The sequence below is a fragment of the Streptomyces sp. NPDC059785 genome (genome assembly GCF_042732375.1).
GTDB lineage: Bacteria > Actinomycetota > Actinomycetes > Streptomycetales > Streptomycetaceae > Streptomyces.
Genome location: NZ_JBHWHV010000006.1, coordinates 168758 through 223657 on the forward strand (window position 1 = coordinate 168758; position 54900 = coordinate 223657).

At 73.4% G+C, this 54900-nt stretch carries 52 protein-coding genes (2 of these 52 only partly in view); 26 read left to right on the forward strand and 26 right to left on the reverse strand.

The genetic code is table 11. From position 1 onward, the window contains the following. A protein-coding gene (locus tag ACFV6E_RS06825) for an FAD-binding dehydrogenase (protein WP_385165939.1) crosses the window boundary here: on the reverse strand, positions 1–1280 show its 5' portion. 376 nt of this gene lie to the left of the window's left edge; only the first 1280 of its 1656 coding nucleotides appear in the window; its start codon is at positions 1278–1280; the stop codon falls past the left edge of the window. A 210-nt stretch (positions 1281–1490) separates the two neighbouring features. On the opposite strand from ACFV6E_RS06825, the gene ACFV6E_RS06830 reads away from it, so the two are divergent. Next, positions 1491–2384 carry a DMT family transporter gene (locus ACFV6E_RS06830; RefSeq protein WP_385459715.1) on the forward strand — a complete coding sequence of 298 codons (894 nt, stop codon included), beginning with the start codon at positions 1491–1493 and terminating at the stop codon, positions 2382–2384. Positions 2385–2447: 63 nt separating this feature from the next. Beyond that, complete coding sequence (locus ACFV6E_RS06835; RefSeq protein WP_385166002.1) at positions 2448–2963, forward strand: NUDIX hydrolase; 516 nt, start codon at positions 2448–2450, stop codon at positions 2961–2963. Between the two features lie 21 nt (positions 2964–2984). On the opposite strand, the gene ACFV6E_RS06840 is transcribed toward ACFV6E_RS06835, so the two are convergent. Beyond that, positions 2985–3755, reverse strand: coding sequence for a hypothetical protein (locus ACFV6E_RS06840; protein ID WP_385459717.1), 771 nt, complete (start codon positions 3753–3755; stop codon positions 2985–2987). Between the two features lie 50 nt (positions 3756–3805). On the opposite strand from ACFV6E_RS06840, the gene ACFV6E_RS06845 reads away from it, so the two are divergent. Together ACFV6E_RS06845 and ACFV6E_RS06850 are read left to right on the forward strand one after the other, a co-directional pair. Next, positions 3806–4198, forward strand: coding sequence for a YidH family protein (locus ACFV6E_RS06845; RefSeq protein WP_385165943.1), 393 nt, complete (start codon positions 3806–3808; stop codon positions 4196–4198). Next, entirely contained in the window at positions 4195–4554 is a 360-nt protein-coding gene (locus ACFV6E_RS06850; RefSeq protein ID WP_385165945.1) for a DUF202 domain-containing protein, read from the forward strand. The genes ACFV6E_RS06845 and ACFV6E_RS06850 overlap by 4 nt, the downstream gene beginning before the upstream one ends. Positions 4555–4579: 25 nt before the next feature. Here the strand turns inward: ACFV6E_RS06850 and ACFV6E_RS06855 are convergent, their stop codons facing one another. Continuing rightward, on the reverse strand, positions 4580–5518 hold the full coding sequence (locus tag ACFV6E_RS06855; protein ID WP_385165947.1) for an NADP-dependent oxidoreductase: 939 nt from the start codon (positions 5516–5518) through the stop codon (positions 4580–4582). Positions 5519–5681: 163 nt separating this feature from the next. Here ACFV6E_RS06855 and ACFV6E_RS06860 point away from each other — a divergent pair, with 163 nt between their 5' ends. Both ACFV6E_RS06860 and ACFV6E_RS06865 read left to right on the forward strand, forming a co-directional pair. Further along, positions 5682–6713 carry a phosphotransferase family protein gene (locus ACFV6E_RS06860; protein WP_385459719.1) on the forward strand — a complete coding sequence of 344 codons (1032 nt, stop codon included), beginning with the start codon at positions 5682–5684 and terminating at the stop codon, positions 6711–6713. A gap of 6 nt (positions 6714–6719) precedes the next feature. Next, positions 6720–7934 carry an acyl-CoA dehydrogenase family protein gene (locus ACFV6E_RS06865; protein WP_385459721.1) on the forward strand — a complete coding sequence of 405 codons (1215 nt, stop codon included), beginning with the start codon at positions 6720–6722 and terminating at the stop codon, positions 7932–7934. A 34-nt stretch (positions 7935–7968) separates the two neighbouring features. Here the strand turns inward: ACFV6E_RS06865 and ACFV6E_RS06870 are convergent, their stop codons facing one another. The 3 genes from ACFV6E_RS06870 to ACFV6E_RS06880 all read right to left on the reverse strand — a co-directional run bounded on the left by ACFV6E_RS06870 (position 7969) and on the right by ACFV6E_RS06880 (position 11068). Beyond that, entirely contained in the window at positions 7969–8562 is a 594-nt protein-coding gene (locus ACFV6E_RS06870; protein WP_385165950.1) for a TetR/AcrR family transcriptional regulator, read from the reverse strand. A gap of 80 nt (positions 8563–8642) precedes the next feature. Beyond that, positions 8643–10307 carry a class I adenylate-forming enzyme family protein gene (locus tag ACFV6E_RS06875; RefSeq protein ID WP_385459723.1) on the reverse strand — a complete coding sequence of 555 codons (1665 nt, stop codon included), beginning with the start codon at positions 10305–10307 and terminating at the stop codon, positions 8643–8645. After that, the gene (locus tag ACFV6E_RS06880; RefSeq protein ID WP_385459725.1) at positions 10304–11068 is read right to left on the reverse strand and encodes an SDR family oxidoreductase; all 765 of its coding nucleotides are present in this window, start codon (positions 11066–11068) and stop codon (positions 10304–10306) included. Before ACFV6E_RS06880 ends, ACFV6E_RS06875 begins: the two co-directional genes overlap by 4 nt. Positions 11069–11187: 119 nt before the next feature. Between ACFV6E_RS06880 and ACFV6E_RS06885 the strand changes: the two genes are divergently transcribed. Next, the gene (locus tag ACFV6E_RS06885; RefSeq protein ID WP_385459727.1) at positions 11188–12459 is read left to right on the forward strand and encodes an exo-beta-N-acetylmuramidase NamZ domain-containing protein; all 1272 of its coding nucleotides are present in this window, start codon (positions 11188–11190) and stop codon (positions 12457–12459) included. 124 nt (positions 12460–12583) lie between these two features. After that, positions 12584–13909, forward strand: coding sequence for a serine-threonine protein kinase (locus ACFV6E_RS06890; RefSeq protein WP_385165954.1), 1326 nt, complete (start codon positions 12584–12586; stop codon positions 13907–13909). 62 nt (positions 13910–13971) lie between these two features. On the opposite strand, the gene ACFV6E_RS06895 is transcribed toward ACFV6E_RS06890, so the two are convergent. Continuing rightward, positions 13972–16767 (reverse strand): penicillin acylase family protein, encoded by a 2796-nt coding sequence (locus ACFV6E_RS06895; protein WP_385165956.1) that lies wholly within the window; start codon positions 16765–16767, stop codon positions 13972–13974. A 321-nt stretch (positions 16768–17088) separates the two neighbouring features. Between ACFV6E_RS06895 and ACFV6E_RS06900 the strand changes: the two genes are divergently transcribed. Further along, positions 17089–17691 (forward strand): hypothetical protein, encoded by a 603-nt coding sequence (locus ACFV6E_RS06900; RefSeq protein ID WP_385165958.1) that lies wholly within the window; start codon positions 17089–17091, stop codon positions 17689–17691. Positions 17692–17740: 49 nt separating this feature from the next. Here ACFV6E_RS06900 and ACFV6E_RS06905 read toward each other — a convergent pair whose 3' ends face one another. Beyond that, positions 17741–18259 carry a hypothetical protein gene (locus ACFV6E_RS06905; RefSeq protein WP_385165959.1) on the reverse strand — a complete coding sequence of 173 codons (519 nt, stop codon included), beginning with the start codon at positions 18257–18259 and terminating at the stop codon, positions 17741–17743. A gap of 83 nt (positions 18260–18342) precedes the next feature. Here ACFV6E_RS06905 and ACFV6E_RS06910 point away from each other — a divergent pair, with 83 nt between their 5' ends. Then, a complete protein-coding gene (locus ACFV6E_RS06910) occupies positions 18343–19155 on the forward strand; it encodes a 3-keto-5-aminohexanoate cleavage protein (RefSeq protein WP_385459729.1) in 813 nt (270 codons plus the stop codon). Positions 19156–19198: 43 nt separating this feature from the next. Next, complete coding sequence (locus ACFV6E_RS06915; RefSeq protein ID WP_385165962.1) at positions 19199–20266, forward strand: RNA ligase (ATP); 1068 nt, start codon at positions 19199–19201, stop codon at positions 20264–20266. Between the two features lie 48 nt (positions 20267–20314). On the opposite strand, the gene soxR is transcribed toward ACFV6E_RS06915, so the two are convergent. Then, positions 20315–20896, reverse strand: coding sequence for a redox-sensitive transcriptional activator SoxR (soxR, locus tag ACFV6E_RS06920; RefSeq protein WP_385165964.1), 582 nt, complete (start codon positions 20894–20896; stop codon positions 20315–20317). Positions 20897–20989: 93 nt separating this feature from the next. Here soxR and ACFV6E_RS06925 point away from each other — a divergent pair, with 93 nt between their 5' ends. Next, entirely contained in the window at positions 20990–21451 is a 462-nt protein-coding gene (locus ACFV6E_RS06925; protein ID WP_385165966.1) for a MaoC family dehydratase, read from the forward strand. Here the strand turns inward: ACFV6E_RS06925 and ACFV6E_RS06930 are convergent. The 3 genes from ACFV6E_RS06930 to ACFV6E_RS06940 form a co-directional block, all read right to left on the reverse strand. Next, positions 21442–22095, reverse strand: a complete 654-nt coding sequence (locus ACFV6E_RS06930; protein WP_385165968.1) for a TetR/AcrR family transcriptional regulator — start codon at positions 22093–22095, stop codon at positions 21442–21444. The two genes, ACFV6E_RS06925 and ACFV6E_RS06930, sit on opposite strands and share 10 nt — an antisense overlap. Before the next feature lie 133 nt (positions 22096–22228). Then, positions 22229–22516 (reverse strand): YiaA/YiaB family inner membrane protein, encoded by a 288-nt coding sequence (locus ACFV6E_RS06935; protein ID WP_385165970.1) that lies wholly within the window; start codon positions 22514–22516, stop codon positions 22229–22231. Between the two features lie 81 nt (positions 22517–22597). Further along, a complete protein-coding gene (locus ACFV6E_RS06940; RefSeq protein WP_385165972.1) occupies positions 22598–23749 on the reverse strand; it encodes an acyl-CoA dehydrogenase family protein in 1152 nt (383 codons plus the stop codon). A 106-nt stretch (positions 23750–23855) separates the two neighbouring features. Between ACFV6E_RS06940 and ACFV6E_RS06945 the strand changes: the two genes are divergently transcribed. The 3 genes from ACFV6E_RS06945 to ACFV6E_RS06955 all read left to right on the forward strand — a co-directional run bounded on the left by ACFV6E_RS06945 (position 23856) and on the right by ACFV6E_RS06955 (position 26545). Continuing rightward, positions 23856–24497 carry a TetR/AcrR family transcriptional regulator gene (locus ACFV6E_RS06945; RefSeq protein ID WP_385165974.1) on the forward strand — a complete coding sequence of 214 codons (642 nt, stop codon included), beginning with the start codon at positions 23856–23858 and terminating at the stop codon, positions 24495–24497. 45 nt (positions 24498–24542) lie between these two features. Then, entirely contained in the window at positions 24543–25277 is a 735-nt protein-coding gene (locus tag ACFV6E_RS06950) for an ArsR/SmtB family transcription factor (RefSeq protein ID WP_385165976.1), read from the forward strand. Between the two features lie 299 nt (positions 25278–25576). Continuing rightward, positions 25577–26545, forward strand: a complete 969-nt coding sequence (locus ACFV6E_RS06955) for a DMT family transporter (protein ID WP_385459731.1) — start codon at positions 25577–25579, stop codon at positions 26543–26545. Here ACFV6E_RS06955 and ACFV6E_RS06960 read toward each other — a convergent pair. The 9 genes from ACFV6E_RS06960 to ACFV6E_RS07000 all read right to left on the reverse strand — a co-directional run bounded on the left by ACFV6E_RS06960 (position 26542) and on the right by ACFV6E_RS07000 (position 36840). Beyond that, on the reverse strand, positions 26542–27624 hold the full coding sequence (locus ACFV6E_RS06960) for a Zn-dependent alcohol dehydrogenase (protein WP_385459733.1): 1083 nt from the start codon (positions 27622–27624) through the stop codon (positions 26542–26544). The genes ACFV6E_RS06955 and ACFV6E_RS06960 overlap by 4 nt on opposite strands. Before the next feature lie 70 nt (positions 27625–27694). Continuing rightward, positions 27695–29083 carry an aldehyde dehydrogenase family protein gene (locus tag ACFV6E_RS06965; protein ID WP_385165982.1) on the reverse strand — a complete coding sequence of 463 codons (1389 nt, stop codon included), beginning with the start codon at positions 29081–29083 and terminating at the stop codon, positions 27695–27697. A gap of 121 nt (positions 29084–29204) precedes the next feature. After that, a complete protein-coding gene (locus tag ACFV6E_RS06970; protein WP_385459735.1) occupies positions 29205–30557 on the reverse strand; it encodes an ABC transporter ATP-binding protein in 1353 nt (450 codons plus the stop codon). A 329-nt stretch (positions 30558–30886) separates the two neighbouring features. After that, on the reverse strand, positions 30887–31798 hold the full coding sequence (locus ACFV6E_RS06975; protein WP_385459737.1) for a class F sortase: 912 nt from the start codon (positions 31796–31798) through the stop codon (positions 30887–30889). Further along, complete coding sequence (locus ACFV6E_RS06980) at positions 31785–32393, reverse strand: hypothetical protein (protein ID WP_385165987.1); 609 nt, start codon at positions 32391–32393, stop codon at positions 31785–31787. Before ACFV6E_RS06980 ends, ACFV6E_RS06975 begins: the two co-directional genes overlap by 14 nt. 59 nt (positions 32394–32452) lie before the next feature. Next, complete coding sequence (locus tag ACFV6E_RS06985; protein ID WP_385459738.1) at positions 32453–33676, reverse strand: MFS transporter; 1224 nt, start codon at positions 33674–33676, stop codon at positions 32453–32455. Positions 33677–33783: 107 nt separating this feature from the next. Next, entirely contained in the window at positions 33784–35283 is a 1500-nt protein-coding gene (locus ACFV6E_RS06990; RefSeq protein WP_385459739.1) for a CitMHS family transporter, read from the reverse strand. Positions 35284–35640: 357 nt separating this feature from the next. Further along, entirely contained in the window at positions 35641–36258 is a 618-nt protein-coding gene (locus tag ACFV6E_RS06995) for a TetR family transcriptional regulator (RefSeq protein WP_385165991.1), read from the reverse strand. A 63-nt stretch (positions 36259–36321) separates the two neighbouring features. Further along, positions 36322–36840: a hypothetical protein gene (locus ACFV6E_RS07000; RefSeq protein WP_385165993.1), complete on the reverse strand. Its 519-nt coding sequence runs from the start codon at positions 36838–36840 to the stop codon at positions 36322–36324. Positions 36841–37102: 262 nt separating this feature from the next. Here ACFV6E_RS07000 and hmgA point away from each other — a divergent pair, with 262 nt between their 5' ends. The 3 genes from hmgA (at position 37103) to ACFV6E_RS07015 (ending at position 40557) form a co-directional block, all read left to right on the forward strand. Then, the gene (gene hmgA / locus ACFV6E_RS07005) at positions 37103–38440 is read left to right on the forward strand and encodes a homogentisate 1,2-dioxygenase (RefSeq protein WP_385165996.1); all 1338 of its coding nucleotides are present in this window, start codon (positions 37103–37105) and stop codon (positions 38438–38440) included. 97 nt (positions 38441–38537) lie between these two features. Then, positions 38538–39287 (forward strand): GntR family transcriptional regulator, encoded by a 750-nt coding sequence (locus ACFV6E_RS07010; RefSeq protein WP_385165998.1) that lies wholly within the window; start codon positions 38538–38540, stop codon positions 39285–39287. Between the two features lie 61 nt (positions 39288–39348). Beyond that, on the forward strand, positions 39349–40557 hold the full coding sequence (locus tag ACFV6E_RS07015; protein WP_385459740.1) for a type ISP restriction/modification enzyme: 1209 nt from the start codon (positions 39349–39351) through the stop codon (positions 40555–40557). A 77-nt stretch (positions 40558–40634) separates the two neighbouring features. Here ACFV6E_RS07015 and ACFV6E_RS07020 read toward each other — a convergent pair whose 3' ends face one another. After that, positions 40635–41348 (reverse strand): TetR/AcrR family transcriptional regulator, encoded by a 714-nt coding sequence (locus ACFV6E_RS07020; RefSeq protein ID WP_385459741.1) that lies wholly within the window; start codon positions 41346–41348, stop codon positions 40635–40637. 63 nt (positions 41349–41411) lie between these two features. On the opposite strand from ACFV6E_RS07020, the gene ACFV6E_RS07025 reads away from it, so the two are divergent. Genes ACFV6E_RS07025 through ACFV6E_RS07035 form a run of 3 tightly spaced genes read left to right on the forward strand, consistent with a single transcriptional unit; the run spans position 41412 to position 44449 of the window. Continuing rightward, positions 41412–42389: an ATP-binding cassette domain-containing protein gene (locus ACFV6E_RS07025; RefSeq protein WP_385177364.1), complete on the forward strand. Its 978-nt coding sequence runs from the start codon at positions 41412–41414 to the stop codon at positions 42387–42389. Continuing rightward, the gene (locus tag ACFV6E_RS07030; protein WP_385177366.1) at positions 42386–43162 is read left to right on the forward strand and encodes an ABC transporter permease; all 777 of its coding nucleotides are present in this window, start codon (positions 42386–42388) and stop codon (positions 43160–43162) included. The genes ACFV6E_RS07025 and ACFV6E_RS07030 overlap by 4 nt, the downstream gene beginning before the upstream one ends. Before the next feature lie 57 nt (positions 43163–43219). After that, positions 43220–44449: a CaiB/BaiF CoA transferase family protein gene (locus ACFV6E_RS07035; protein WP_385459743.1), complete on the forward strand. Its 1230-nt coding sequence runs from the start codon at positions 43220–43222 to the stop codon at positions 44447–44449. A 27-nt stretch (positions 44450–44476) separates the two neighbouring features. Here the strand turns inward: ACFV6E_RS07035 and ACFV6E_RS07040 are convergent, their stop codons facing one another. The 3 genes from ACFV6E_RS07040 to ACFV6E_RS07050 form a co-directional block, all read right to left on the reverse strand. Next, complete coding sequence (locus tag ACFV6E_RS07040; RefSeq protein ID WP_385177370.1) at positions 44477–44746, reverse strand: hypothetical protein; 270 nt, start codon at positions 44744–44746, stop codon at positions 44477–44479. A gap of 115 nt (positions 44747–44861) precedes the next feature. Continuing rightward, entirely contained in the window at positions 44862–45665 is an 804-nt protein-coding gene (locus tag ACFV6E_RS07045) for an anti-sigma factor domain-containing protein (protein ID WP_385177371.1), read from the reverse strand. Continuing rightward, positions 45662–46204, reverse strand: a complete 543-nt coding sequence (locus ACFV6E_RS07050) for a sigma-70 family RNA polymerase sigma factor (RefSeq protein ID WP_385177373.1) — start codon at positions 46202–46204, stop codon at positions 45662–45664. Before ACFV6E_RS07050 ends, ACFV6E_RS07045 begins: the two co-directional genes overlap by 4 nt. A gap of 188 nt (positions 46205–46392) precedes the next feature. Between ACFV6E_RS07050 and ACFV6E_RS07055 the strand changes: the two genes are divergently transcribed. The 4 genes from ACFV6E_RS07055 to ACFV6E_RS07070 all read left to right on the forward strand — a co-directional run bounded on the left by ACFV6E_RS07055 (position 46393) and on the right by ACFV6E_RS07070 (position 52863). Next, positions 46393–47916: a DUF4331 domain-containing protein gene (locus ACFV6E_RS07055; protein WP_385177375.1), complete on the forward strand. Its 1524-nt coding sequence runs from the start codon at positions 46393–46395 to the stop codon at positions 47914–47916. A 109-nt stretch (positions 47917–48025) separates the two neighbouring features. Next, positions 48026–49639 (forward strand): tetratricopeptide repeat protein, encoded by a 1614-nt coding sequence (locus ACFV6E_RS07060; protein ID WP_385459745.1) that lies wholly within the window; start codon positions 48026–48028, stop codon positions 49637–49639. After that, on the forward strand, positions 49636–51180 hold the full coding sequence (locus ACFV6E_RS07065; RefSeq protein WP_385459747.1) for a sulfite exporter TauE/SafE family protein: 1545 nt from the start codon (positions 49636–49638) through the stop codon (positions 51178–51180). The genes ACFV6E_RS07060 and ACFV6E_RS07065 overlap by 4 nt, the downstream gene beginning before the upstream one ends. Before the next feature lie 57 nt (positions 51181–51237). Beyond that, positions 51238–52863 (forward strand): serine/threonine-protein kinase, encoded by a 1626-nt coding sequence (locus tag ACFV6E_RS07070; protein ID WP_385459748.1) that lies wholly within the window; start codon positions 51238–51240, stop codon positions 52861–52863. 32 nt (positions 52864–52895) lie between these two features. Here ACFV6E_RS07070 and ACFV6E_RS07075 read toward each other — a convergent pair whose 3' ends face one another. Beyond that, on the reverse strand, positions 52896–53705 hold the full coding sequence (locus ACFV6E_RS07075) for an SGNH/GDSL hydrolase family protein (protein WP_385165914.1): 810 nt from the start codon (positions 53703–53705) through the stop codon (positions 52896–52898). 313 nt (positions 53706–54018) lie between these two features. Here ACFV6E_RS07075 and ACFV6E_RS07080 point away from each other — a divergent pair, with 313 nt between their 5' ends. Beyond that, on the forward strand, positions 54019–54900 hold the 5' portion of the coding sequence (locus ACFV6E_RS07080) for a S8 family peptidase (protein ID WP_385459750.1). The gene runs 327 nt beyond the window's last position; only the first 882 of its 1209 coding nucleotides appear in the window; its start codon is at positions 54019–54021; the stop codon falls past the right edge of the window.

Genomic DNA, 54900 nt, shown 5'->3' on the forward strand with positions numbered 1-54900 from the left:
CGCGCGACGATCTCGCGGCGCAGCGCGGCCTCCTCGATGAGCGGCTCCTTGGTGAGCGCGTTCATGCCGCGCACCAGCGCGCCCAGGTCCTTCTCCACCACGAAGTCAACGCCGTGGTCCATGAACGCCTTCACCGGTCCCGGTACGTCGGCGCGCCCCCGCTCGATCACGCCCCGGACGGACTTTCCCGTCAGGTCGGGGTTCTGCTCGGAGCCCGAGAGCGCGAACTCCCTGCCGATGATCCGCTGGTCGAGCACGAACCAGGTGTAGTCGTACCCGGTGTGCATGATGTGTTCGAGCGTGCCCAGGGTGTCGAAGCCGGGGAAGAGCGGCACCGGCAGCCGCCTGCCGCGCGCGTCGAGCCACAGCGAGGACGGGCCCGGCAGGATGCGGATGCCGTGGTTCTCCCAGATCGGGTTCCAGTTCTGGAGACCCTCGGTGTAGTGCCACATCCGGTCTCGGTTGATCAGGTGGGCGCCCGCCTCCTCGGCGATGCCGAGCATCCGGCCGTCGACGTGCGCGGGCACCCCGGAGACCATCCGCTCGGGCGGGGTGCCGAGCCGCTCCGGCCAGTTCGCGCGGACCAGGTCGTGGTTGCCGCCGATGCCGCCGGAGGTGACGATGACCGCCTGGGCGCGCAGTTCGAAGGCGCCGGTGACGGTGCGGTTGCTGGCCCGGCCGCGCTCGACGCCGGAGGGCTCCAGGATCTCGCCGGTGACGGTGTCGACGGCGCCCGCGCTGCGGGACAGACCCGTGACGCGGTGCCGGAATTTGAGCTGGACCAGGCCGCGCGCCACCCCGGCGCGCACCCGCCGCTCGAAGGGCGCCACCAGGCCGGGCCCGGTGCCCCAGGTGATGTGGAAGCGCGGTACGGAGTTGCCGTGCCCGGTGGCGTCGTAGCCGCCGCGCTCGGCCCAGCCCACCACCGGGAAGAAGCGGACGCCCTGCCGGTGCAGCCAGGAGCGCTTCTCACCGGCCGCGAAGTCGACGTACGCCTCGGCCCACTGCCGGGGCCAGTGGTCCTCGGGCCGGTCGAAGCCGGCCGTGCCCAGCCAGTCCTGGAGGGCCAGCGCGCGGCTGTCCCTGATCCGCATCCGGCGCTGTTCGGGCGAGTTCACGAAGAACAGGCCGCCGAAGGACCAGTGCGCCTGGCCGCCGAGCGACTGCTCGGGCTCCTGGTCCAGGAGGATGACCCTGCGGCCCGCGTCGACGAGCTCCGCGGTCGCCGCGAGCCCCGCGAGGCCCGCTCCGATCACGATCACGTCCGCGTCGTGGGTCATGGGACCGTCCTCTCGGCGTTCCGGCAGGCCGGCCCGGCGTGCCCGCGGGCCTGGTCTCTCCTCGTTACTGGTGGGTCAGATCCTTGGGCAGATGCGTGACCGAGTCAACTGCCCGGTTCCGGGTACTTGCGAGGGCGGGTTCCGGCCCGGGGCGCTACAGTCGGCGTGATACGCACCCCGTGGCCCGACCGAATCATCGAGGTACGCAGCGTGTCGGTTCTGGTACTGGTTCTCTCCGTGAGCGCGGCCTGCTGTCTCGGTTTCGGCTTCGTGCTCCAGCAGAGGGCTGCCTCCCACGCCCCGCTGAGCGACTTCCTCTCGCCCCGGCTGCTGCTCGACCTCATCCGCGTACCCGTCTGGCTGGGCGGCATCGGGCTGATGGTGGTCGGCATGGTGCTCGGCGCGGTCGCGCTGAGCGGCGGCGAGCTGTCCCTGGTCGAACCGCTGCTCGCGACGAACCTGCTCTTCGCGATGGCGCTCTCGCGCCACCTCAGCAGGCAGTCGCTGGGCCGTCAGGGCTGGGCGGGGCTCGCGCTGCTCGCCGGCGGGGTCACCGCGTTCATCGTGGCCGGTGAGCCGAAGGGCGGCGACGCGGTCACCGACCCGCTGCGGCACTGGCTGATCATCGGGATCATGGTGGGCCTCGCGCTGCTGCTCACCGCCTTCGCCAAACGCTCCCGGCTGAGCGCCGCGCCCGTGCTCCTGGCGCTGGCGGCGGGGCTGCTCTACGGCGTGCAGGACGCGCTGACCCGGGTCAGCGGCCAGCGCTTCTCCGCGGGCGGCTGGTCCGGACTCGTCACCGGCTGGCAGCCGTACGGGGTGCTGCTGCTCGGGGTGACGGGGCTGGTGCTGGTGCAGAGCGCCTTCGAGACCGCCCCGCTGCGGATGTCGCTGCCCGCGCTGACCGCGGCGCAGCCGCTGGCCGGGATCGCCTGCGGGGTGGGGTTCCTCGGGGACCGGCTGCGCACCGACGCGCCCGCGCTCGCCTGGCAGGCCGCGGGGCTCGCGGCGATCGTCGCGGGGATCGTGCTCCTCGGGCTGCACCCGGCGATGCCGCGGGGCTCGGCGGACACGGAACGGACCCGGGACCTCCAGCCGCGCTGAGTACCTGCTGAGCGCCTGTGGCGGAACCCCGGCCCGGCCGGGTGCTTGGATGGGCGCATGAGCATGAGCGCCGCCGACGAGATTCTTGACATCGTGGACGAGCACGACCGGGTCACCGGGCAGTCGCCGCGCGGGGAGGCGTACGCGCGCGGGCTGCGCCACCGCTGTGTGTTCGTCCAGGCCCGGGACGCCCGGGGCCGCGTCTTCGTCCACCGCCGCACCCCCACCAAGCTGGTCTTCCCCTCCCTGTACGACGTGTTCGTCGGCGGGGTCGTCGGCTCGGGCGAGTCCTACGACGACGCCGCCCTGCGGGAGGCCGAGGAGGAACTCGGCGTCAGCGGACTCCCCCGCCCCCGGTTCCTCTTCAAGTTCCTGTACGACGACGGGGCCGGGCAGAGCTGGTGGTCGGCCGTGTACGAGGTGCGCTGCGAGCTGGAGGTCCACCCGCAGGCCGAGGAGGTCGCCTGGCACGACTTCCTGCCGGAGGAGGAGGTGGAGCGCCGGCTGGCCGACTGGACCTTCGTACCGGACGGGCTGGCGGCGTACGAGCGGCTCAAGGAGCACCGGGCCGCCGGGTGATCCCCGGACGGGCGCCGGTCCTCACCGGGGCGGCGCGCCCGTCAGCGCGGCGGCCAGTGCGCGGGCCTGGGCCGCGGTGAGGCCGCCCGGGCCGGAGGGCACCGTCCGCGGGCTGTGGCGGCCGTCGCACACGGCGAGCGGTCCCGGTCTTTCCCGGCCGCCGCTCAGCGGGCTCTCGCCCGGCACCGCCCAGGACGGGCCGTCCCAGAACGGGTGGTCCAGGAGGACCCGCGCGACGGCGGGCGCCCGCTCCGCGTCGGCCCCGACGGCGGTGAGCGCGACGGCGACCCGGGAGACCGCCGCCGCGACCGGCACGTCCGCGTCCCCGAAGGCCGGGAGCAGCAGGAGCAGCCGCCGCGCCGGGTCGCGGACGCCCTCCGCGTCCGCCGGTGTGCCGTCCGCGACGGCGATCAGTTCGGGCCACGACAGGCCGGGACCGCTGAAGTGCCCCTCGATGGAGGCCAGCGGCGCGTCCCGGGTCCAGTCCGGGTGGGTCAGCAGGTAGTCGACGCCGCCGTCCTCGGGGAAGTTGCGCAGGACGATCCACAGCAGGTGCCCGCCCGCCATGGGTATCCGCAGGGCGGGCCATACCTCCGACGTCTCGTACAGCGACTGAGCCGCGGCGTCGACGTCGGCTCCGTCGGCGCCGAAGAGCTGGGGCCGCTCCGCCGGGCCGCCCCAGCACTGCCCGAACCAGGCGGGCCAGAAGCCGGGCAGGCGCAGCAGGTCCTCGGCCGGGGCGATGCCGTGACCGGGCTCCGCGTAGCGGAGCAGTGACGCGGGGACATCCATGCGACGACCGTAGCGATGCCCACTGACAACGCCCCGGTAGGGTCCGTGGCGTGATCGAATTCGTGCGGAACGTCCGGCTGTGGTTCGTGCCCCGGGAGATACGCGAGGAGGGCGGGACGCCCGACTACCGGTTCTCGCTGGCGAACGAGCGGACGTTCCTCGCGTGGCTGCGGACGGCGCTGGCGCTGATCGGCGGCGGGTTCGCGGTGGACCAGTTCCTGCCGGACCTGCGGTGGGCGCTCCGGGTCGGGCTCGCGTTCGCGCTGATCGCCGCCGGGGCGCTGTGCTCGCTGCGGGCGATCAACCACTGGGTGCGCTGCGAGCGGGCGATGCGGCGCGGCGACGACCTGCCGGTCTCACGCTTCCCCGCGCTCCTGGGCATCGCCGTCGCGGTCGTCGCCGTGGCGATGGTCGTCGTCGTGCTGGCGGGCTGGGAAGGGTGAGCGCGGCGGACGGGGGGCCGGACCCCGTACGGGAACCGGGCCCTGCGCGGGACCGCGACCCCGGGCTTCAGCCCGAGCGCACGCGGCTCGCCTGGCGGCGGACGACGCTGTCGGGGTCCGTGGCCGCCGTGCTCGCCGTACGGACCGTGCTGCACGGCGGGGTGCCGGCCGCCGGTGTGCTCGCCGCCGCCCTGTGCTGCGTCGTCTGGCTGGGCTTCCTGGCCGTCGCCCACCTGCGGATCCGCGCCCTCGCGGCGGGCGAGGAGACCACCGGGCCGCTGTCGCCCCGGCTCGCGGCGGCGGCGACCCTGTGCATGCTGGCGCTCGCGGTGTGCGCGGTGTTCCTGATCCTCTGACCCGTAGGAGTCCGTCGGGGCGCGCTCAGTCCGTCCAGTCCACGGTGATCACGATCTTGCCGCGGGTGCGGCCCTCCTGGCTGTGGCGGTGGGCCTCGGCCGCCTGCTCCAGCGGGAACGTCTCGGAGACGTGGACGGAGACCACGCCCTGTTCCGCCAGGTCCGACAGTTGTCGCAGGTCCGCGGCGTCGGGGCGGACGAACCAGTAGCGGCCGCCGTGGCTGACCACGTCCGGGTCGGCGACGGAGGCGAGCCGGCCCTCCGGGGCGAGCAGTTCGGCCGAGGTCCGCAGGGTGTCCCCGCCGATCACGTCGAAGGCCGCGTGGACGCCGTCGGGGGCGAGGGCGCGCACCCGGTCGGCCAGACCGTCCCCGTACGCGACCGGCTCGCCGCCGAGCGAGCGCACGTAATCGTGGTTGCCCTCGCTCGCCGTGCCGATGACGCGGGCGCCCAGATGGCGGGCGGCGATCTGGACGGCGAGCGAGCCGACGCCGCCCGCGGCGGCGTGCACGAGGACGGTCTCGCCCTCCCGCACCTCCAGGACCCTGACCAGGACCTGGTAGGCGGTGAGTCCGGCCAGCGGCAGTCCGGCCGCCTCCTCGTAGGAAAGGTTGCGGGGCTTGCGCGCGAGGGTGCGCACCGGGGCCGCGACGTACTCCGCGAGGGTGCCCCGGGAGAGGAAGTCCTCGCGTACGTAGCCGATGACCTCGTCGCCGACGGCGAACTCGGCGACGGCGGCGCCCGGCTGCACCACCACCCCGGAGACGTCCCAGCCGGGGATCACCGGGAAGACGGTGTCGAGCATGGAGTCGAGGTGCCCCTCGCGGGCCTTCCAGTCCACCGGGTTCACGGACGCCGCGCGGACCTTCACCAGGACCGTGTCGGGCCCCACCTTCGGGTCGCGCGCCTCGCCGTACTCCAGGACCTCGGGTCCGCCGAACCGGCCGTAGCTGATCGCTCTCATGTCCTCGACCCTCCGGGGTAGGCGCGCGGCACGCAAGCCGACGCGGACCGGCCGGGTCCGGCGAGACGCCGATCACGTTCCGCCCGCGCACTGGACGACATACCGACCGGTCGGCATCATGTGTGACGTCCTGATACGGATCACCGAGTGCGTAGGAGCGACCATGAGCGAAGACCACCCGCCAGGTCTCGATCCCGACCGGCTGCGCGGCCTGCTGATGCGCGAGCGGCCCGGACTGGTCTCCGGCCCGCTGACCGGCCGGCTCATCGAGGGCGGACGGTCGAACCTCACCTACGAGGTCACGGACGGGACCGCCCGCTGGGTCGTACGGCGGCCGCCGCTGGGCCATGTGCTGGCCACCGCGCACGACATGAGGCGCGAGCACCGGGTGATCAGCGCGCTGCACGAGACGGCCGTGCCGGTGCCGCGCACGGTGCTGCTCTGCGAGGACGAGGACGTGCTCGGGGCGCCCTTCTACGTCATGGAGTTCGTCGAGGGCACCCCGTACCGCACCGCCGGGCAGCTCGCGCCGCTCGGGCCGGAGCGGACCAGGGGCGCCGTGCTCGGCCTGGTGGACACGCTGGTCGAGCTGCACTCCGTGGACCCCGCCGAGGTGGGCCTCGCGGACTTCGGGCGGCCCGAGGGGTTCCTGGACCGGCAGCTGCGCCGCTGGGGCAAGCAGCTCGACGCCTCCCGGAACCGGGATCTCGCGGGGATCGACGAGCTGCACGCCGCGCTGGGGCGCGCGCTGCCCGTCTCGGGCGCGCCGGCCGTCGTGCACGGCGACTACCGCCTGGACAACGTGCTGATCGGCCCGGACGACCGGATCAACGCCATCCTGGACTGGGAGATGTCCACGCTCGGCGACCCGCTCACCGACCTGGGTCTGCTGGTGATGTACGGCACGCCCCTCGACCTGCCCGGCTCCCCCATCAGCACCACCGCCACGGCTCCCGGGCACCCGGGTGCCGACGAGATCGTCGAGCGGTACGCCGCGCGCTCGGGGCGCGACGTGTCCGCCGTCTCCTGGTACACGGCGTTCGCGTGGTTCAAGCTCGCCGTGATCCTCGAAGGCATCCACTACCGCTACACGCTCGGCCGGACGGTCGGCGCGGGCTTCGACCGCATCGGCGATCTGGTGCCCGTCTTCATCGAGCACGGTCTGACGACCCTCCGGACCCTTCAGGAAGGCTGAACACCCATGGACTTCGCGTTCGACGCGCGCACCGAGGAACTGCGCGGGAAGCTGCTGGCCTTCATGGACGAGTACGTCTATCCGGCGGAGGCGGTCGCCGAGGAGCAGCGCGCGGCGCTCGCCTCCCCGTGGGACACCCCGGCCGTGGTCGGCGAGCTCAAGGCCGAGGCGCGCCGCCAGGGGCTGTGGAACCTGTTCCTGCCGGACGCCGAGTACGGCGCCGGGCTGACCAATCTCCAGTACGCGCCGCTGGCCGAGATCACCGGCCGCAGCCCGCACCTCGCGCCCACCGCGCTGAACTGCGCGGCGCCGGACACCGGCAACATGGAGGTGCTGGCGCAGTTCGGCAACGAGCAGCAGAAGAAGCAGTGGCTGGAACCGCTGCTCGCCGGTGAGATCCGCTCGGCGTTCGCGATGACCGAGCCCGAGGTGGCCTCGTCCGACGCCACGAACATCACCACGCACATCGAGCGCGACGGTGACCAGTACGTCATCACCGGGCGCAAGTGGTACATCTCCGGGGCGATGAACCCGGACTGCAAGATCTTCATCGTGATGGGCAAGACGGACCCGGACGGCTCCGACATCCGCCGCCAGCAGTCCATGGTCCTGGTCCCGCGCGACACCCCGGGCGTCGAGGTCCGCCGCGCCATGCAGGTGTACGGCTACGAGGACCACTCGCACGGCGGCCACGCGGAGGTCGTCTTCGACCACGCGCGCGTGCCGGTGTCGAACCTGGTCGGCGAGGAGGGCGGCGGCTTCGCCATCGCCCAGGCACGGCTCGGCCCCGGCCGGATCCACCACTGCATGCGGCTGATCGGGATGGCCGAGCGGGCGATCCGGCTCATGTGCGAGCGGGCGGTGGCCCGGACGGCCTTCGGCAAGCCGCTGGCCCAGCAGGGCGTGGTGCAGAACTGGATCGCCGACGCGCGCGTGGCCGTCGAGCAGCTCCGCCTGCTGGTGCTGAAGACGGCCTGGATGATGGACACCGTGGGCAACAAGGGCGCCCACACGGAGATCCAGGCCATCAAGATCGCCACTCCGCGCACGGTCGTCGGCATCCTCGACAAGGCGGTGCAGCTGCACGGGGCGGGCGGCGTCAGCCAGGACTTCCCGCTCGCCGAACTGTGGGCGAGCGCCCGGACCCTGAAGCTCGCGGACGGCCCGGACGAGGTCCACCAGCGCTCACTGGCCCGCCGGGAGATCAAGAAGTATCTGTAAGTGCCTCTGGACGGAGCTCCCTGGACGGAGCTTCCTAGGCCCGCAGGGCCCTCAGCAGCAGGTCGGCGAGGTGGTCGGCGACCTGCTGCGGGGTGAGCGGGCCGTCGGGGCGGTACCAGGTCGACAGGTGGTGGACCGAGCCGAAGTGGTAGTCGACCACCAGGTCCGCGGGGGTGGCCTCGGAGAAGACGCCCTCGCGCTGGCCCTCCTCGACCAGCGCGCGGAAGCGTTCGTGGTAGCGCCGGCGCTCGGCGCGTACCTGCTTGTTCTTCTCCGGGCTCAGGTGGTGCATGGAGCGGAAGAAGATCGACGCGTCGTCCAGGTTGTCGATCGTGGTGACGACGACGTCGGCCGCGGCGCGCCGCAGCCGCTCCTCGACGGGCGCGTCGGCGTCCGCGAAGGCGTCCAGGCGCTCCTGCTGGATGCGCAGCACGCGCGCGTAGACCTCGTGCAGGAGGTCGTCCTTGGAGCCGAAGTAGTGGTAGAGGGCGCCCTTGGTGACGCCCGCCGCCTCGACGATCTCCTGCACGGACGTACGGTCGTAGCCCTGCTCCGCGAAGAGCCGGGTGGCGGCGGCCAGCAGCCGCTGCGGGACGGGGGTTCCGTCTCCGTCCGTCGTCCTGGGCACTACCGCCACCTGCCTTCCGCATCGCTTCCGCCGGCGCTGTGCGCCGTTGTACCTGTCGCCGGTCCCGGCCGTACCCGTTGTTACGCGCCGTCCCCACGGGAACGCAACTCGCGCCGGAGGATCTTCCCACTCGCCGTCTTCGGCAGGTCGGCCAGGATCTCCACCTGGCGCGGGTACTTGTAGGCGGCCAGTCTCTCCTTGCAGTACGCGGCCAGTGCGCCGGGGTCCGTCTCGCTGCCGGGACGCAGGCTGATGTACGCCTTGACGGTCTCGCCCCGGTAGCCGTCGGGCACGCCGACGACGGCCGCCTCGCGGACCGCGGGGTGGGTGTAGAGGACGTCCTCCACCTCGCGCGGCCACACCTTGAAGCCGGACGCGTTGATCATGTCCTTCTTGCGGTCGACGACGTAGAGCCAGCCCTTGGCGTCCATGAAGCCGATGTCGCCGGTGCGCAGTTCGCCGCCGGGGAAGGTCTCGGCGGTGGCGTCCGGGCGGCGCCAGTAGCCCGGCACGACCTGCGGACCGCGCACGAGGATCTCGCCCTGTTCCCCGAAGGGCACCTCGCGGCCCTGGTCATCCACGATGCGCACGTACGTGTCGGGCCCCGGCACGCCGACGGCCAGGGTCCCGGAGACCGGGTCGACCGGCGCCTGAAGGTGCGGCGGCACGGAGGCGCAGGGGGCGCTGCACTCGGTCAGCCCGTAGCCGTTGTGGATGTAGGGCCCGAAGCCGGCCCGGAACTTCTCCACCAGGGCGGGCGGCAGCGGGGCGCCGCCCGAGGAGATCATCCGGAACGAGGAGAAGTGGTCCGGGGTGACGCCGGGGTGCGCGGCGAGCGCCATGAAGGCGGTCGAGGGGCCGACGGTGTAGACGGGACGGTGTTCCATGAACGCGTCCAGGACGACGCCCGCCTCGAAGCGGTAGGCGAGGACCAGGGTGCCCGCGCTGTTGAGGCACCCGGCGAGCTGGGCGACCATCCCGGTGATGTGGAACAGCGGCGCCATCGCGAAGTACACCGGTACGCCGGGCAGGTCGAGCCCGGTGCGCTGCCGCTCGGCGTTGTGCATCAGGTTGCCGTGGGTGTTGGTGGCGCCCTTGGGGGTGCCGCTGGTGCCCGAGGTGTAGCTGATCAGCGCGATGTCCGAGGGGCCGGGTCCGGGCCCGTCCGGTGCGCGGTGGCCCGCGCGGGCTACGGCGGTCAGGTCGTCGGTGTCCGCGGCGGGCGGCAGCCGTTCGAAGTCCAGCACGCGCGCGTCGTCGCGGGTCTGGAAGTCCCGCTCGCAGGCGGTCAGCACGATCCGCACCGGCGAGTCGGCGGCCGTGTCCCGCAGGTACGCGGCCCAGGCGCGGTCGGAGCAGACCAGGGCGGTCACCTCGGCGTCGTGCAGGACGTGCGCGACCTCACGGGTCTTGTACATGGGGTTGACCGGGACGACGACCGCGCCGGCTTTCCAGGCGCCGAGCAGGGCGAGCACGAAGTGCGGGGAGTTCTGGAGCAGGATCGCGACCCGGTCGCCGCGCTCCAGCCCCCGGGCGGCGAGGTGTCCGGCGACGGAGTCGCTGAGCCGGTCCAGTTCGCCGTAGTCCAGCCGCCCGTCGAAGTAGGCGAGCGCGGTGCGGCCGGGGGTGTCGGACGCGGCGCGGCGCACGGCGTCGAGGAGCGAGTCCGGCGGGCTGACGGGGGCCCGCTGGGCGTCGCTGAGCAGGGCGAGCCAGGGCTGTGCGGCGTAGTGCGAGGCGGTCACTCGGCGGCCTCCCACTTCCGCTGGATGTGGTTCATGCTGCTCAGCCAGCGGTCGGGGTCGGCGGCCCGCGCCTGGTAGTAACCGGCGACCTCCGGGTGCGGCAGGATCAGGAAGCGGTCCTCGGCCATGCCCGCGAAGAGGGCGTCCGCGACGTCCTCGGGCTCGACGGCGGTCGGCCGCAGCACCAGGTCGCCCGCGCTGCCCGCGGCGGTGAGCATGTCGGTGCGCACGCCCTGCGGACAGATCGCGTGGACCTTGAGCCCGCGGTGGCGGTAGGTGAGCGAGAGCCATTCGGCGAAGGCGTACGCGCCGTGCTTGGTGACGCTGTACGGGGCGGCGCCGACCATGGTGAGCAGTCCGGCGGCGGAGACGGTGGAGACGAAGCGACCGGTGCCGCGCTCCAGCCAGTCCGGGAGCAGCAGGTGCGCCGCGCGGACGTGGGCCATCACGTTGACGTCCCAGGCGGCGGCCCACACCTCCTCGGCGGCGGCCTCGGTGCCGCCGGAGCCGAGCCCGGCGTTGGCGCAGTAGATGTCGACCGTGCCGCCGAGGGCGTCCCTGGCCTCGGCGACGATCGCGGAGGCGTCACCGGGGACGGCCGTCGCGCCGATCTCGTCGGCCACGGCCTTCGCCTTGCCGGCGTCGAGGTCGTTGACCACGACGCGGGCGCCCTCGGCGGCGAAGCGGCGGGCCAGCGCGGCCCCGATGCCGCCTCCCGCTCCGGTGACGACCACTCCCGCATCCTGCACGGCTTCCACCATCGGTCTCCTTCGACGCGACGCGAATCGGCTCTGCTGCCGCGCCAGACTAACCAGTCGGTATGTTGTGACGGAAGGGGTGATGGGACCATAGCGGCCCTGTCACGCACGGAGGTCGCCGCATGAAGCTGTCAGGACCGTCCCGACGCAGCCTGCTCGCCGCGGGGCCGATCACACTCGCCGCCGCCTCGGTGGCCCCCGAGGCGGCGGCCACCGGGGAGGCGGGCGGCTCGCACCCGCGCGGCACCCGGCTGCGCACCGGCTTCGAGCGCCTCGCCGCGGACGGCTACGCGCTGCTCGACGGCCACCGCGTCGGCGTCGTCACCAACCCGACCGGCGTCACCCGGGACGTACGCCACATCGTGGACGTCATGCACGCCGACGACCGGGTGGACCTGGCCGCCGTCTTCGGGCCCGAGCACGGCTTCAGGGGCACCGCGCAGGCGGGCGGCTCCGAGGGCCGCCACGACGACCCGGCGACCGGGCTGCCCGTCTACGACACGTACGGCAAGAGCGGGCAGGCGCTCGCGGACGTCTTCACCGCCTCGGGCGTCGACACGGTCGTCTTCGACATCCAGGACGTGGGCGCCCGCTTCTACACGTACATCTGGACGCTCTACGACTGCATGGCCGCCGCCCGGCCGGCCGGGAAGCGGTTCGTGGTGCTGGACCGGCCGAATCCGGTGACCGGGCGGGCGGCCCTGGGGCCCGTGCTGCACCGGGAGTTCGCGACGTTCGTGGGGCGCGAGCCGGTCGCGCAGGCGCACGGGATGACGGTGGCGGAGCTGGCGCTGCTGTTCAACGAGGAGTTCCTGGCCGAGCCCGTACCGCTGGAGACCGTGCTGATGAGCGGGTGGCGGCGGGCGGACTTCCACGACGCGTCGGGGCTGCCGTGGGTGCCGCCGAGCCCGAACATGCCGACCCCGGACACCGCCCTGGTGTACTCCGGTACGTGCCTGTTCGAGGGGACGAATCTGTCGGAGGGGCGCGGCACGGCCCGGCCGTTCGAACTGCTCGGCGCCGAGGGCGTGGACGGGCGCTGGGCCGAGGCGGCGAACGGGCTCGGCCTGCCCGGGGTGCGCTTCCGGGAGGCGTACTTCGCGCCCACGTTCTCCAAGTTCCAGGGGAAGACGGTCGGCGGGGTGCAGCTCCACGTGCACGACCGGGCCGCCTTCGACCCGGTGCGCACCGGTGTCGCCCTGCTCGTCACCGCCAAGCGGGTCTGGAGCGGCTTCGCCTGGCGCCCCGACCACTGGATCGACAAGCTGACGGGCTCGGCGGCCGTCCGCACGATGATCGACGCCGGGGCGTCGGCGGACGAGGTGGCGGCGGCCTGGCAGGACGACCTGACGGCGTTCCGCCGGGTCCGCCGGAGGTACCTGCGCTACCGGTGAGCGCGACCCCGCGGGCGCGCCGGGCCGCCGACGCCCGTAGCCCCTCTGTAAATGGCCATCTCCCCCCGTACGCAGGACGATTGACGCAGCTCGCACCACCCGCGGGGGCCGAAGGGGGCTCGTCATGGCGGATCCGGGAATGAGCGTGACTCCCTATTGGGAACTGACCTTCGACGCTCAGGGGGACGCGGACGGCCGGGGACTGGACCGGCTGCTCGGGGAGGTGGTGCGGCGCGGTGTCGGCGACCTGGTCGTCTTCGCGCACGGCTGGAACAACGACCGGCCCACCGCCACCCGCCTGTACAGCCGGTTCTTCCGGCCGTTCCCCCAGCTCGCGCCGCACGCCCGGCTCGGCTACGTCGGTGTGGTCTGGCCCGCGATGCGCTTCTCCGACGAGCCGATCCCGGATTTCCCCCCGGCACCGGCCGCGGACGTCCCGGCCGCCGCGCGCCCGGTCCTGGACAAGGGCACCCGGCACGCGCTGCTGGAGGTGTTCCCGGGCCGGGCGACGGTGGTCGAGCAGCTCGCCCGGCTGCTCGACCAGCAGCCGGACGACGGGGGCGCCCTGGAGGAGTTCGGGCGGCTGGTCCGGCTGCTGGTCGAGGTGCGGCCGCAGGGGCCGCAGGCCGCGTTCGCCGCGGACACGCTGGCGGAGGGCGTGCCGGAGAGCGACCCGGACATGCTGTTCGGGACGACGGCGCGGGTGTGCCGGGAGTTCGCCGAGGCCCTGCACGAGCTGTCCGGTGCGCCCGGCGCCGACGGGGCGGAGTTCGCGCCGCGGTTGTGGGACGGGGCGCACGAACTGCTGCGGCAGGCCACGTACTACGCGATGAAGCGGCGGGCCGGCACGGTCGGCGAGCGGGGTCTGGGCCGGGCGGTCGGACAGCTCGCGCACGCGGCGCCGGACGTGCGGGTGCACCTCGTGGGCCACAGCTTCGGCGGGCGGCTGGTCTCCTTCGCGCTGCGCGGACTGCCCAGGGGCGTGCGCACGGTGAAGTCCGTGACGCTGCTCCAGGGGGCGTTCTCGCACTACGCCTTCGCCGCCCGGCTGCCGCACGACAGCCGGGCGAGCGGGGTGCTCGACGGTCAGCAGCACCGCATCGACGGCCCGCTGGTGTGCTGCTACTCCCGTTTCGACGCGGCGCTCGGCACGTTCTACCCGCTGGCCGCGCGGATGGCGGGCGACGCGCGGTCCGCCGCGGACATGGACCTCGGTCGGCTGCTGGGGGTCAAGTGGGGTGCGATGGGGCACGACGGAGTGCAGGCGGTCAAGGACACCCGGGCGCTCGGACTCGCCGACGCGGTACGGGCGAAGCTGCCGGCCACTGGCTGCCTGAACGTCGACGCGGCGGCGGTGGTACGGCGCGGCGGCCCGCCGGCGGGCGCGCACAGCGACATCTGCCACCGGGAGCTGGCGCAACTCGTGGTGGCGGCGGGCCGGCTGCGCTGACCCGCCGCCGGGCGGACGTGACGGCGGCGGTCGGGCCCTCGGCCCGGCCCGCCGCCGTACGGTCACCGGTGCGAGGTGAACTCCACCACCTGCTGGTAGGTCGGCCGGTTCTGCCAGCTGATGGCTCCGTGCTTGATGCCGCCGAGGGTCCGCTGGACGATCGAGTCGGCGCACCACTGGTCGCCCGCCGAGCACTGGTCGTCGCCGGGGTAGACCTGCGCGGCGGTCTTGCCCGCGGCCTCCTTCAGCGTGCTGATCAGGATGTCCCGGCACGCGGTGAGGGTGCCGCCGCCGCAGTACTTGTGCGCCAGCGGGCCCTGCACCTGTTCGCCGAGCACGGCCCTGATGTCCTTGTCGACGTAGCTCCACCAGCCGTACTGGAAGGAGCTGCCGGCGTGGGCGCCGGTCGGGCCGTGTCCGGCGGAGGGTGCCTCGTCGACCGGCAGGTTGGCGGTGAACGCGCTGTACAGGCCGCTGCCGAGGCCCGGCTCGAACTCGGCCTTCACCAGCAGCGGCCACCAGGCGTCGAGGATGCGGATCGCGTCGGCGTTGGCGTAGGTCTTCGAGCCCGCCGAGGTCTCGGTGCGCTTCGCGCCCGCGCTCACCCAGGCGGACAGCTTGTCGACGGCCGCCGCGGCGGCGGTGTCGGTGACGGGCGAGGACTTGACCGCCTTCAGCAGGCCGGGCAGCACGTCCTCGGCCCGCAGGTCGGCGAGCGCGGCGTCGGCCATCGCCTTCACCAGGGCGGACCTGGTGACGCCGCCCGCCGCCACCAGCTTCGCCACCCGGTCGTCCAGGAGGTCGCCGCGGTGCACGGAGCCCTCCCCCCAGGGCGCGGCCGAGTAGTCCTTGGCCTGCTTGTTGTTCCAGGAGACGTAGTAGTCCTGGTCGGTGGAGTTCGGGTGGGCGGAGGCCGGGGTGTAGGCGGCGGTGTTGGTGGCCGGGTCCCAGCTCTTCCACTCGTAGGCGGCCTGCGCGAGCACGGGGAAGTCGGCGTCGACGCCGGTGGCCCGTACCGGGTTGTCGCCGCTGTTGTAGTACGCGGTGTGCGAGGCGTCCGCGTAGAACCAGTTGAAGGTGTAGTTGATGTGCTGCGTCGCGCTCTGGAAGTCGGCGGCGCTCTTGACGTAGTCGGGGTCGTTCAGCATCTGGAAGCCGATGATCGAATCGGCCTCGTGCAGATAGGAGGAGCGCAGGGTGGTGTACGCGACCTTCTTGCCGCCGACCTTCGCGCGGTAGTCCACGGGCCCGTACGCCGTGCGGTAGACCTGCATGCGGTAGGAACCGGCCGGGGTGGAGTCGGCGGTCGTCGGCGTCCAGGAGTTGGTGTGCTCGACCTTCTCCATGGCGGTGCAGGTGCCGTGCAGCAGGTAGTGGTAGTCGTCCTGGCACAGCTCGACGGCGTAGGTGTCGATGATGTCCTGGCCGGAGGTGGTGGCGCTCCAGGCGTAGTCCTGGCCGCGGCCGAGTTCGACGTACATGCTCAGGCCCGCGAAGGAGGCGCCGCGGGCGCTGATGCCGGGGCCCTGGATCTCCTGGAGCAGCAGGAGCTGGGGGGCGAAGTAGCCGGTCTGCGGGCCGAAGACGGCGATCGGGTTGCCGTCGGCGGTGTGCTCGCCGCTGACCACCAGGGCGTTGGACATGCCGCGCCGGGCCGAACTCACGGCCGTCGCGGACGCCGTGGCGGACGTACCGGCCGCCGCGGTGGTGGCGGCGCTGCCGGTGCGGTCGTAGACCAGCGGTTCCTGGGTGACGGAGCCGGCGTCCGGGAGCGCCGTGCCCTGCGGGTTCGCGGGCTTGGTGGCGTACGGGAAGCTCTCGCCGTCGTGGACGGTGAGCACCGCCTCGGGGTCGTTGCGCTGGCGGAAGGACTCCCAGACCGCGGTGCCGTCGGCGACGCCGTACTTGGACTGGGCGGCGAGCAGCGAGAGGGCGTTGCTGACCTCGCCGCCACCGCCGGAGCCGAACAGCGCGCCGATCACGGAGGCGAGCGCGACCAGGTCGGTGAGCTTGAAGTGGTCGATGGTTCCGGCGTTGGTGATGGCGTCCTTGTGGCCGGTCAGGACGTACTCGCCGGGGAAGTAACGGCCGCTGTCGGAGGCGTCGATGTAGGCGTTGATGCCCGCGATGTACGCCTCGGCGTCGGCGCGGGCCTGCTGGCCGCGGGTGCCGTTGCCGGCCGTCGCGCTGTCGATCTGCGCCTGGAGATCGGCCTCGGTGTACGGGGCGCTGCGCCAGAACTGCTGCTCCAGGCCCTGGTTGTCGGCGGCGCCGCCGGCGAACGGGGTGAGCTGTCCGCGGCCGACGTGCCGGAAGAGGTCCATCAGCCACAGCCGGTCCTCGGCGGCGGCGTACCCGGCGCCGAACTCGGTGCCGTAGCGGGTGGTGCCGGTGATGTGCGGCACACCGGTCGCCTTGTCCCGGACGATCGTCACGTCGGTGCGGTTCGCGGGCCGGGTGGTGGAGGCGATCTGGTCGGAGGCGACCCCGAAGGACGCGTCGTTGAAGAAGTTTTTAATCGTGGCGTCGGTCAGGGTCGTGTGGCCGGTGGCCAGGTTCGCGTAGGGCGCGAGCTGATCCTCGGCGTGCGAGGGCTGGGTGCCGAACGCCTGGTTGAGCAGGATCTGCGCGAGTGTGGCGTTGCCGTTCTGGCCGGGCGGAAGAATGTCCGAACAGCGGCCGCCGCAGTAGTCGTTGGCCGCCTTTGCGTTTGCTTCGGTGTCGGCGGCGGTCGCCTGGGTAACCGGGGACAAAAGACCGGCAATGAGGACACATATGGCTGCGCTTTTCAGGAACTCGCGGAAAGCGCGGGGAGTTCTCAGTCTGTCGAGCTTGGTGCGCGAGAAACGTCGTGGCATGGCAGCTCCTCCCGACGGGGGTGGGGCGGACGTTACCGCCGGTTATCCCCGAGTTGGAAGGTGAGCATGCGTCACTTTTCTCGGAATCGCCGGGCGGGGCGGGAGTTTTCACGCCAGGGCACCGGAGCCGCGGCGGCCGTCGACAGGCCGCTGACAGCACCGGGAGGTATGCCGTGAAGGGATCGGTGGGCGAATTGTGGCCGTCATCGGAGATCGGATGGAGCCGAATCGCGTGTCGATACGTCTACTCGGCGACGTCCGTATGACGACGACGCCGAAGTGACCGAAGTACAGGTGCAGGTGTGACGGAGGTGCAGGGCGATGGCCGGTTTCCGGAGTCTGGCGAGACAGGTGCGCGACCCGAGGTGCGATCTGGCACTGCGGCGCTACTCACTGCGCAAGTGCCTTGAGAGGTTCGCCCCCTACGGGCACCGGGCGACCTGGGACCATCTGTGCTCCCGGGCCGGGTTCGGTCCCGAGGACCGCTCCCCGGACCCGGCGCGGCTCGTGGCCGCGCTCGAGGAGCTGGAGGAGGCCCGCAAGGTCTGGCTCGCCTATGAGTTCGCGTTCGCCCAGCGTCGCAAGAAGGAGAAGCACGACGGGCTGCGCAGGCCGGGCACGGTCGACGACTGGCACCGGCTGACCTGGGGCGGTTTCGGCGTCGCCTGGTGCGACGACCCGGGCGTCCACCCCCATGAACCACTGGCCGAAGTACTGCGGCGGCTGATCGCCGCCCTGGAGCGCGAACCGGGCTCCGTCTGCCCGGTGTGCACCGGCGACAGCCTCGTCTGGAAGTACGACCTGGCCCACGAACCGTCTGCGGGCCCGGTCTGCACGGGCTGCGGAATCGTGGTTCCGCGTCCCGTTCTCACGCCCGAGGCGCTGGCGGAGTGCCGGCGCGGACGGCTGCTGGTGTCGGCGTGAGCGGGCGGGGGTGCGCCCCTGCCTGACGGCCGCACCCCCGTGCAGGTGCTCACGGCGTCTCGACGTCCGTGTGGATGGCGAGCTTGAACTCGGCGAGCATGAGCGGCACGGCGACCTTCGTGCCCCCCGGCCCGCGCGCCGAGATCTTCAGGCCGACGGGGGTCCGCGGATGGACGAACATCTGCCAGAGATAGCTGCGGTACTGACCGCCGCGGGTCGGGGCGATGTCGGTGGTCGCGGTCGAGTCGTAGCCCGTCGATCCACCCAGCGGGTCGCGGACGAAGCGCGCCCGGTACTCGAGACCGCGTGAGTCGGCCTCCCAGAAGACCAGCGCGGAGAGCACGCCCCAGCCGTCGTGGCTGGGCCAGATCAGCCCGGACCGGGCGTCGGGGAACGCCGACGCCTTGGTCCCGCCCTTCGCCGGGTCGTGCATCTTCCACGGGTCGTAGGACTCCTCGCTCGCCGTGTACGGGAAGCGGACGAGGTGGTACTCGTCGCTGTCGTACCTGATCTTCTGCGCCCCCGAGTGTGCGGCCTCGTACTTCAGTGAGCAGATGACGACGCTCATCCCCGTGCCTCCTCCCGCGCGGCGGCGGACGGTGCCCGCGTGCCGCTGTTCGACTGTCAGTGGCCTCCCGCACCATGGACCGCATGATGCAGGTCTGTGTGAACGGGACCCGGGGCCCCGGCGACGGCGCGATCGTGCCGATGTCGCCGGGGGCGCTGGCCGACTCCGCGGCGCACGCCGTCGCGGCCGGGGCGTCGGACGTCCACGCGCATCCCAAGTCCCCTTGTGGCAAGGACACATTGTCCGCGAAAGCGGTTGCGGCCACGCTCGAAGCGATACGTTCACAGGTTCGCGTTCCGGTCGGCGTGACCACCGGGGCGTGGGCCGAGCCCGATCCCGCGGCCCGGCCCGCCCGCGTCCGCGCGTGGACGGTGCTGCCCGACCACGCCTCGGTGAACTGGCACGAGCCGGGCGCCGAGGAACTGGCGGCAGCCCTGCTGGAGCGCGGTGTGGGCGTGGAGGCGGGGATCTTCTCCGGCACGGAGGGCGCCGCGCGGTTCGCCGCCTCGCCGCTGGGTCCGCGGGTGCTGCGCGTGCTCGCCGAGGTCACGGACCCGGCGCCGGACACGGCCGGGGAGACGGCCCTCGACCTGCTGGCCCGGCTCGGCACGGCGCACGGCCGCCCCGTGCTGCTGCACGGCGAGGAGGGCGGCGCCTGGCCGGTGCTGCGGCTGGCCGGCCGCCTCGGTCTCGCCACCCGCGTCGGCCTGGAGGACACCCTGTTCCTGCCGGACGGCGCGCGGGCCGCGTCCAACGCGCAGCTGGTGACGGCGGGGCTGGCCGAGTACGCGCGGGAGCGGGAGCGGCGCAGACGTCAGCAGCGGGAAAAGCAGACGTTAGCAGCGGGAAAAGCGGTGGCTCCACCCGTTTCCGGTACGGACAGTCGGGGGCGATGAAGGATCGCCGACCAGCCTCCGACCAGCCGAGGAGAGCCCTGCCATGTCCACGCTGCGCGTCACCGCCGAAGTGCTGACCGTCCACGAGCATCCGAACGCGGACGCGCTCGAACTGGCCCAGGTGGGCCTGTACCGGGCCGTCGTCGCGAAGGGCGCCTACCGCACCGGTGACGTCGCCGTGTACATCCCGGAGCAGTCCGTGCTGCCGGCCGGCCTGGTCGAGGAGCTGGGGCTGACCGGGCGGCTCGCCGGGAGCAGGTCGGACCGGGTGAAGGCGGTCCGGCTGCGCGGTGAGCTGTCGCAGGGGATCGTGTGCCGTCCGCGCGCGCTCGCGGACGTGGACCTGGCGCGGGCCGCCGCGGACGGCACCGACTTCGCGGAGCCGCTCGGCATCGTCAAGTGGGTGCCGCCGATCCCGCCGACGATGAGCGGGGACGTCGAGCCCGCGCCCGGTCTGCTGCCCTGGGTCGACATCGAGAACGTCCAGCGCTACCCGGACGTCTTCGCGCCCGGCGAGCCGGTCGTCCTGACCGAGAAGCTGCACGGCTCGGCCTGCCTGCTGACCTGTCTCGCCGACGAGGGCCGGGTGCAGGTCTCCTCCAAGGGCTTCGGCGCCAAGTCCCTGGCGCTGACGGAGGATCCGCGCAACCTGTACTGGCGCGCGGTGCGCGGCCACGGGGTGGAGCGGGTCGCCGCGCGGCTCGCCGAGCGCCTGGGCGCCCGCCGGATCGGCATCTTCGCGGAGGTGTACGGCGCCGGGGTCCAGGACCTGGGGTACGGCGCGGACGGCCGCCGCGACACCCTCGGCTACGCGGTCTTCGACGTCTCCGCGGAGATCGACGGCCAGATCCGCTGGCTGGACCCGGCCGCCCTGCTCGACGGCGAACTCCCGCTGGTACCCCGGCTGTACGAGGGCCCGTACGACATCGGCCGGGTCCTGGAGCACGCCTCCGGCCCCGAGACCGTCTCCGGCCGCGCCCTGCACCTGCGCGAGGGGGTCGTCATCCGCCCCGCCACCGAACGCTGGAGCCCGGTGACGGGCGGCCGGGCCATCGCGAAGGCGGTCAGCCCGGCGTACCTGACGCGGAAGGGCGGGACGGAGTACGAGTAGGCACCCCGGTTCCCCACCGGTCCACCCATGCGTCCCGGCTGCGGGCGTTCAGCAACAGCCTCCCGGCCGCGACGGCTCCCGGTCCGGGGCCGGGGCCTGCTCTCCAGGGGGCGCCGGCCGGTGGGGCTCCGGTTCGCCCGGCCGGTGGGGCTGTCGGTGCTGCCGGGACCTGGTGGCGCTCTGCACCAGGAGGCGGGAGCCGGAGCGGCTTTCGCCGAAGGCGTCGTCCGGGTTGGACAGGACGCAGGTCTCCAGGGACAGGCAGCCGCAGCCGATGCAGTCGGTCAGGTGGTCGCGGAGCCGGCTCAGCTGTCCGATGCGGTCGTCCAGTTCCGAGCGCCAGGCCCGGGAGAGCCGGGCCCAGTCGTCCCGGGTCGGCGTGCGCTCCTCGGGCAGTTCGGCCAGCGCCTCGCGGATCGTGGCGAGCGGGATGCCGACGCGCTGCGCGGCCCGTACGAAGGCGACGCGGCGCAGCGTGTCACGGTGGTAGCGGCGCTGGTTGCCCGTGGTGCGGCGGCTGCTGATGAGGCCCTTGGACTCGTAGAAGTGCAGGGCGGAGACGGCGGTGCCGCTGCGGGCCGAGAGCTGGCCGACCGTGAGCTCGTGGATCTTCTCGGGAATCTGGGGCACCCCGTGAACCCTACCCACCGCGCCGTTGACAGGAGCCGCGACCCCGACCATGCTAAGCAGTCGCTTAGACATTGCGATGCGAGAGGCCGGGACATGGCAGAGCCGAGGATCTTCACGTCCGCCGACGAGCTGAAGGCGGCCGTCGGCGAGCAGCTTGGGCACAGCGACTGGCTGGAGATCGACCAGAGGCGGATCGACCTCTTCGCGGACGCCACCGGTGACCACCAGTGGATCCACGTGGACCCGGAGAAGGCCGCCGCGGGCCCGTTCGGCGCCACCATCGCGCACGGCTATCTGACGCTGTCACTGCTGCCCGCCCTGGTGCCGCAGGTGATGCGGGTCGAGGGCATCAAGATGGGCGTCAACTACGGCACGAACAAGGTGCGCTTCCCCGCGCCGGTGCCCGTGGGCTCCCGGCTGCGCGCCACCGCCCTCCTCAAGGAGGTCACCGAGGCGGGCGGCGGCGTCCAGGTCACCGCGGCGGTCACCGTCGAGCGCGAGGGCGGCGACAAGCCGGTGTGCGTGGCGGAGTCGGTCTCCCGCTACTACTTCTGACCCTTGCCCGACGCCGGGCCCTGGCCCGCCCCCACCATCCGCAGCACGAGGTCGGCGTAGAGCGCGCCGACCTCGTCCGGTGTGCGCGGGCCCTCGACGTTGAACCAGCGCGCCACGTCGATGCAGAGCGACAGCACGGCGACCGTGGTGCCCGGCACGTCGGGCACGTCGAACTCGCCCGCCGCCACCCCGTCCTGGATGATCTCCCGCACGGCGCCGTCGCTCCGCCGGCGCAGCGCGACGATCTCGGCCCGGGCGTCGGGCCCGAGGGCGTCGAGTTCGTACTGCACGACCCGGGCCGTGGTGTGCTGCGCCGCGTGCCAGCGCACGAAGGAACGCACGGCGCCCGCGAGCCGCTCGGCGGCGGAGCCCTCGGCATCCGCGGCGGTACGCAGGATGGCGAGCGCCTTGTCGTGCCCGATGCGGCTGATCCGGTGGAGCAGCTCTTCCTTGGTCTTGTAGTGGATGTAGAGCGCGGCCGGGCTCATCCCGGCGCGGCCCGCGATGTCCCGGGTGGTCGTCGCGTGGTAGCCGCGCTCGGCGAAGGCCTCCACGGCGGCCACCAGCAGCCGCCGGGCCGCGTCCGGGGTGACCTCGCCCCACGGCAGCGTCTCGCCGCCGGCCGTCTCCTCCGCCGTACTCATCCCTCGCGCCCCTTCCAGTGGCAGGACGAACACCATACCCCCGAAGGTGAGCGAGCGCTTAGAGTGCCCGCTCAGCGGGGCTGGAAGCATGCCCCCGGACCAGTACACCCCCGGACCGGGACCGCCGCGGCCGTCACAGTTTCTCGAACGGGTCGTGCTGGGCCAGGAGCTTCTCGACTCTCGCCTGGTCGACGCGGCTGACGATCTGCCCGGCCTCCTGCCGGTCCCTGATCACCTTGGCCAGCGTGAAGGCCGAGGTGACCAGATAGAGCACGGCGATGCCGAGGAAGGCCCGGACCCATGCGTCCGTCCGGAGGTTGAAGATGCCGAGCGCGGTGGCCGCCAGGGCGACGCCGAAGGAGGCGACCGCCTGGCCGTAGAAGGCGGCGGTGGACTGCTGTTTGACGGATGTCTCACTCATGCGGAACAGCTTCGGCGGACGCGGCCCCTGGCCGCATCCGCCGAAGTACTCAGAGATCCGTCAGAGATCCACAGGACGTACTCAGAAGGCCGAGACTCCCGTCAGCGCGCGGCCGATGAGCAGCTTCTGGATCTGGCTGGTGCCCTCGTAGAGGGTCATCACGCGGGCATCGCGCAGCAGCTTGCCCACCGGGTACTCGTCGATGTAGCCGTAACCGCCGAAGACCTGGAGGGCGTTGTTGGCCGAGCGCACCGCGGCCTCCGAGGCGAAGAGCTTGGCCTTGGACGCCTCGGCGGTGAACGGCTCGCCGCGGTCGATGAGATCGGCGACCCGCCAGGTCAGCAGCCGCGCGGCGTCGACGTCCACGGCGATGTCGCTGATCAGCTCCTGGACGAGCTGGTGGCGGGCGATCGGCTTGCCGAACTGCTCGCGCTCGGTGGCGTACTTCACCGCCGCGTCCAGGGCGGCCTGGGCTATCCCGACGCAGCCGGCGGCGACCGACATGCGCCCCTTGGCCAGCGCGGACATCGCGACCGAGAAGCCCTTGCCCTCGGGTGCCAGCATCGCGGACGCGGGCACCCGCACGTCCTCCAGTACCAGTTCGGCGGTGGCCTGGCCGCGCAGGCCGAGCTTGCCGTGGATGGTGCGGCGGGTCAGTCCGGGGGTGTCGGCGGGCACCAGGAACGCGGAGACGCCCTTGTGTCCCGGCGCGTCCGTGGAGCGGGCGAAGAGGAGCACGACATCGGCCCAGGTGCCGTTGGTGATGAACATCTTGGTGCCGTTGATGACGTACTCGTCGCCCTCGCGTACGGCCCGGGTCGACAGGTTGCCCGCGTCGGAGCCGGTGCCGGGCTCGGTGAGGCCGAAGCAGCCGACGTACGCGCCGGAGGTGAGGCCCGGCAGCCACCGCCGCTTCTGCTCCTCGCTCCCCCAGTGCGCGATCGTCTTGGCGACCAGGCCGAGTGAGACGGAGACGATGCCGCGCACCGAGGAGTCGCCGCGCCCCAGCTCCTCGGTCACCAGGCAGTACGCGAGGTGGTCGCCGCCGGAGCCGCCGTACTCCTCGTCGACGGTCAGGCCGAGGAAGCCGACCTCGCCGAGCTTCTTCACGATGGACCGGTCGACGTTCTCGGCCCGGTCCCACTCGACGACGTACGGGGCGATCTCGCGGTCCACGAAGTCCCGGGCCAGCCGCCGGACGGCGGTCTGCTCCTCACTGAGCTCCAGGTTCATGGCGCGTCACCCCAAGGTCGAAGTCGTCCGCGGCCGTACGTGTGTGAAAGCCGCACATTTAAATTAGCACTGCTAGTTTCTAGGTCGCAGCCCTACTATGTGCGCCATGGCCCGACCGCGCAAGCCCCTGCTGAACACCGACCGCATCGTCGTCACGGCGCGCGCACTCGTCGACGCGGAAGGTCTGGCCGCCGTCTCCACACGCCGGCTCGCCGCCGAACTCGGGGTCAGCGGCCCCTCCCTCTACAACCACTTCCGCACCAAGGACCAGATCCTGGAGGCGGTCGCGGACTCGGTGAGCGCCCAGGTCGACCTGTCGATGTTTGAGGACGGCCGGGACTGGCGGACCGCGCTGCACGACTGGGCGGTGTCCTACCGGGCCGCCCTGCGCGACCACCCCAACATCGTGCCGGTGCTCGCCCGCGGCCCCGGCCGCAGACCCGCGGGCCTGCGCCTCGCGGACGCCGTGTTCGGCGCGATGGTCGACGCGGGCTGGCCGCCCGCGCAGGCCACCTCCATCGGCGCGCTGATGCGGTACTTCATCATGGGCTCCGCGCTCGGCTCGTTCGCCGGGGGCTTCGTGGACGACGAGACGGCGTACGACCCGGCCGACTACCCGCACCTCGGGCAGGCGCACCTCCTCGCCGAACAACAGGAGAAAATCGACGAGCGCGCCTTCGAGACCGGCCTCGGCGCCCTCCTCGAGGGGCTGACCGCGCAGTACGCGCAGGTGGGGCGCGGCGTCTAGCGGTACGCCGGGACGGTTCGGCCGGGGCCGAAGCGTGCGTACCGCATGCTGGGGGGCATGACGAGCCGAGGCGCATCCAAGGGAGCACGTGCGGTCCGGCTGGCGCGGCTGGCCGGGCTGGTCGCCGACGGGACCAGGGCCGCGTTCCTGCTCGCCCTGCTCGACGGCCGGGCGTGGACCGCCGGTGAACTCGCCCGGCACGCCGGGGTCGCCGCGTCCACCGCGAGCGAGCACCTGGGCAAGCTGGTCGAGGCCGGACTGCTCGCCGAGGAACGCCAGGGGCGGCACCGCTACGTCCGGCTGGCCGACCCGCGGACCGCCCAGCTCGTCGAGGACCTCGCCGCCCAGGTGGCACCCGGCGGCGCCGAGCGGCCGCGCACGCTGCGCGAGACGACCGCCGGATCCGCGCTGGCGCGCGGGCGCACCTGCTACGACCATCTGGCCGGGCGGCTCGGGATCGCCGTCACCGACGCGCTCACCGCCCGTGGGCTGCTGCGCCAGGACACCGGGTTCGCGCTCACCGACGCCGGGCTCGACTGGTTCGCCACGGCGGGCATCGGCCTGGCACGCACCGGCCGCCGCCCGCTGGCCCGGGCCTGCCTCGACTGGACCGAACGCCGGCCGCACCTCGCGGGCGTGGCGGGTGCCGCGCTGTGCCGGCACGCGCTGGACGCGGGCTGGTGCGTCCGCATCGGCTCCGAGCGCGCGGTGAAGGTCACCGGGCTCGGCGAGCGGACGCTGGCCGAGCTGCTGGGTATCGAGGCGGCGGCCCTGCGCTGAGAGCCCGTGTCCAAACCCCGGCCGGGCGCGCGACGCCTGGCACGCACTCCCCCAAGCTCTCGGCTTCTCCCCCACTCTCGGCTTCTCCCCCACTCTCGGCTTCGCTCGAGCGGGGGGACCCCCATGAGCAGGGGGACCCCCATGAGCAGGGGACCCCCATGACGCCGCGCGCTGATCCGACCGGGGTTTGGACACAGGCTCTGGCCCGAACTCCCCTGTGCCGTAACCCCGTTGGATCCGCCATGGCGGCGTCCGAAATTCGCGAGCCTCGACCCGACCGTTTCCCTAGCCTCAGGAGCATGATGAACGCCTCTCCCTCCGCCCCGGACCGCCGTACGGAGCTGCTCGCCGCGGGCGCGGCCACGGTCACCGTCCTGCTGTGGGCCTCCGCCTTCGTGTCGATCCGCAGCGCCGGGGCCTCGTACTCGCCGGGCGCGCTGGCCCTCGGCCGGCTGCTGGCCGGAGCGCTCGCGCTGGGCGTGCTGTGTCTCGTCCGCGGGGAGGGGCTGCCGCCGCGGGGTGCGTGGCGCGGCATCGTGATATCCGGCGTGCTGTGGTTCGGCTTCTACATGGTGGCGCTCAACTGGGGCGAGCAGCAGGTGGACGCCGGTACGGCGGCGCTGGTGGTGAACGTCGGCCCGGTCCTCATCGCCCTGCTCGGCGCCCGGCTGCTGGGCGACGCGATGCCGCCCCGGCTGCTCGCGGGCATGGCGGTGTCCTTCGCCGGAGCCGTCGCGGTGGGCCTGTCGATGTCGGGCGACGGCCGGAACTCGGTGCTGGGCGTGGTGCTCTGCCTGCTGGCCGCCGGGGCGTACGCGGCCGGGGTGGTGGCGCAGAAGCCCGCGCTGGGCAGCGGCAGTCCGCTCCAGGTGACGACGTTCGGGTGCCTGGTGGGCGCCGTGACGTGTCTGCCGTTCGCCGGGCAGCTGGTGCGCGAGATGGGCGACGCCCCAGCGTCGGCCACCTGGAACATGCTCTACCTGGGCGTCTTCCCGACCGCGCTGGCCTTCACGACGTGGGCGTACGCGCTGGCCCGTACGACGGCGAGCCGGATGGGCGCGACCACGTACGCCGTGCCCGCCCTGGTGGTGGCGATGTCCTGGCTGTTCCTCGGCGAGGTGCCGGGGCTGCTGACGCTCGGCGGCGGGCTGCTGTGCCTGGCGGGCGTCGCGGTCTCCCGCTCGCGCCCGCGCACCCGTCCCGCGCCGGCGCCGCTCACGGAGGAAGCGGCGCCGGTCCCGGAGGCGGAGGCGGAGAGCCAGGTCTAGAAGACGACCAGCGCCCGGCCGCCCTTGCCCGCGATCATGTTGTCGAAAGCGGCCGGGATGCCGTCGAGGGCGATCCGTTCGGTGACCAGGGCGTCGAGGTCGAGGCGGCCCGCGCGGACGTGCTCGGCCAGCACCGGCACGTCACGGGCCGGGTCCGCGTTGCCGTAGACGCACCCGGCGAGGGTCCGGCCCCAGTGGAAGATCTCCAGGGCGTTGAAGGTGACCTGCTGGTCCTTGCCGCCGATGCCGACGACCGTGGTCCGGCCGCCGCGCCGGGTGGACTCCCAGGCGGTGCGGATCGTGACGGCGCGGCCCACGCACTCGACGGCGACGTCGACGCCCTGCTTGCCGGTCAGGGCGCGGATCTCGCGGGGGGTGTTCGCGGAGGCGACGACGTAGTCCGTGGCTCCGGCCCCCCGGGCCAGCGCCTCCTTCTCCGGCGAGACGTCCACCGCGACGATCTTCGAGGCGCCCGCGATCCGGGCCGCCTGGAGCGCGGAGAGGCCGACGCCGCCCACGCCGAACACGGCGACCGCCTCGCCCTGGCGGACCCGCGCCGCGTGGTGGACGGCGCCGTACCCGGTGAGCACGGCGCAGCCGAGCAGGGCGGCGTCGGTGAGCGGGACGCCCGCGGGCAGCGGCAGTACGCAGGCGGCGGGGACGACGGTCTCCTCGGCGAACGCGGCGACGTTCAGGCCGGAGTGGAGGTCCGTGCCGTCGTCCGCGCGGCGGGCGTACACGTTCCCGGCGCCGGCCAGCGCGTTGACGCACAGCCACACCTCGCCGAGCGAGCAGGGGTGACAACTCCCGCAGGCAGGTGCCCAGTTGAGGATGATCTCGGCGCCGGGCGCGACATGGGTGACGCCCTCGCCGACGGCGACCACGGTGCCCGCGCCCTCGTGGCCGAGGACGGCCGGGACCGGCACCTTCATGGTGCCGTCGGACAGCGACAGGTCGGAGTGGCAGACCCCCGCGGCGGCGAGCCGGACGCGGACCTCGCCGGGCCCCGGCTCGGGCAGGTCGATCTCGGTGATCTCCAGCGGAGCACCGACGGAGGGCAGGACAGCGGCGCGGACCATGATCGGAAGTACTCCTGGGGCTCGGCTGGGACGGGGTCGGAACGGGATCGGCTCGGCCTGGGACAGGGGGTCAGAACTGGAGGGACTTGGTCTGGAGGTACTCCGACAGGCCGTGCGCGCCGAGTTCGCGGCCGACGCCGGACTGCTTGTAGCCGCCGAAGGGGGCCAGCGGGTTGAAGCGGCCGCCATTGATGTCGACCTGCCCGGTGTCGAGCCGCCGCGCGAACGCCACGGCCTCCGCCTCGTCACCGGCCCACACCGCGCCCGCGAGTCCGTAGACCGTGCCGTTGGCGATGCGCAGGGCGTCCTCCTCGTCCTCGTAGCGCAGGACGGTGAGGACCGGGCCGAAGATCTCCTCCTGGGCGATGGTCATGTCCGGGGTGACATCGGCGAAGACGGTCGGGCTGACGTAGTAGCCCTGCTCGCGCGGGGCCTCGGGGCCGCCCGCGACGAGCCGCGCGCCCTCGGCGACGCCCTTCTCGATGTAGCCGCGCACGCGCTGCTGCTGCCTGGCGTTGACCACCGGCCCGATGCGTTCGCCGTACTTCCCGGCGGCGGCAGCGGCCAGCTCCACCGCCTCCTCGTACTGGGAGGTGTGCACCAGCATCCGGGTCCAGGCGCTGCACGTCTGCCCGGAGTTGGACATCACGTTGGCGACGCCGACGTTGACCGCCTTGGCGAGGTCGGCGCTCGGCAGGATGACGTTGGCGGACTTGCCGCCGAGCTCCAGGGCGACCCGCTTGACCGCCGCGCCCGCGGTGGCGCCGATGCGCCGGCCGACCGCCGTGGAGCCGGTGAAGGAGACCATGTCCACGTGCGGGTGCTCGGCGAGGGCCTGTCCGGCGACCGGGCCGAGGCCGGTGACCAGGTTGAAGACCCCGGCCGGTACGCCCGCCTCGGCCACGGCCTCGGCGAAGAGCTGGGCGACGAGCGGGGTGTCCTCGGCGGGCTTGAGGACCACGGTGCAGCCCGCCGCGAGCGCGGGGGCGACCTTGGCGACGATCTGGTGCAGCGGGTAGTTCCAGGGGGTGATCGCGCCGACGACGCCGACCGGCTCCTGGTAGACGGTCGAGTTGCCGGCCTTCTCCTCGAAGGGGTACGTGGCGGCCAGCTCGGCGTAGGAGCCCGCGACCAGGATCGGCAGGCTCGCGTGCACCTTCTGCGAGAAGGGCGGCGGCGAGCCGAGCTCGGCCGTCACGGTCTCGGCGATCTCGTCCCTGCGGGCGTCGAGGACGTCGCGCAGCGCCGAGAGGCGGGCGGCCCGCTGGGCCGGGGCGGTCGCGGCCCAGCCGGGGAAGGCGGCGCGCGCGGCGCGTACGGCCGCGTCGACGTCCTCGACGGTGCCCGCGGGGACCCGGCCGACGATCCGCTCGTCGACGGGGTTCACGACCTCGATCGTGTCCGGTCCCGCGGCGGGGCGCCAGGCACCGTCGATGTACATGCCGTCATGTGCCTTCATGGTGTTCCTCCCGGAGGGGCGGCGTCGTCCGGAGCCTAAACTAGCGATGATAGTTTTCGGGCGCCAGAGGCGGCCCTCCGCGGGCGACGGCCGCCGGGGGCTACTCCTCAGCCGCCGGGGACTACTCCTCCAGATCCGGCAGCCGCGACGGTGCCGGGCAGATGCGCTCGCCGTGCTGGTCGAAGACGAAGAGATGGGCGAGGTCGACCAGGAGCGGCACCTGCATGCCGTGCCGCAGCTCGATGTCGGGCGTCGTACGGACGACGAGGTCGCCGGGGAGCCGGGCCTCGGACGACGCCGGGCCCCTGGCCTCTGACTCCTCGGCCGCCTGGTCGCCGGGGTGGTCGAGGACCACCACGGGCCCGGCCCGCAGCGAGCCGGCCCGCTCGCGCAGCCGGTCCAGGACGGTGCCCTCGCGCCTGCGCCGCCGCGCGGGCCGGACCGGCCGCGGCGCCTCCAGCTCGGGTACGACGGCAGGCCGCGAACCGGTGTTGAAGTGCACCAGCACCTCGTGCCCCTGGAACTCGACGTGCTCGACGAGCCCGGTGATCGCCACCTCGCCCTTCCGCGCCGCCGCGGGCTTGGCGATCCGGACGGCCTCGGAGCGCAGGCCGACGATGACCTCGCGGCCCTGCTGCACCCGCAGCAACTGGTGGTCGAGCGAGAGCGGTTCGGGCAGCCGCAGGTACTGGCGGCCGAGGCTGATGGACATCGCGCCGTCGAGCGGGGCCCGCACCAGGCCGCGCAGCAGATTGATCCGGGGCGTGCCGATGAACGCGGCGACGAAGACGTTGGCGGGCAGCCCGTAGACCGCGCGCGGGGTGCCGAGCTGTTGCAGGACCCCGCCGCGCAGCACGGCGACCCGGTCGCCGAGCGACATGGCCTCGGCCTGGTCGTGGGTGACGTACACCGTGGTGACGCCCAGGTCCCTGGTCAGCCGGGAGATCTCGGCGCGCAGGTGGTTGCGGAGCTTGGCGTCGAGGTTGGACAGCGGCTCGTCCATCAGGAAGGCGGAGGGGTGGCGGGCGATCGCGCGGCCCATCGCGACGCGCTGGCGCTCGCCGCCGGAGAGCTGGGCCGGGAAGCGGTCGAGCAGGTCCTCGATGCCGAGCATCCGGGCGGTGGCGTCGACGCGCGGGCGGTGGTCCTCGCCCGGGGCCTCGATGCGCAGCGGGAAGCCGATGTTGTCGCGGCTGGTCATGCTCGGGTACAGGGCGAAGTTCTGGAAGACCATCGCCATGTCCCGGCCGGCCGGCGGCAGGTCGGTGGCGTCCTCGCCGTCGAGGCGTATCTCCCCCTCGGTGACCTCCTCGAGCCCCGCGATCATTCTCAGCACGGTCGACTTGCCGCAGCCCGAGGGCCCGAGGAGGACGAGGAACTCACCGGGCCGGATGTCGAGGGACAGCCGCTCCACCACGCGGGCGCCGCGGGTGTACGACTTGCTGACGTGGTGCAGGGAGATGGCGCGTGTCATGGGTGGTGCCCCCCGAGGGCTCACACGGCGCTGGTGCTCCGCGGTCGGACGCTCCGTCCGGGTCGCACGGGGCGTTGCGTGACGGAAGTTAACGGACCGCACACACCCGGGGGAAGACGCGGGGCGGTATCCGGGGCTCCGCGCGCGCTTTTCGACCACGGGAAACCGGATGCTCCGCTTCTACCAGGCAACTTTTCGGAAGAGAGCGGCAGTTGACACATCCGGTGGGGGTGTCGGGGTCCGTCGGGGCGGGCGGCCGGCCGGGTCCGGCCGGCCGCTCACTCCCCCGGGCCGCCCGCCCCGGCGGCCCGCTCGCCCCGGCGGCCCGTTCACCGGACCGCCGTGAGGTGGGCGAAGACCACGACGTTGCTCGCGTAGCCCGTCTTCGCGTTGTAGGCGCCGCCGCAGGTGATCAGCCGCAACTCGGGCCGGGTGCTGGGACCGTAGACCTTCCGGTCGGGGAAGTGCGCCTTCTCGTACGTCTGCACCTCGTCCACCGTGAAGACGGCGGTCCGTCCGTCGGCGCGCCGGACCTCGACGGGCTTGCCCGGCTTGAGCGCGGCGAGCGCGGAGAAGACGGCGGCGCCGGTCATGGTGTCCCGGTGGCCGACGATGATCGACGTACCGGTCTCGCCCGGTGCGGGACCGCCCTCGTACCAGCCGACGAGCCTGGGGTTGTTCACCGGCGGGGTGCCGAGCTGGCCCTGCCGGTCGAGCCGCAGCCCCATGACCGGTGCCTGTACGCGGAGGTACCGGATGTCGAGGGTGGCCGGCCGGGAGCGGGGCAGCGGCTGGAGCGTGGGCCCGGGGGCGGGCCTCGGGGGCGGAGCCTGGGCCGGCGGACTCGGGGACGGGGGCGCGGTCGTCGGGAACGACGGGACGGCGCTCGGGGACGGGGGGACGGCGGTGGGCCTCGGGGACGAAGGCGGGGCGGTGGGCCTGGGGGACACGGGCTTGCCGGTGGGCGTCGGGGATGCGGACCGCCGGGGCCGCTCGGGATCGGGTCGCGGGCCGCGCCCGTCGTGGACGGCCCAGACGGGGCCGGCCCAGACCGGGCCGGCGGGCGCCACGGCCTCTCTGAGCCCCGCCACGTCGGCGGCGGACCGCTCGGGCCGGGCGGAGACGGCGACGTCGAACCACTGGAAGCCGACCACCCCCAGGACGACGGTCAGCGCCGTCGTCCTGGTGAGGCGGTACGTGCGTGTCCGGTACCAGGGCCTGAGGCGCCTACGCGGCACCATTGTTGCGACGGCGCAGCAGGCGGAAGTACACGACTCCACCGGCGGCGACGAGACCCACGGCCGCGGCCCCGGCGACCGGTGAGATCGAGTCCTCCTTCTCGGCGAGACCGCCGCCGCCCGCGTGCACACCGCCGCGCGGTGCCGGGGAGGCGCTCGCGCTCGCGCTCGCCTTCTCGGTGGTGGCCTTGTCGCTCGGGCAGTCCACGTTGAAGACCTTCTGCTTCCCGGCACCGGCGGCACCGGCGATCTTGTACGTCAGCTGGTACTGGCCGTTCGGCAGCGCCAGCGGGTCGCTGTGGCCGCTGCCGGCCTGGAGGGCGACGGTGCCGTTGAGGGTCGCGCCGTTCGGCGACGGGGGCTGCGAGGTGACGGTGTAGGTGAGCGAGGCCGCGGCGTCGAAGTTGCTGGCGTCGAGGTAGAACTCGCACACCTTGGCGTCCTCGCGCGGGTCGCTGAAGGGCGTGCCCACCTTGTGGATCTTGATGTCGCCGTTGTCGCCGGGGGCGGCGGTGGCGACGTGGGCTCCGGCGATGGCGGAGCCTGCGAGAGTGAGGGCCGCGACGGCGGCGGCGCGTGAGACGATCGAGGTGGACATTCGTGTTCCCTCCGAGTCAGACGATTTTCATACAAATCGCTCTTTCACCTGACTCTCTTTCACATTCTCGGCGCCCGATCACGGGGCCTCACCCGACGTGACGTCAGATATCCCCCGCGCGGCCCAATCCCGCGCCCGGCCGCCGGTGTGCGCAGCGCGATTCCGGCGGAGCGCAGCAGCACCGCGCCGAGCAGCACGAACGGCGCGGCCACCCCCGCCGCTCCGGCGACCGGACCGGCACCGGCGGGCGCGGCGACCTGGCCGAGGCGGTTGCCCGTCAGCCGCAGGGCGAGCGCCGTGGACCGCGCGTCGTCCGGCGCCGCCCGCACGACCGTCGTCATCGACAGCGGCTGCCCGACGCCGAGGCAGAAGCCGAGCACCGTCAGCAGCACCGCCGGCGCCCACACCGGCACCGGCAGCGCGATGCCCGCGCACAGCGCGCCCGCCACCAGACAGGTCGCGGTGAAGCTCGCGGTGAGCAGCGCGGTCCTGCCGAGCAGCCGCAGCATCGGGGTCATCACCAGGCGGCAGGCGATGGTCGCCGCCGCGCGCAGGCCGAGCAGCAGGCCGATCACCGAGGGCGCGATGCCCCGGTCCTCCCCGACGACCGGCAGATACGCGGTGAGCACGTCCGTCGCGGACAGCACGGAGAGGCTGATCAGGATGCCGGCGGGGACGCCCCGGGTACGCAGGATGCGGTGCACGGGCACACGATCACCGTGCGCGGCACGGGACTTGGCCGCCGTACGGTGATCGATGCGCCAGAGCAAGGCGAGGGAGACCGCGGCGACCGCGCCCGCGACGAGCAGTGCGAGGGCGCTGCCGCCCGCCCCGCCCGCGTCCCCGATCAGGGCGCCCGCGGCGACCGGCCCGGCCGGCTGGCCGAGACAGACGCCGATGGTGAAGTGGCCGAAGTTGCGGTCCTGTTCGTCCGGAGCGGACCGGCGGGCGACGATCGACTGCGCGCCGATCACGAAGCAGAGGTGGCCGAGGCCCGTCACGCCGCTCCACGCCGCCATCGCCGTCGGCGAGTCCGCCGTACCGCTCGACGCGCAGCCGCCCGCGATCAGGACGACGCCGGCGGGCAGCAGCGGGGTGCAGCGGCCGTGGTCGGTACGGCGGCCGAGCGGTACGGCGGCGAAGAGCGGGAGCAGCGCGTAGACGCCCGCGATGACGCCGACCGCGCGCTCGTCGGCGCCGAGGGCGAGCGCCCGGTAGGAGACGGCGGGCCGCGCCATCGACACCGTCCCCTGCGCGAACGCGAAGGCGACGACGAGCCGCACCAGCCGGCCGCGGCCGGGCGGCGCGGAAGGCCCGGCGGCCCGGACGGGCTCCGGCGGACCGGGCGACTAGGCCGGTCCGCCGGGCCCGTCGGCGTGCGGGTCCGGCATCAGACGACGCCGAAGAGGATTCCGGCGCCGAGCACCAGCAGCGAGACGAGCGCGGCCCACTTGACCACGAACCTGGTGTGGTCGCCGAACTCGACCCTGGCCATGCCGACGAGCACGTACACGGCGGGCACCAGCGGGCTCGACATGTGCAGCGGCTGACCGGCGATCGAGGCACGGGCGATCTCCAGGGAGGTGACGCCGTGCGCCTGGCCCGCCTCGGCGAGCACCGGCAGGATCCCGAAGTAGAAGCCGTCGTTGGACATGAAGTACGTCAGCGGGACGGACAGCACGCCGGTGACCAGCGCCATGTGCGGGCCCATGCCGTCGGGGATGTTGCCGACCAGCCACTCGGCCATGTGGTCGACCATGCCGGTGCCCTGGAGGACGCCGGTGAAGACGGCGGCGGCGAAGACCATGCCGGAGACGTTCAGGACGTTCTCCGCGTGGGCGCCGAGGCGGGCCTTCTGGTCCGGCATGTGCGGGAAGTTGACGGTCAGGGCCAGCGCCGCGCCGAGCAGGAACAGCACCGGGATCGGCAGCAGCTCCATGATCATGGCGGTCAGCAGGACCACCGTGAGCAGCGCGTTGAACCAGTACAGCCTGGGGCGCAGGGTGGGGCGGTGCGGGTCGAGCCCCTGGAAACCGTCGTCGGACGCGCCTGCCTCCGCGTCGCTGTCAGCCTCGGAGGCGCCGGTGCCGGACACGGAGGCGCCGCTGCCGGTGCCGGACGCGCCGGTGCCCGGACCACCGGCCTTCGCCGCCGTGCCACCCGTGCCGCCCGCGCTGCCCGTGCCACCCGTGCCGCCCGTGTTGACCAGCACCGTCTCCGCCTCGTGGGTGTTGGCGTGCTCGTCCTCCTCCACCAGGATCTCGTCGAGGGTGAGCACCCCGAGCCGCTTGCGCTCGCGGCGGCCGAGGACGTACGCGAGGACGAGGACGCCGAGCAGTCCGACGGCGAGCGCGGGGATCATCGGTACGAAGACGTCGCTCGCGTCGACCTTGAGCGCGGTCGCCGCGCGGGCCGTCGGGCCGCCCCAGGGCAGCGTGTTCATCACGCCGTTGGCCATCGCGGCGACCCCGGTCATCACGACCAGGCTCATCTTCAGCCGCTTGTACAGCGGGTACATCGCCGAGACCGTGATCATGAAGGTGGTCGACCCGTCGCCGTCGAGCGAGACGATCGCGGCGAGCACCGCCGTGCCGATCACGATGCGCAGCGGATCGGCCCGGCAGAAGCGCAGGATGCCCCGCACGACCGGATCGAAGAGCCCGACGTCGATCATCACGCCGAAGTAGACGATCGCGAACATCAGCATCGCGGCGGTGGGCGCGAGGTCGGTGACACCGTCGAGGACGTAGTCCCCGAGACGGGCGCCCTTACCGACGAAGACGCAGAAGAGCGCCGGGATCAGCACGAGCGCCGCGATCGGCGACATCTTCTTCAGCATGATCAGGACCAGGAAGGTCGCGATCATGGCGAAGCCGAGGATGGTCAGCATGAGGGGACACCTAACGTTCCGTTCGCCTTTGAACTCCCACCAGGGGCGGCGGTGCGAGCGACGTTAGGTCGGGCCTGGAGGCGTTAACAAGACGTTGACGTGCGAGCAATAAGCGCAGAACTCCAGGTCACGCCGGTGCGCGTCGATGAGCGAGCGTCGGTGCGGGTCGATGCGCGAGCGTCGGTGCGCGTCGATGAGCGAGCGTCGGTGCGCGTCGATGAGCGAGCGTCGGTGCGCGTCGATGAGCGAGCGTCGGTGCGCGTCGATGCGCGTCGATACGGGTCGATGCGCGTCGATACGGGTCGGTGCGCGTCGGTGCGCGTCGGTGCGCGGAAGGAGGCGGGGCACGGCCCGCGGTCAGTCCAGGATCCGCGCCAGGTACGCCCGCAGCAGCGCCCGGGTCTCCTCGATGATCCGCTCGTCGCCCTCGGGCGCGAGCCGGAAGGCGAGGTGCACGAGGGTGTCGGCGGTCTCCACGGCGATCAGGAAGGCGCGCCGCAGCTCGTCGTCGGCCGGCCGGCCGAGGTGTCCGGCCAGCAGGTCGGTGAGCCGGTCGGCGACGCGGGTGTTGGGCTCGGTGTGCGCGGAGCCGACGGGGATCTGGTTGCCGAAGTCGACGAGCGAGAAGCCGGGCGCGGTGCGCTTCATGGACAGGTACTCGTCCAGTACGGCGTCCGTGGCCGTGCGCCAGTCGTGACCGCCCGGCTCGCGCAGCCGGACGGCCACGCGCTCGGTGTAGTGGTCGAGGTTGCGCTGCGCGAGCGCGTCGGCCATGGCCCGTTTGTTGCCGAAGAAGCGGTAGACCGAGCCGATGGGCACCCCGGCGCGCTGGGCCACCGCCCGGGTGCTCAGGGCGTCGTAGCCGACCTCGTCGAGCAGGTCGGCGCAGGCGTCGAGGATCCTGGTCAGTCGTTCGGCGCTGCGCCGCTGGACGGGCGCGCGGCGCAGCGGGCTCGCTGGAGGCACGTACTTCATGATGCCGCTCCGCCGGAGCCAGGAGAACCACGCCTGCCCGTCCGCACGGAAACGGGCGGACGGTCAGGGCGTCGGACCCGCCGTGGCCTCCGACGCCGTGATGTCCGCCGTGCTCTCCACCGGCTTGCCCGCGACGGACCACACCGTGCGGTCGTCGGCGTACAGACGGGCGGTGAGGTGGTGGGTGCCGCGGGTGACCAGGCCGCCGGAGAGGTGGTGCCCGGGTGTGCGCAGCCGGGTCAGGGGGCGGCCGTCGAGGAAGAGCACGGCGGTACCCCGCCCGGCCACGGCCACCGCGCGGCTGCCGGCGGGCGAGAAGCGGAAGTTGTGGACGGTCAGCGTGACGTTCCAGCCGTCGAAGGCGTCGTCCGGCTGGACCTCGACCGCCACGTCCGGCGCGTGCTCGCCCTCGACCTCACGGTAGTGCCGTCCCTTCTCGTCCGTGTCGTCCAGCACCTTGCCCACGGGCGAGGCCGACACCGTCTCCTGCTGCCCGTGCGCCTCGCCGGTGCCGCAGCCCGCCGATCCGCCGAGCAGGGCGCCGATGGCGAGCGCGGCGAGCAGTCCGCGCGTCCACGACATGCCCGGGAGCGTAGAACACCCTTCCGGTGACCGGATCCCCCTGGAGTCGGGTTCTCGCCCCGCCCACGGAACCCAGGACGTACACCTCAGGGAGCCCGCCCGGCGCCGGGCGCGCGGCCGGTGACCGGTCCCGTCCCCGTGCCCGGCGCGGCCCGTGGCCGGTCCTGTCCGGTGCCCGCGCCGCCCCCTTGCGCGGGGAAAAGCCGAATCCTACGGTGAAGCACAGGAATCGGGAGCGGAAGCCGTGAGCGAGGGAGCGATCATGAGCGGGGACCTGCGGAAGACCGCCGAGGGGCTGGCGTATCTCTCCGGATTCGGCAACGAACACGGCTCGGAGGCGGTCCCGGGCGCACTGCCGCACGGCCGCAACTCGCCGCAGCGCGCCCCGCTCGGCCTGTACGCGGAACAGCTCAGCGGTACGGCCTTCACCGAGCCGCGGGCCCACAACCGGCGTTCGTGGCTGTACCGGATCCGGCCCTCGGCGGCGCACCCGGCGTTCACCCGCACCGGCAACGGCGCGGTCCGCACGGCGCCCTTCACGGAGACGGTGCCCGACCCCAACCGGCTGCGCTGGAACCCGCTGCCCGAGCCGGCGCCCGGCACCGACTTCCTCGCCGGTCTGTGGACCCTGGGCGGCAACGGCGACGCGACGCAGCGCACGGGCATGGCGGTGCACCTGTACCACGCCAACGCGTCGATGGAGCGGGTGTTCAGCGACGCCGACGGGGAGCTGCTGCTCGTCCCGGAGCGCGGCGGGCTGCTGCTGCGCACCGAGTTCGGGCTGCTGCATGTGGAGCCGGGACACATCGCGCTCATCCCCCGTGGTGTCCGCTTCCGTGTGGAGCTCCTGGACGATTCGGCCCGGGGCTATGTGTGCGAGAACTACGGGTCGCCGTTCCGGCTGCCCGACCTCGGCCCGATCGGCGCCAACGGCCTGGCGGGCGCCCGGGACTTCGAGGCCCCGGTCGCCGCGTACGAGGACGAGCCCGGCCCGGTCGAGGTCGTGAACAAGTTCTGCGGGAACCTCTGGACGGCGACGTACGACCACTCCCCGCTGGACGTCGTCGGCTGGCACGGCAACCATCTGCCGTACCGCTACGACCTGCGCCGGTTCAACGTCATCGGGACGATCAGCTACGACCACCCGGACCCGTCGATCTTCACGGTGCTGACCTCGCCGAGCGACACCCCGGGCCTGGCGGGCGTCGACTTCGTCGTCTTCGCGCCGCGCTGGCTGGTGGGCGAGGACACCTTCCGGCCGCCGTACTTCCACCGGAACGTGATGAGCGAGTACATGGGGCTCATCGAGGGCGCCTACGACGCCAAGTCCGCCGGGGAGGGGGGCTTCGTGCCGGGCGGCGGCTCGCTGCACAACATGATGTCGGCGCACGGTCCCGACCGGGAGACCTTCGACCGGGCGAGCGCCGCCGAGCTGCGGCCGCAGAAGGTCGACGACGGGCTGGCCTTCATGTTCGAGACGCGCTGGCCGGTGACCGCGACCGCGCAGGCGGCCGGAGCGGACCATCTGCAACGCGGGTACGACGACGTGTGGCAGGGCCTCCAGCGCCACTTCCGACGGGAGGCCCGACCGGACCGCTGACCCGGCCGCCGGCCGATCCCCGCCGGCGCCCGCGCGCCCACCGCTGACCGATCACCGCCCATTGCACTGAGCGCGCACGACCGGTACGGATACCGTCGTGACCTCCTTCGCCCCGGACTCGATCGTGCTGAACCGCAAGCTGCCGCTCTGGTACCAGGTGTCCCAGTCCCTGCGCGCCTCCATACTCGGGCGGTCGCCGCGGGACCCGCTGCGGCTGCCCACCGAGGAGAAGCTGGCGGGCCACTACGGGGTGAGCGTGCTGACCATGCGGCAGGCGCTCAAGGAGCTGGAGGACGAGGGGCTGATCTCCCGGCACCGCAGGCGCGGCACGTTCATCGAGCCGGACGCGCGCCGGGGCACCCCGGTGCGGCTGCTCGGCTCGGTGGACACGATCGTGGCCCAGCAGTCGGGGATGACGACGGAGCTGCTGGACCACGGCACGGTGCCGGTGCCCGCCGAACTCACCGAGTACTTTCCCGACGTGGCCGAGGCGGGCGCGTATCACCGGCTGCGCAGCGACGAGCGGACCGGCGAGCCGACGAACCACGCGCGCAACTACGTGCGCCCCGAACTGGCGGCGCTGATCGACCCCGAGGACCTGGTGCGCTGGCCGATGACCAAGGTGCTGCGGGACGTCGTCGGCGTGCCCATCAGCCGGATCACGGACACCGTCGAGGCCCGGCTCGCGGACCCGGAGACCGCGCGGCTGCTCCAGGTACCGCTGCTGAGCCCGATCCTGCACTACACGGGCGTCGTGCACGGCGAGGACGGCCGGGCCCTGGACGTCGCCCGCATCCACTACCGCGGCGACCGGTTCTCCTTCACCGTCACCCTGGACGCGCACTGAGCCGCCCCCGGGTCCGCCGCCCCCGGCCACCCGGGCCCCGCCCCGTCGTACGATCCTTGGCGTGACGCACGACGACGCTCCGCTGCTCGCGGACCTCATGCCGTGGTCCGTCGCACCGCCGCGGCCGGGCCGCGGGTGGCCGACGGCCCCCGACGCCGCGTCCCTGCGGGCGCGCTGGGACGCCCTGCTGAAGGCGGAGGGCGCGGACCGCGAGACGCTCTTCGGACCCACCCGCTCCCGCACGCTGCACTCGGCGGTCGCCCAGTTGCCGGGCCAGTCCAGCGGGACGGGCCGCCTCGCCCGTGCCGAGGGCCCCTGCCCCGAACCCGTACGGGTGCTGTGCGCGCCCTTCGACGAGCAGTGGCTGATCCCCGACCACCGGCTGATCGACGCGGCGCGCCCCGAGCTGTGGCGGGTGGCGGACGCGCATCAGGTCTTCGCCGTCGAACAGCCGGCCGCGCCCGGGGCGCCGGGGCCGGCGCTGCTTCTCTCGCCGGTGCTGCCCGTCGCCCTGCCGCAGCCCGGAGCGGCGGCCGACCGTCCGGCCGCCCCGCGCCCCGGCCGGGTCCGCCCGCTGTACCGGCGTCCCGGTGCCCTCGAACCGAACCTCGCGCCCGGTCTGCTCGACCATCTCGCCGCCCGGCTCGGCCACCGTCCCGGCCCGGTGGACGTGCTCGCCTGGACGGTGGCGGTCGCGCGGGCGGACCGCGGGGGCCCCGCCGTCCCGCTGACCGCCGACGCCGGGGTGTGGTCGTCGGGCGTCGAGTCGGGCCGCCGGATGCTGTGGCTGATGCGGCGCGACGGCGAGCGCCCCAAACTGCCGGGCGGGCGCCGCCCGTACGTCCGCGCACCCCTGCCCGCCAGGCCGCTGGCCCTCCGCTACGACCGTGACGAGGAGAGCCTGCACCTGGACGAGGGCCGTATCTCCCCCGTGCCGCCCGAGGCGTGGGACTACGAGGTGGGTGGCGTCCGGGTCCTGGAGCAGTGGTTCGCGGCCAGGACCGCCGAGGCGGAGCCCGGCACCCTCCAGGCCATCGGGCCCGGCGCCTGGCCGCAGACGTGGACCTCGGAGCTGCTCGAACTGGTCACGGTGCTGGCCCTGCTGGCAGAACTGCGGCCCCGGCAGGACGAGTTGACCGTACGGTCGCCCATCACCCGGGCGGAGCTGTGCGCGGCGGGCGTGCTGCCCGTGCCGGAGCGGGCGCGCAGGCCCGCCTCGGTCCTCGACCACCACGAGGAGGGCCCGGAGGGCCAGTTCGCGCTGCTCTAGGGCGTGTTGCGAAAGTCCCGTCGTTCGCCCGAAGGGCGGCAGGCGGGACTTTCGCCACACGCCCTAGCGCCCGCTGCTCACCCCTTGGGTTCGAAGGCGTCGAGGACCCGGTCGAGCGCCCGCGCGAAGACCGCCTCCATGTCGATCGGTCCCGCGTCCTCCTGGAACGCGGCGGCCAGCCGCGGATACGCGCCTGTCGCGAGCTGTCCGCCGAGGTAGCCGATCCTGACCGCGTTCTCCTGCTCCTTCGACCAGGGCAGGGAACGGCTCCGCTCGGCCGTCGCCAGTTCGTTGGCCACATAGGTCGTCACCACACCGTTCAGCATGGCGACCAGTTCCATGCGGGTGCCGTAGGGCGCGTCGAGCGGCTCCAGGCAGGCGAGGCAGTGCTCCAGGTAGCGCAGGGCGTGGGGGCTGAACCCGTAGACCGGGGACATCAGGCGCGGCAGCCAGGGGTGGCGGTGCATCAGGGCGCGGGTCTGGTGGGCGACCCGCAGCATGTCGGCGCGCCAGTCGCCCGACGGCTCCCACAGCTCGTGCTCGGCGCTGATGGCGTCGACCATCAGCTCGTACAGGTCCTCCTTGCGCGGCACGTAGTTGTAGAGCGACATCGTGCCGCAGCCCAGTTCGGCCGCCACGTGCCGCATCGACACCCCGTCTAGCCCCTGCGCGTCCGCGAGCCGCACGGCGGCGGCCGCGATGTCCGCGCGGCTGTACGCGGGGCGCGGCCCGCGCCCCGCACGCTCGGGACGGGCCCAGATCACTCCGGGTACGGCACTGCGCCCTGCCATCGATCGATCACCTCGTGACCATCCTAGTTACGTACACCGTACGGAGTGCGCTATGGTCGACGCATGACGACTACGTACGCTGTACTTAGTGAGAGTCTGGAGAAGCGGTTCGGGTCCGTCCATGCCCTGCGCGGGCTCGATCTCGCGGTGGCCGAGGGCACGGTCTGCGGGGTGCTCGGGCCGAACGGGGCGGGCAAGACGACCGCCGTACGGCTGCTGACGACGCTGCTGCGGCCCGACGCCGGGTCCGCGCGGGTCGCCGGGCACGACCTGGTGCGCGAGGCCGCCGCCGTCCGCCGCTCGATCGGGGTCACCGGGCAGTCCACCTCGGTCGACGGCGACCTCACGGGCCGCGAGAACCTGCGGCTCTTCGCCCGGCTGCACCGGGTGCCGGACGCGGCGGGCCGGGCGGCGGAGCTGCTTGAGCGGTTCGGCCTGACCGAGGCCGCCGACCGGCCCGCGTCCACCTGGTCCGGCGGCATGCGGCGCCGCCTCGACCTGGCCGCGAGCCTGGTCCGCCGGCCCCGGGTGCTCTTCCTCGACGAACCCACGACCGGCCTCGACCCGGCCAGCCGCAACCGGATCTGGGAGGCGGTGCGCGCCCTGAAGGACGACGGCACCACCGTGCTGCTGACCACGCAGTACCTGGACGAGGCCGACCGGCTGGCCGACGACATCGCCCTGGTGGACCGGGGCCGGGTCGCCCACACCGGCTCCCCCGCCGAACTCAAGGCGCTCATCGGCTCGTACGCGGAGGTCGTCGTCGCCGACGGGGACGCGCTGCCCGGCGCCGCGGCCGTCCTGGACCGGCTGACCGGCAACGAGCCGGTGCTGAACCGGGAGCGGCACACCGCGGGCGCCGTCACCACCGACCCGACGCTGACCCTGCCGCGCCTGGTCCGCGAACTCGACGCCGCCTCGGTGCCGCTGCTCGACGTGAGCCTGCGGCGGCCGACCCTGGACGACGTCTTCCTCCGGCTGACCCGCGGCCGGACCGACGGCACGGACCGCCCCGCGGAGCCCAAGGAGCTGGTGACATGAGCACGTTGACGTACGACGGCACCGCGATGGCGGGCCGCCAGCTCCGGCGGCTGCGGCACAACCCGGGCCTGCTGATCCTCACCCAGTCCATGCCGGTCACGATGCTGCTCTTCTTCGGCTACGTCTTCGGCAGCGCGCTGGCCACACCCGGACAGGAGTACCGCGCCTTCCTGGTGCCGGGACTGCTCGTGGCGACCGCGGCCAACGGCCTGATGACCGGCATGTTCCAGGCGGCGCAGGACTCCCACCGGGGTGTGACGGACCGCCTGCGCACCCTGCCGGTGAGCCGGGCCGCCGTGCCGCTGGGACAGGCCGCGGCGGACCTCGTCGTCACGGCCGCGGGCATGGTCCCGCTCATGCTGGTCGGGCTCGCGGTGGGCTGGCGGATCGAGGGGTCCGCGCTCGGGGCGGCCGGTGCCGTGGGCCTGCTGCTGCTCTTCCGGTTCGCCACGTCCTGCGCCGGCATCCTGCTGGGTCTCGCCTCCCGCAGCGAGGAGGCGGCGGGACAACTCGGCGGCGCGACCTTCATCCTGCCGCTCCTGTCGAACGCGTACATCCCCACCGGCAACCTGCCGGGCTGGGTGCGGACGATCGCCGAGTGGAACCCCATCAGCGCGGTGTCCACGGCGCTGCGCGACCTGTTCGGCAACGCCCCGGTGCCCACCGACGGCGCCTGGCCGGTGACGCACCCGGTCGCCGGGTCTCTGGCCTGGTGCGCCGTACTGATAGCGGTGTTCGCCCCGCTCGCCGTACGGCGGTACGCACGCGGCTGAACCCCGGGGCGTCTTTTTCTCGGGCCCGGGTCATGACAAGGGCGGCACGCGCGGGACATGATCCACCGCATGCAGCCCGCCGCAGCGCCGCTCCCCCTGCCCCTGGAGGGCATCACCGTCGTCGCCGTCGAACAGGCCGTCTCGGCCCCCTTCGCGACCCGGCAGCTCGCCGACCTCGGCGCCCGGGTCATCAAGGTCGAGCGGATCGACGGCGGCGACTTCGCCCGTGGCTACGACACCGCCGCCGCGGGGCTCGCCTCGCACTTCGTCTGGTGCAACCGGGGCAAGGAATCCATCGCCCTCGACCTCAAGGACCCGCGCGGACTGGCCGTCGTACGGCGGCTGATCGCGGACGCGGACGTCTTCGTGCAGAACCTGGCACACGGCGCGGCGGCCCGGCTCGGCCTCGACGCGGCCGCCCTGTGCACCGCGCACCCCCGGCTGGTCGCCGTGGACATCTCCGGTTACGGGGCGACGGGCCCGTACGCCCGCAAGCGCGCCTACGACATGCTGGTGCAGTGCGAGGCGGGGCTCGTGTCGGTGACGGGCACGCCCGAGCAGCCGGTGAAGGCAGGCGTCCCGGCGGCCGACATCGCCGCCGCGATGTACGCGTTCTCCGGGGTCCTCGCGGCCCTGCTGCGGCGCGGCACGACCGGGCGCGGCGGCCCGGTGGAGGTGTCGATGCTGGAGGCGCTCGCGGAGTGGATGGGGCATCCGCTGCACCACACGATGCACGGCGGGACCCCGCCGGAGCGGACCGGGGTGGCGCACGCGGTCATCGCGCCGTACGACGCCTATCCGACGGCGGACGGCGGGCGGGTGCTGCTGTCGGTGCAGAACGACCGGGAGTGGCGGCGGCTCGCCGAACAGGTCGTCGGGCGGCCGGAGCTGGGGAGCGACGAGGCGTTCGCGACGAACGCGGCGCGGGTCGTGAACCGGGAGCGCACCGACGCGCTGGTGGGCGGGGCGCTGGCCGGGCTGACGGCGGACGAGGCGGTCGCCCGCCTGGAGAGCGCGGGCATCGCGTGCGCGCGCCTGCGACACGTACGGGACGTGGCGGAGCATCCGCAGCTCGCGGCGCGGGAACGCTGGCGGGAGGTGGGGTCACCGGTCGGGCCGTTGCGGGCGCTGCTCCCGCCGATCGCGCTGCCGGGCGGGGAGACGGCGCGGATGGGAGCGGTGCCCGCACTGGGCGAACATACGGTGGCGCTGCTGCGTGCCGTGGGGATGACGGACGAGGAGATCGCAGCGCTGTGCCGGGACGGGGTGGCCGGGGTGGCCGCCTGAGCGGGGGTCGGGAGCGCCGACCCCCGCTCAGCGACCGCCGAAAAGCGAACGGCGCAGTCGCCGCAGCGGGGCGAAGAGCGAGACATGCCTCACTCGGGCACCCCTGCCGCTGCGGTCGTGCGCGGCGTCACGCGCGGTGAGCTCCCGCATCAAGGACGTCGCCTCGACCGTCTCACGCTGCGGGACGGCGGGACCGCCCAGCACCGCGAGATGGCGGTCGAGACGCGAACTGGTCGCGCTGCTCCCGCACGTGATCGCAGGGACTCGCGCCCTGCTGCGCACTGTTATCTGTTCCATGTCACTCCCCACCCGTACGAGGGCACCCGGCCCGGGCAGGCTAACCCTATCGCTCCCTGGTGGCACTCGTGTATCGCGGGCACGTGATTCACCTACCCCGCAAGGGCGTTGACCATTACTCTCCGAATCCGACCGATTCCAGGGCGAGTTGGACAACCGGGGCAGTCGTGGGTTCCGGTGATCCGCCCTCGGGTTCGACGGTCACAGCGAGTGAGGTCGCGTCGTTGTCCAGGGCACTCGCGACCAGAGGCGTGTCGCCGTCGATCAGCCCGAGGGAGCGTGGTTGCACGCCCGGGCGCATGAGCCACAGTTGATGCACTCGGTCACCGGTGAGCGCCCCCAGCCCGCTCACGGTCACCACCGCACGCCGCTCGGACGCCGAGGCGATGACGCCGATCCCGCGTCCCTCGGCGTCGCGGTCGCTGGTCGCGCGGGCGTCGGGCGCCGACAGAACGTGGGCGATCTCACGTGACCGGTCCTGCTCCTGGGCCAGTTCGTCCTGGGTGCGCGCCGACTGCACCGCGAAGAGCGCCGCCACGACGAGCGCGGCGGCGGCCGTGGTGGTGGCCAGCGGGGCGAGCAGCGGCCGGAACCGCGGGGCACGCGCGCGTGAGGGCGGCCGCTGCACCGCGCGCGCGGGTGCGGCGTCGAGTTCCGGGCGCACCTCGAACGGTTCCTGCGGCGTCGTCCGTACGGCGGTGAGGACCCGTTCGCGCAGGGCGGGCGGCGGCGGGGCCGCCGTGGACCAGGCGAGCCGTACGGCGTCCTCGCCGAGCGCGCGCACCTCGGCGGCGCAGCGGGCGCAGCGGCGCAGGTGGTGCTCGAAGCGGCGCCGTTCGCCGGGTTCCAGGGCGTCGAGCGCGTAGGGCGCGGCGAGGGAGTGCAGATCGCGGCGGAGGAGCCGGCCGAGCACGCTCATGCGGCCCCTCCCAGGCAGTCGCGCAGCCGGGTCAGTCCGTCGCGCATCCGGGTCTTGACGGTGCCGAGCGGCAGGGAGAGCCGTTCGGCGACCTCACGGTAGGTGTATCCGTCGTAGTAGGCGAGGGTGACGGACTGCCGTTGCAGGGCGGTCAGGCGGTCGAGGCAGCGGCGCACCCACTCCCGTTCGAGGCCGGCCTCCACCTCCTCGGCGACCTGGTCGAAGGCGGGCCAGTGCAACCGGCGGCCCTCGCGCTGCTCGCGTTCGGTCGCGGCGCGGGCGCTGCGCACCCGGTCGACGGCCCGGCGGTGCGCGAGCGTGAGGACCCAGGACAGGGCGCTGCCGCGGCCGGGGTCGAAGCGGGCCGCGGAGCGCCACGTCTCCAGCAGCACTTCCTGGGCCACCTCCTCCGACTGCGCCGGGTCCCGCACCACCCGGCGCACCAGTCCGTACACCGGTCCCGACACGAGCCCGTACAGCTCCTCAAAAGCCTTCTGGTCACCTCCGGCCACGAGCACCAGAAGTTCGTCCGCCTCCACCCGTCCCCCTCTCCGGCCGCGTACGGCCCGTCCCTTCACCGAAGTGTTCGCAGCGGGCGCCCCCGCGGATGGGGTTACGGATCAGCGGGGCGAAAACGCGGGTCGGGAGTGTTTGGAAATTCGACCAATCCGGTGCGGCGGCCGTTCCGAATGGCGTGCGTCAGGCAATTGACGTGAGGACGGACGGCATGACACCTAACTCCAGGAGCGGCCCGGGCCGCAGGGGCATCGCGACCCTCGTCTGTGGTGCGCTGGCCGCCGGAGGGCTCGCAGCCGCCGGCGTGACCGCGCTGGAACCGGGGGCGGCCGCCGCCTCCAGCCACCGGGAGGCCCCGCTGATCTCGGGGCAGCCCCAGTACGACAACACGGACGTGTACGCGTTCGTGAGCCCGGACAAGCCCGACACGACGACGATCGTGGCGAACTGGATCCCCTTCGAGGAACCGGCCGGCGGACCGAACTTCTACACGTTCGCCGAGGACGCCCAGTACGACCTGCACATCGACAACAACGGTGACGCGCAGGGCGAGCTGGTCTACCGCTACACCTTCAAGACGCACACGAAGAACAAGGACACGTTCCTGTACAACACGGGTCCGGTCACCAGCCTCGACGACCCCGACCTGAACATCACCCAGACCTACGACATCGACCTGCTGAAGCTGCACGACCAGAAGCTGGTCTCGAAGACGAAGGTCGCCGACGACGTCCCCGTGGCGCCGTCGAACGTCGGCAAGGCGTCGATGCCGGAGTACGGCAAGCTGCGCGACCAGGCGGTGCACGAGCTGGCGGGCGGCTCGACGACGTTCGCCGGGCAGGCGGACGACCCGTTCTTCCTGGACCTGCGCGTCTTCGACCTGCTCTACGGCGGTGACCTGTCCGAGGTCGGACGGGACACGCTCAAGGGCTACAACGTCAACTCGATCGCCCTCCAGGTGCCGACCGACATGATCCAGGAGTCCGCCGACCAGCCGGTCGTCGGGATCTGGTCCACCACGCAGCGCAAGGACGCGCACGGCGACTGGACGCAGGTCTCGCGCCTCGGCATGCCGCTGGTCAACGAGGTCGTCAACCCGCAGAAGGACAAGGACAAGTTCAACGCGTCCGCGCCCTGGAACGACGCCGACTTCCTGAAGAACGTCACCAACCCCGAGCTGCCGAAGCTCATCGAGTCGATCTACAAGATCGAGGCGCCGGCGGAGCCGAGGAACGACCTCGTCGACGTCTTCCTGAAGGGCGTCGAGGGCCTCAACCAGCCGCCGCACGTACGGCCCGCGGAGGAGCTGCGGCTCAACACGTCGATCAAGCCGGCCGCCGAGCCGAAGCGCCTCGGCGTCCTCGACGGCGACAACGCCGGGTTCCCGAACGGGCGCCGGCTCTCCGACGACGTGCTCGACGTCGCGTTGCAGGTGGTCGAGGGCGAGCTGGTCGGGTCCAAGAACGACCTGGGCGACGCGGTCGACGAGAACGACAAGAAGTTCGGCCACACGTTCCCGTACCTGGCGCAGCCGACCGCGGGTTCGCGCGGGGCGACCGCCAAGGGCAACGGCAACAACGTCCGCAACCAGCTCGGCGGGCTCACCCCCGCGGGCTCCGGCAGCGGCACGGACACCATGCTGATCGCGGGCTCCGCGGCGGCGGGCGCGGCCGGGTTCCTGCTGATCACCGCCGGTCTGCTGTGGTGGCGCCGGCGCATGAACCGGGCCTACTGACCCGGTCACCGACCGGCGCGGCCCGCACGTACTCATCCCCCACGGCGCGGGCCGCGCCGCCCCACCCCCGGACCACGCCACCCGCCGCAGCGGACGCCGAAGGAGAACCATGTCCCCGCGCAGCAACGACCACACGCCCAGCAGCCGGGACGGCGCCGGGCCCGGGGACACGGACACCCCGGGCGGGATCGCCGCGTCCGACGCCGACGCGGCGAGCGACACGGGGACCGACGTCCCGGGCGGCACGGCGAACACCGCCCTCCGCGCCGGCACGGAGGGCGACACCCGGGCCGGCGCCCCGGGCGGTGCGGCCGCCGACTGCGCCGGCACGGAGGCGCCGGCCGGGCGGCGGGCCGGGGACGTGCAGGCACCGGCCGCCCGGTGGGGCGGGCGGTGGGGGCGGGTCGCGCAGCTCGCCGCGTGCGCCGTCGCGCTGGCCGTCGCGCTCAGCGCCACCGCCGTCGTGCTGGGCGCCCGGGACGACGGCGGGACCACGGCCGTCTCGTCCGCGCCCGCCGCCGCGCCGCAGCTGCTCGCGAGCGCCGACCTCGACACGAGCGTCCGGTCGCTCCAGGCCCAGCTGCGGTCCCAGCCCAAGGACTACGGGTCCTGGGCGACGCTCGGCCTCGCGTATGTGGAGCAGGCGCGCACCAAGGGCGACCCCTCCCGCTACCCGCAGGCCGAACGCGCGCTGGCCCGCTCCCTGAAGCTCCGCCCCGACTACGACCCGGCGCTCGCGGGGCAGGCGGCCCTGGCCGCGGCCCGGCACCGGTTCCCCGAGGCGCTGCGCCTCGCCGAGCGGGCCCTCGACCAGAACCCGTACAGCGAGCGCGCGCTCGCCTCCCGCATCGACGCCCTGGTCGAACTCGGCCGCTACGACGAGGCGTCGAAGGCCGCCGACGAGGCCGACTCCCGCCGCCCCGGCGTCCCCGTCTTCACGCGGTACGCATACGTGCGCGAGCTGCGCGGCGACATACGCACCGCGGGCCGCGTCCTGCGGCAGGCGCTCGCCACGTCGGTCTCCCGCGGCGACGTGGCGTACGTGGCGACGGCGCTGGGCCAGCTGTCCTCCGCCCAGGGCGAGTACGGCACCGCCCTGACGTACTACGCGCGGGCGCTCGCCGCCGACGACGCGTACCTGCCGGCGCTGGAGGGCCGGGCCCGCGCCCTGGCCGCCCGGGACCACAAGGGCGACCGGGCGGAGGCGATCAAGGTGATGGAGACGGTGGTGGCCCGCGCCCCGCTGCCCCAGTCGCTGGTGGAACTCGGCGAGCTGTACGAGGCCCGCGGCGCGGACGGCGACCGCCAGAAGGCACGCGACCAGTACGCGCTCGTGGACGCCTGGATCTCGCTCGCCCGCGTCAACGGCGTCAACGCCGACCTCGACACCGCCCTGGCCGCCGCCGACCACGGCGACCGCGAGGCCGCGCTGACGGCCGCCCGCGCCGAGTGGGACCGCCGCCGCACCGTGCACACCGCGGACGCCCTGGCCTGGGCGCTGCATGTCAACGGCCGGGACGCCGAGGCGCTGCCGTACGCCCGCCGGGCCACGGCCACCGGCTACCGCAACGCCACGTTCCTCTACCACCGCGGCATGATCGAGCGCGCCACCGGCCACCGCGCCGCGGGCGACGCCTCCCTGACCGCGGCCCTCGACCTCAGCCCCGGCTTCTCCCCGCTGGGCGCCCGTGCGGCCCGTGCCGCCCTGAAGGAGGCGAAGTGAGGCTCCGTCCACTGTCCCGGCGGGCGGTCGCGGTCTGCGCGGCCGTGCTCGTCGCCGTCTGCGCGCTGGTGCTGGGGCCCGCCTCCGCCGCGAGCGCGCACCCGCTGGGCAACTTCACGGTGAACCGGTACGACGGGCTCGTCACCGCGCCCGGTCTGCTCCGGGTGGACCACGTCGAGGACCTCGCGGAGATCCCGGCGACCCAGGCCGAGCCCGACCGTGAGCGGCTGGGCGACACGGAGTGGGCCCGGCGGCGGTGCGCGAGCGCCGCCCGGGACAGCCGGGTCACCGCCGCCGGGCGGAACGTGCCGCTGACGGCGGGCGCGAGCCGGGTCCGGGTACGCCCCGGGCAGGCCGGGCTCTCCACGCTGCGGGTGGAGTGCCGGCTGACGGCGCCGCTGCCCGAGGGCTCCGTCGCGGTGCGCTTCCGCGCCGCCGCCACCGGCTCGGGGCCCGGCTGGCGGGAGATCACCGCACGGGGCGACCGTACGACGCTCACCGCGTCCGACGTACCCGAGGACTCCGTGTCCCGACGGCTGACCCGCTATCCGAAGGAGCTGCTGTCGTCACCGGCCGACACCGCGTCCGCCGCGCTGCGGGTGCGGCCCGGCGGGCCCGCGCTGGCCGGGGCCGAGGAGGACCGCGACGCGCCCGCCGCCTCCGTACTGCCGCGCGGCGCCGACCGGTTCACCCGGGCCCTCGACGGGCTGGTGGCCCGGCACGACCTGACCCTCGGCTTCGCCGCGCTCGCCCTCGTCATCGCCGTGGGCCTGGGCGCCATGCACGCGCTCGCACCGGGGCACGGCAAGACGCTGATGGCCGCGACCGCCGCCGCCCGGGGCCGGGCGACGCTGCGCGACGTGCTGCCGCTCGCCGCGTCGGTGACGGTCACGCACACCCTCGGCGTCGTCGCCCTGGGCCTCCTCGTCACGGCGGGCTCGGCCGCCGCGCCCTCCGTGATCGCCTGGCTGGGCGTCACCAGCGGCATCCTGGTGACCCTCGCGGGAGCCTCCCTCGTACGCAGGGCATGGCGGGCCCGCACCCAGGCTCACGGCCACCCCCACACGCACGACCACCCCCACACGCACGACCACGCGCACGGGCATGACCACGGCCACGACCACAAGCACGAGCACGAGCACGAGCACGGTCACACGCACTCCCACGGCGGGTTCACGCACACCCATCCCACGGCGCCGACCCTGCGCGGGACGATCCTGCTCGGGTTCGCCGGAGGTCTGGTGCCGAGTCCGTCCGCGGTCGTCGTCCTGGTGGGCGCCGCCGCGCTGGGACAGGCATGGTTCGGGCTGCTGCTGGTCCTCGCGTACGGCGCCGGTCTCGCCCTGACGCTCACGGCGGCCGGTTTCGCCGTGGTCAGGCTCGGCGGCGGGATGGCCCGGCTGCTGGCCAGGCGGCCGCGGTGGACCGGCGGCCCCGCGGCGGCGCTGCTCCGCAGGAGCGCACCGCTGGGGTCCGCGTGCGTCGTCGTGGCCCTCGGGGCCGGATTGGTGTTCAAGGGGGCGGCAAGCGCGCTCGGTTGAGCTACGTTTGTGGGGAATCACGTGGGGACGTCACGCGCAGGCGGATGGGGGTCGCCCGTGTCCGAGGAACCGGGCAGTGAACGTGTGATCGCGGGCCGGTACCGGCTGCTGTCCCCCTTGGGCGCGGGCGGGATGGGCACCGTCTGGCGGGGCCGCGACGAGGTGCTGCACCGCGAGGTCGCCGTCAAGGAGGTGCGCGCCCCGGCCGGGATCCCGGCGCGCGACGTCGAGCGGATGTACACCCGCCTGGAGCGGGAGGCGTGGGCCGCGGCCCGGGTCGCCCACCGCAACGTGGTGACCGTGTACGACGTGGCGACGGACGACGGCCGCCCGTGGATCGTCATGGAGCTGATCCGCGGCGTCGCCCTGTCCGATCTGCTGGACGCCGAGGGCCCGCTGTCCCCGCCGCGGGCCGCGCACATCGGAGCCGAGGTACTGGCCGCCCTGCGGGCCGCGCACGCCGCCGGTGTCCTGCACCGGGACGTGAAACCGGGCAACGTCCTGCTGTCGAACGACGGGCGGGTGGTCCTGACCGACTTCGGGATCGCCACGGTCGAGGGCGACTCCGCGCTGACCATGACGGGCGAGGTCATCGGCTCGCCCGAATTCCTGGCACCGGAGCGGGCGCTGGGCCGTACCCCGGGGCCCGAGTCCGATCTGTGGTCCCTGGGCGTGCTGCTGTACGCGGCGGTCGAGGGCAACTCGCCCTTCCGGCAGAACACCCCGCTGAGCACCCTGCGCGCGGTGGTGGACGAGGAGCTGCCGCCGCCGCGCCGCGCGGGCCCGCTGGCCCCGGTGATCGAGGGGCTGCTGCGCAAGGACCCGGCGGCCCGGGTCTCCCCGGAGCGCGCCGAACAGAATCTGCGGGCCGTCGCGGCGGGCGGCGCACCGCGTACGGACGCGCCGCCCGCGGTGCCGTACACGCCGACGATCGCGGGGCTGCCGCAGGAACCGGCGGCCCGGCCCGGTCCCACCGCCGAGACCGTGCCGTCGTCCGCGGCGGCGGCGACCACGACGGCGGCCACGGCCTCCCCGGGCCGCCCGGCCGACCGCAACCGCCGTGCGGCCCTCGCGGTGATCGCCGGTCTGGTGGCGCTCGCCCTGGCCCTGGCCGGTCTGACGTACGCGCTGCTGAACCGGGACGACGGGGGCGGCGGCAACTCCGGTTCGGGCAGCGGCGGCGAGGGCTCGGGCGGCGGTTCCGGCGGCGGCTCGGGCGGGAACGGCAGCGGCGGTGACGGTTCGTCCGGAGGCAGCGGCGGCAGCGGCTCGGGCAGCGGCCACGCGAGCACCTCCGCGGCGCAGTCCGTGCGGGTGACGGTCGCCGGTGCGCACACCGGCTACTCGGGGAGCTGTCCGCCGCCGGACGCGCGGGCGCCCGCCTTCACGGCGACGTTCACGGTGGGCGTGGTGCCGGTCGAGGTGGACTACCGCTGGGTGACGAAGAAGGGTGAGGTGTCCGACCCCGGCTGGAAGACGCTGTCGTTCCCCGGGGGCGGCGGCCGGAGCCGGGAGCGGACGGTGATCGTGACGACGTACGACGCGGGAGGCACGTACGAGAACGCGATCGGGGTGGAGGTGCGGGCGCCGGTGCGGACGACGTCGAACTGGGTGCCGTTCTCGGTGACGTGCGAGACGGAGACCCCGGCCGGCGGGGCCTCCAGCTCGTCACCTTCGTCCTGAGGCCGTGCGCGTCGCGTTCAGGGCACGGGCGCTCAGGCGGCGCTGGTGAAGACGGGCAGGTAGCCGCCGGACTGGCCGGCCGCGGTCGGGTGGTAGGACTCGCCGATGCTGGTCCAGTTGACGCTGTGCAGCCAGGCGCTGCCGGAGCAGATCTCGTGGCCGTTGAAGGTGGACCTGACGTCGCCGAAGGTGAAGCCGTGGGCGGCGGCCCGCTTGGCGATCGCGGCGTCCAGGTAGTCGGCGGCGCCGTTGATGGCGGACCGCTCGGTCTCGGAGAGGCCGAGCAGGCAGCTGCCGCTCAGCTGGTAGAAGCGGGGGTAGCCCAGGACGACCACGTGGGCCGACGGGGCCTTGGCGCTGATCGCCGAGTAGACGGTGTCGAGGTTGCCGGGGAGCGTGGAGTCGACGTACGCCTTGGCCGTGGCGATGCGGGCCAGGCAGGAGCTCTCGGACTGGAGCACACAGGTCGTCATGACGTCGGCGAAACCGGCGTCGTTGCCGCCGACGCTGAGGGAGACGAGGCCGGTGGCGGAGGTGAGCGAGCCGAGCTGGCCGGAGACGACGTCACTCGAACGGGCGCCCGAGCAGGCGGCGAAGGTGAACGACGAGGGCGAGTTGGCCGCGGCCCAGAGGTAGGGGTACGCCTTCGTGCTGCGCTTGCAGTCGCCGCTGGAGCTGATGTAGCTGCCGGCGCCGACACCGGAGGAGTAGGAGTCGCCGAGGGCGACGTAGGCGGGGGCCGCGGCGGTCGTGGACGCGTGCGCCGCGGCTGCCCCGGTGAGGGCGAGGCCGGCGGCGAGCAGCAGCGAGGTCACGTATGCCGTAATTCGGGAACGTCTCATGGAACCTCCCTTTAGCAGGATCTCTGCCTTGACTGTGGTACCAGCTACGCGTGTTGACGAGAAGTGTCCATGCCAAAAATTTCCCCTCATGCCCACCCGGCAACCCGCGCGTTCACCATGCGTTTGATTGCGTGTCCATGTCAGGCTTATGACAACCTCTCAACTCCCTTGAGCTGCACGGACGTTGCGGCCGACCCTGGAGTCGGCCCGCGAGCGGTACGCGACGCTCCGGTCCGTGCGCGTCATCACGCGCGCACCCCGTCCAGCGCGCACCCCACCGGGAGCGCGCCATCCGGAGGAGGACTCCCCCGTCATGGCACAGCTGCGCACCAAGAAGATCCGACTCGCCGCGGTCACCGCCGCGGCGACCGCCGCACTGGTGGGCGGAATCACCGCACTGCCCGCCCACGCCGCCCCCGCCGAGGGCACGGTGCTCGCGGCGGGCTCCCCCACCGCGATCGCGGGCAGCTACATCGTCACGCTCGAGAAGAACGCCGGCTTCAGGGCCGCGTCCGCCGCCGGCAAGGACCTCGTCGAGGAGTACGGCGGCACGGTGGAGAAGACGTTCGGCGCCGCGCTGAACGGCTACACGGCCGAGCTCTCCGCCGCCGAGGCCAGGAGACTCGCCGCCGACCCGGCCGTGGCCTTTGTCGAGCAGAACCAGACCGTGCACCTGACGGACACCACCCAGTCCAGCGCCCCGTGGGGCCTGGACCGCATCGACCAGTCGGCGCTGCCGCTGTCCGGCACGTACACCTACCCGGACACCGCGGGCTCCGGCGTCACGGCCTACGTCATCGACACCGGCGTGCGGATCACCCACTCGCAGATCAGCGGCCGCGCCTCGAACGGCTACGACGCCGTGGACGGCGACACCACCGCGCAGGACGGCAACGGCCACGGCACCCATGTGGCCACCACCATCGCGGGCAGCACCTACGGCGTCGCCAAGAAGGCGGACATCGTGGCGGTCCGGGTCCTGGACAACAACGGCTCCGGGACCACCGCGGGCGTCATCGCGGGCATCGACTGGGTGACCGCGAACCACACCTCACCGGCGGTCGCCAACCTGTCGCTCGGCGGCTCCGCCTCCACCTCGCTGGACACGGCGGTCAGCAACTCCATCGCCAGCGGTGTGACCTACGCGGTGGCGGCGGGCAACAGCGGGGCCAACGCGAGCTCGTACTCGCCCGCC

What these genes read in the sequence shown, in the direction of transcription:
- ACFV6E_RS06835 (WP_385166002.1), top strand. Translation starts at nt 2,448, where the DNA reads ATGAGCGCCGCCGACGAGATTCTTGACATCGTGGACGAGCACGACCGG.
- ACFV6E_RS06840 (WP_385459717.1), bottom strand. Translation starts at nt 3,755, where the DNA reads ATGGATGTCCCCGCGTCACTGCTCCGCTACGCGGAGCCCGGTCACGGC.
- ACFV6E_RS06855 (WP_385165947.1), bottom strand. Translation starts at nt 5,518, where the DNA reads ATGAGAGCGATCAGCTACGGCCGGTTCGGCGGACCCGAGGTCCTGGAG.
- ACFV6E_RS06860 (WP_385459719.1), top strand. Translation starts at nt 5,682, where the DNA reads ATGAGCGAAGACCACCCGCCAGGTCTCGATCCCGACCGGCTGCGCGGC.
- ACFV6E_RS06865 (WP_385459721.1), top strand. Translation starts at nt 6,720, where the DNA reads ATGGACTTCGCGTTCGACGCGCGCACCGAGGAACTGCGCGGGAAGCTG.
- ACFV6E_RS06880 (WP_385459725.1), bottom strand. Translation starts at nt 11,068, where the DNA reads ATGGTGGAAGCCGTGCAGGATGCGGGAGTGGTCGTCACCGGAGCGGGA.
- ACFV6E_RS06885 (WP_385459727.1), top strand. Translation starts at nt 11,188, where the DNA reads ATGAAGCTGTCAGGACCGTCCCGACGCAGCCTGCTCGCCGCGGGGCCG.
- ACFV6E_RS06890 (WP_385165954.1), top strand. Translation starts at nt 12,584, where the DNA reads ATGGCGGATCCGGGAATGAGCGTGACTCCCTATTGGGAACTGACCTTC.
- ACFV6E_RS06895 (WP_385165956.1), bottom strand. Translation starts at nt 16,767, where the DNA reads ATGCCACGACGTTTCTCGCGCACCAAGCTCGACAGACTGAGAACTCCC.
- ACFV6E_RS06900 (WP_385165958.1), top strand. Translation starts at nt 17,089, where the DNA reads ATGGCCGGTTTCCGGAGTCTGGCGAGACAGGTGCGCGACCCGAGGTGC.
- ACFV6E_RS06905 (WP_385165959.1), bottom strand. Translation starts at nt 18,259, where the DNA reads ATGAGCGTCGTCATCTGCTCACTGAAGTACGAGGCCGCACACTCGGGG.
- ACFV6E_RS06910 (WP_385459729.1), top strand. Translation starts at nt 18,343, where the DNA reads ATGATGCAGGTCTGTGTGAACGGGACCCGGGGCCCCGGCGACGGCGCG.
- ACFV6E_RS06915 (WP_385165962.1), top strand. Translation starts at nt 19,199, where the DNA reads ATGTCCACGCTGCGCGTCACCGCCGAAGTGCTGACCGTCCACGAGCAT.
- ACFV6E_RS06925 (WP_385165966.1), top strand. Translation starts at nt 20,990, where the DNA reads ATGGCAGAGCCGAGGATCTTCACGTCCGCCGACGAGCTGAAGGCGGCC.
- ACFV6E_RS06930 (WP_385165968.1), bottom strand. Translation starts at nt 22,095, where the DNA reads ATGAGTACGGCGGAGGAGACGGCCGGCGGCGAGACGCTGCCGTGGGGC.
- ACFV6E_RS06935 (WP_385165970.1), bottom strand. Translation starts at nt 22,516, where the DNA reads ATGAGTGAGACATCCGTCAAACAGCAGTCCACCGCCGCCTTCTACGGC.
- ACFV6E_RS06940 (WP_385165972.1), bottom strand. Translation starts at nt 23,749, where the DNA reads ATGAACCTGGAGCTCAGTGAGGAGCAGACCGCCGTCCGGCGGCTGGCC.
- ACFV6E_RS06945 (WP_385165974.1), top strand. Translation starts at nt 23,856, where the DNA reads ATGGCCCGACCGCGCAAGCCCCTGCTGAACACCGACCGCATCGTCGTC.
- ACFV6E_RS06950 (WP_385165976.1), top strand. Translation starts at nt 24,543, where the DNA reads ATGCTGGGGGGCATGACGAGCCGAGGCGCATCCAAGGGAGCACGTGCG.
- ACFV6E_RS06955 (WP_385459731.1), top strand. Translation starts at nt 25,577, where the DNA reads ATGATGAACGCCTCTCCCTCCGCCCCGGACCGCCGTACGGAGCTGCTC.
- ACFV6E_RS06960 (WP_385459733.1), bottom strand. Translation starts at nt 27,624, where the DNA reads ATGGTCCGCGCCGCTGTCCTGCCCTCCGTCGGTGCTCCGCTGGAGATC.
- ACFV6E_RS06965 (WP_385165982.1), bottom strand. Translation starts at nt 29,083, where the DNA reads ATGAAGGCACATGACGGCATGTACATCGACGGTGCCTGGCGCCCCGCC.
- ACFV6E_RS06970 (WP_385459735.1), bottom strand. Translation starts at nt 30,557, where the DNA reads ATGACACGCGCCATCTCCCTGCACCACGTCAGCAAGTCGTACACCCGC.
- ACFV6E_RS06975 (WP_385459737.1), bottom strand. Translation starts at nt 31,798, where the DNA reads ATGGTGCCGCGTAGGCGCCTCAGGCCCTGGTACCGGACACGCACGTAC.
- ACFV6E_RS06980 (WP_385165987.1), bottom strand. Translation starts at nt 32,393, where the DNA reads ATGTCCACCTCGATCGTCTCACGCGCCGCCGCCGTCGCGGCCCTCACT.
- ACFV6E_RS06990 (WP_385459739.1), bottom strand. Translation starts at nt 35,283, where the DNA reads ATGCTGACCATCCTCGGCTTCGCCATGATCGCGACCTTCCTGGTCCTG.
- ACFV6E_RS06995 (WP_385165991.1), bottom strand. Translation starts at nt 36,258, where the DNA reads ATGAAGTACGTGCCTCCAGCGAGCCCGCTGCGCCGCGCGCCCGTCCAG.
- ACFV6E_RS07000 (WP_385165993.1), bottom strand. Translation starts at nt 36,840, where the DNA reads ATGTCGTGGACGCGCGGACTGCTCGCCGCGCTCGCCATCGGCGCCCTG.
- hmgA (WP_385165996.1), top strand. Translation starts at nt 37,103, where the DNA reads ATGAGCGGGGACCTGCGGAAGACCGCCGAGGGGCTGGCGTATCTCTCC.
- ACFV6E_RS07020 (WP_385459741.1), bottom strand. Translation starts at nt 41,348, where the DNA reads ATGGCAGGGCGCAGTGCCGTACCCGGAGTGATCTGGGCCCGTCCCGAG.
- ACFV6E_RS07025 (WP_385177364.1), top strand. Translation starts at nt 41,412, where the DNA reads ATGACGACTACGTACGCTGTACTTAGTGAGAGTCTGGAGAAGCGGTTC.
- ACFV6E_RS07030 (WP_385177366.1), top strand. Translation starts at nt 42,386, where the DNA reads ATGAGCACGTTGACGTACGACGGCACCGCGATGGCGGGCCGCCAGCTC.
- ACFV6E_RS07035 (WP_385459743.1), top strand. Translation starts at nt 43,220, where the DNA reads ATGATCCACCGCATGCAGCCCGCCGCAGCGCCGCTCCCCCTGCCCCTG.
- ACFV6E_RS07040 (WP_385177370.1), bottom strand. Translation starts at nt 44,746, where the DNA reads ATGGAACAGATAACAGTGCGCAGCAGGGCGCGAGTCCCTGCGATCACG.
- ACFV6E_RS07045 (WP_385177371.1), bottom strand. Translation starts at nt 45,665, where the DNA reads ATGAGCGTGCTCGGCCGGCTCCTCCGCCGCGATCTGCACTCCCTCGCC.
- ACFV6E_RS07055 (WP_385177375.1), top strand. Translation starts at nt 46,393, where the DNA reads ATGACACCTAACTCCAGGAGCGGCCCGGGCCGCAGGGGCATCGCGACC.
- ACFV6E_RS07060 (WP_385459745.1), top strand. Translation starts at nt 48,026, where the DNA reads ATGTCCCCGCGCAGCAACGACCACACGCCCAGCAGCCGGGACGGCGCC.
- ACFV6E_RS07075 (WP_385165914.1), bottom strand. Translation starts at nt 53,705, where the DNA reads ATGAGACGTTCCCGAATTACGGCATACGTGACCTCGCTGCTGCTCGCC.